The sequence below is a fragment of the Marinisporobacter balticus genome (assembly GCF_004345705.1).
Taxonomy (GTDB): Bacteria; Bacillota; Clostridia; order Peptostreptococcales; family Thermotaleaceae; genus Marinisporobacter; species Marinisporobacter balticus.
In genome coordinates, this window is record NZ_SLWV01000005.1 from 57,672 (window position 1) to 114,041 (window position 56,370).

Below are 56,370 nucleotides of genomic sequence, written 5' to 3' on the forward strand. Positions count from 1 at the left end.
TCAACATCTACCATTTGCTTATCCTGTAGTCCATATGCTTTCGCTATTTCCGGAGGTATATGTATATGTCTTAATGCTGCGATTACACCATTATTCTTTGTGACCTTTCCCTTAGGTCCTTCCAAAATGATTCCTGGGGTATTCTCAATCTTTCCTGATTCTCTGATAGGTACTTTTATTCCTATCTTAAATCCATCTGCAAGAGATACTTCTACTTGCGTAGTATCTCTTACAGGGCCTAATATCCGTACTTTTTCAAAGTTTCCTTTTGGTCCAATGATTTTTACTGTTTCTTTTGCAGCAAACTGTCCAGGCTGAACCAAATCTTTAATCTTTGTTAGTGTATATCTTTTCCCAAATAATGTCTCAAGATCTTTTTTACTCAAATGTATATGTCTATTTGAAATTCCGATAGGCACCAATCGATCTTTATGTTCATTTATTGCTCTTTTTACAATTTCTGTTACAATCTTTACTAAATTTTCTTTATTACTTAAGTCCATAATAAAGTTCACCTCAACTCTTTTCTATCATAATCACGTTTATTCATATTCAACTTTTTCAATTTGTGGTAATATCTTTTCTACATCCATATGTGGTCTTGGAATCACATGCACAGCTACAAGATCTCCCACTTTATCTGCAGCAGCAGCCCCTGCATCTGTAGCGGCTTTTACAGCTCCAACATCTCCACGAACCATTACAGTTACAAGTCCTGATCCAATCTTTTCATATCCTATAAGTGCTACATTTGCTGACTTTGTCATAGCATCTGCTGCTTCAATCGCACCTACTAACCCTTTTGTTTCAACCATCCCTAAAGCTTGTTGATTCATTTATAAAATCTCCTCTCTTTTTTAAATTCTTTATAATGAATACACATCTTTTTAAGATCTCCTTTTCGTCTAGGACATGCTGGATCTTTACAAAGATTGCACCCATCTGACGATTGGACGTTATTTTCATCTTCATTTATTTCAATATCTTCTTGATCTTCATATACTTCATCTTCATCCGTTTCAACATCTTGTTGGTCTTGATCTATTAATTTCTGATCATCTTGCATATTGTAAACAGAAACCTCTTCTTGCTTTTCTTGATCTTTTATATCTTTTTGATTTTTTTCCAATCCCACAGTTTCATCACTATAAATAAGTATTTCAACACCAGCTCCTGGTCTTGGAATCACACGCTTACCCCATATTTTATTTACTTTACTAGCACTCGTGACAGCTGCATCTATTGCCGCTTTTACTGCACCAACAGATCCCTCTACTTTGATAGTAGCCATACCATCTCCTTTAGTTAACTCGTATCCAATTAATTTAACATTTGCAGACTTCATTGCCACATCAGCCGCTTCTATTGCTGCTGCCAATCCTACAGTTTCAATAATTCCTAAGGCGAGCTTTGACAAAGTTACACCTCCTTAAGCTACCCTAACTTCATTCTTGCAATAACCCTTTCTACAATAATCCGTACTTCTTCTTCTAGGCTTTTTTCCCTTACGTCTATCTCCTTTTCTACTTCATAATCTTCTAAAGTTTTAAATGCAATACTTTTTACAAGCCTAGCTCCGTTTCCACCTAATATTCTCATTAATAGTCGATCTGCACTTGTACTGATTTGATACAATGGTTCATCTTTTTTTAATTTTATATAATGAAGTACTATATCTTCACCATCAATACCGATTCCTACCCCTAGTACAGATTCTTCGCAGGCTTCATATGCAAGCGCTTGTGCTTTCCTAGCTTCTTTTGCGTGTATACTATATGGAATACCTTCTTCTTCAATTCCCCACATAATTTCTTTGAACTTTTCTATAGGGATTAAGTTTTTATTGTAGTAAATATGGATTGAAGGCTTTTGCTGTTGATCTTTTATGCTCATATGGTTCCACCTTCTTTTAATGCAAGAATTAATCCAGTAGCCACTGCATTTCTAGGTCCCTCACATCCTCGTATATTACCTCGTCCTGCAACAATACTATACTTAGACAATGCATCTGTAACTAACTGAGGGATCTCAAAATCTAATGCTGAACCTCCTACTAATACAACAAACGCTATATCTCTAACATTTCCTGTAGGACTTACCATACTCAATGCTCTAATTGCATTCGTAACAAATACCTTTTCTTTGGCGGACTTTCTAATCATTTTTATCTTTTCTAAAGAGTTTTTTCCTGGTATAGGAATCATCCCTATATCTTTTAATATAACTATTTTTGCAAAAGCTTTAGGATCAAGAGGATTTTCAAAGAACTGAACCGTTCCATCTTCATGTCTTATATGAAAAAGACTTTCTACTTTTGCAAGTGGATATTTTTTTATATCCTCTGCTAAGTTAAAATCATCTAGCCCTAATTCTGAATTAATGAGCATAGTGACCATATTTCCAGCACCTGCAAGATGAATAGATGTTATTTTATTTCTTTTATCTATGATAGATGCATCTGTAGATCCTGCTCCCATGTCAAGTATTGCTAATGGTTTATTTGTTCCAGGAGTAGTAAGTGCACCTCTTATTGCCATATCCGCTTCTACGCCTCCTACCTCTACAACTACATGCATATCTTTTTCCAAAATCTCTGCAATCATGTTCATCTGGAGCCGATCAGCCTTCACCATAGCAGCAATCCCCACAGCATTTTCAAGACAAAACTCTTGCGCAAGCCCTCCCCTTATTTTCTGGGGAATGAATGTATCTACTGCTAAAAGATCTTGGATCTTAATATCAGTAAAATGCTGTCCTGTAAGTTCTGACATCACTTGTCTTACTCTTTCTAACATTCCTCCTGCATTTGTTCCAGCCTGCCCCTTTACATCTTCTATAGGAGATGCTTGTTTCAATACTTCCATTATTTTTTCTGCTCCATCATCTACATTCACTTCTAATTTCTTTTGTTTACCTATTACATAAATGATGCCAGCAGGTATTCTTTTTTCTTTTACATCACCTTTAGGTGTTTTGATGACAACCGCAGATCTATTTCCAATCAGTGCCCTTGATATAGGTACAATTTGTTTTGTTTCTTCAGAAGTTAATTCAAATACAGTAGCAACACCATACGGATTTGATAAAGATTCTACTACACCGCCTACAGGGGCTACCTCTATAGCAGCTTTCATATTCATCGGTACTTTATGGACAAGAGATACCTCATCAACAATAGGTATTTTTTTGTTCAGTCTATTATTGATAAGGACCCCATCATCTCTTTGTGCAATAGCGCCTTTGATATTTCCGCCTATTTTCACATGATCATTGATCAATTTTGCAGCATCTTCAAAATCTACATCTTTAGGAATAATTACAATCAATGATTCAGCTATGTTTATTTCCCGTAAATCTTTTATATTTACAGTTATTCCTACACCTATACCTAAGCCACCTGGTGTTGATGGATTATGTCCAATCATTGTTGATTCGGTAATAATGGTTTCTGTAATAGTTTCCATAGCCACATCTCCGATTACAGGTGCAGCTTCATTGATTCTTATCAGCGCCAAATCATTGGTTTTAAGTCCTACTTGAGCTAATGCTTTTTTCAGGGAAGCAACAACACCATGAATATTTTGCTTAGTTCCTTTTATTCCCGTTGTATCTACAATGGCACTAGATAAAAATTCTATCTCTCCATGATCATATATTCTTGATAATGCAACCTCCGTTGTTGCATTTCCAATATCAACACCAGCAACAATCTTCATGGTTTTTCCTCCCTTTGTCAAATTTACATATTCCCTTTAAGTCTTTTTCTTTCTTGATATACATCGGTTGCCTCTCTTACAAAATCCGCATTAATTTTAGCTCCATACTTATTCTCTAATTCATCTGCTATATCCATAAGGTCTGCCTTTGTAGAACGATAGGGCCTTAGTGCATTATAGATTTCAAGAATTCTATCATCTGGTATTTTTGTAAGCTCAGCTGCTCTCCTTAAGTTCCTTGCAAAAGGATCTCTTCCTACCGACTCAGCCACTTGTGCTTGATATTCTAAAACTTCAGCCGAAATTCTTAGATCATCTGATGAAATCTGCTCATTCATAACCTTTTCGATAGTAATATCATCTAAACTTTTACCTGTAGGACTTTTTACAAGTTCAGGTCTTTTTGTTCCTAGAGGATAATCCTCTTTACAAACTTTTAGAATATTATTATTGGATTTTATTTGCTTTTGAGTTTCCCCCATAGAAGCCATTACTTCTCTTACGATTTGTTCAATCAATTTATTTTCCATCATTCCAATTCACCTCCATTTATTTGAAAATCACCTTAAGTTCTATTGGTTTTGCACCTAATTTTACATATTGTGTTTCTTTTATATGAAGCAACGCTGCTTTGGCTTGATACTTAGGTCTCGCCATTTGATCATTTTTTACTGGTACTGGCGTTGGAGACTCTCCTTTGGCATATTGTGCCGCATTTTTACCAATTTGTCTGAATGTTTCTTCATCAAGAAGTGGTGCTTGAGGGAATAACTCTAAATTATTGAGTGGCAATAAATCTTTTTGATGGATAACAGTAGTTCCTTTAGATTGAATACCAATACCAATTCCTGAACCACTAATCTTTGCAGCATCATTGGCAGCAAAAGAAACATCTGATGTTCTAAGAATTCTAACCACTCTTGCAGTAAGTCCCTCTTCTTCTATCCCTGCTATAACCTCTCTAAGAACCTTATAGTGAGGTAACTCTATGATCGTTTTGCTTTGATGTACCCCAAAAGCTGGACAAACACCTATAACTACCTCATTACTTCTCGTACCAGTCTTTGCTTCTCCCGCTTCTTTTAGTTCTAATTCTTTCATATTTTCAGAAGAAAAGACTTTAATATTTGTTTTTTCTCCCACTTGATTACTCGAAGAACCTTCTTTTTTCTCGTCCATTCCAAAATCCTTTAAAACTTCTTCTATGACACTTCTAATTAAACTTTCATTAATAGCCACTTTGTACACCCCTTTCCAAATAAAATATTTTAATAATCTTCTGGACTTACTGCATTGGGTATATTTTGAATTTCTTCCCATCTTTCAGCCGATAATTGATACCCGGTTCCAGGACCCATATAGTCATTACAATCATTTACTGCACTAATCACATTAAAGTCTTTATCAATGATTGCAGATGTATGTAGATAGTCTCCTGCAATTCTTTGCTTAAGCATATTGAATACATTTTGAGCAATATCCTTATATCCTCGATTATTTAAAGCTTTTACAACATCAATTCCTGTAATCCCTTTATTCATCATCTCTTCTGCTGCTTTAAGGTCTTCTACTACATTTCTATCTGGCATATCTTTACTACCATGAGCATATGTAGCCGATTCAACTTCCTGATCTGTGATAGCTGGAAGTCCAAGTTCACCAAATACAGCCTGTAACGCTCTAGCAGCTTTATTTCTAATCTCTACAACTTCCTCTTCAGAAACAGGTCTTAACCCTCCATCTACCATAAGGTCTCTTTGTAATATGTTATAATCATCAAAATCCTCAGCATCAAAGTTTGAACCTGCAAACATATTATCGTAATTTGGTACAGCACTATATCCTGAAAATATAAAATCTGTTCCAGGAAGCATTTGCATCAACGTTCTTGCTGTTCTTCTGATATCTGAATGCGTAAATGTCTGGTCATTACCAGAAGCAACCTCTAAATCAAGCATTGTTGTAATTAAATTCTCTGCAAGAACTGCTCTAATACCTGATGGTACGCCACCTGGAACTCCTATACAGCTAATAGAACCATTTTGAAGTCCCTGAGCACCTGCTCCTTTTGTCACATAGATACATCTAGCCTCTAGATATAACATAGATTTTCCCTCTGCATATCCCATTAAAACTTCTGAACCTGTTCCAGAAGTAAATCTCATCTTAAGCCCTCTTGATGCATATGCAGATGCTAAGAAAGCTTTTGACCAAGGCGTATCATCCCCATCTATAAATACAGGCTCTGTTCCATAAACAGAAACGGTTTCAGCATAATTTGTAAGCCCTCTCATACCCAATAAAAGCTCTGTAGCTTCTTCTACCGCACATTGTGTAAGAATTCCGCCTCTACCAGTTTGTGCTCCTACCATAAGCGATAGTGCATTTAGAGGAGCATACCGAACAATCCCTACTGTGGTTTCTTGCTCATCAAATCCTCTTAATGCTGCCTCAGCTGCATCAGCAGCTATTTGAACTGGATGGTCCTTTACATTTGTTACATGGCATTGATTAGAAGGTGTTTTTCTAGCTCTCATCTTTTGAAGAGACATCATCATTTCAACTACATTCATATTCCCTACAACTTCAACAATCTTTGCAGGTGTCATAGCAGTAGTAAGATTTATAATTTTATCCCTGGATACATTCACGTCAACTAACATTTTTGAAAGCTTAAGCGAATCCATTTTCATAACTTCTTCTGCTTGGTCTAAATTAATTGCATAGTCTGCAATAAATCGATCAAGCATATCAAATGCTTCTCTTTTCTTTCCATCTAGCTCTACTACACGTCCATTTTCCATTTTTATGCTTGGTTTTGGATCATTTGGGCTGTTCATAGCAATCAAGCCAACTTCTGCCCACTCTTTTACAAAACCATCTTGATTAACAGGACGATTTGCTAATACTTCAAAACGTTTAGACTTCATATTTTTCCCTCCCAATTATTTCAAGCTCTTATATCTTATATCTTATATCTTATATCTTATATATATGGAGTTGTGGTAGCGTTAGCTGTTCCTGCAAGAGCCTCTAGTGCTTGTAATCCTACTTCTCTAGCTGCAATAAGTGATTGTCTTACTGCTCCAGAATCTCCACAAACCATTAAAATAACCTCATTTGAGTGGCTTGTTCCGCCATTTCCAGGTGAGCCATATCCTAAAACCTCAACATTTGCAGCTTTCACTGCCGTATCTGCTATCAACACACCAATGGCAGCTGGAGCACCTACAATTAAACCAAACGCTTTCCCAACAGGTGCATTAAACGCTTTATTGCAAGCAAAGCTTGCTCTAGCAGTATATTGAAACTCTAAATGTCCTGCATCATTTCCATAAACATCTCCAAAAGTTCTTTCTAATTCTTTTAATGTTACTTCTACTGCACGTCTTGCATCAGATACATCTTCTGATCCGAATATAATAAGAGAACCATGTCCTGCGCCACCTTCTGTATCTCTTGGAAGCTCTATGCTTACAATTTCAGTATTAGTAGCTTTTACAGCCTCATCTGCTGCCATGATTTGAGGTCCTGCTCCAGTACGTCCCCCAACAATCCCTATTGAACGGTAATTTTTTTCAAGTTTCATCGCTTCAAGAAGCTGCGAATCCACATTTGCAATCACAAATCCTATCGTATTTCCTATTCCTGTTCCTACAAATTCAGTTAACCCACAATAGGATGGTTTACATGGCTCAGCCTTACATTCCTCAACGGGTTGTTGACTAGATTTTTCATCACTTGCGCCTACCTTCTTCATCACTTCTTCCATAATCTTTTCCATTAATTGTTCTTTCAAAATTTACACCTCCGCATTTTTTGAGATAAAATCATTCAATCTATCTATCTACTTGGTAATATTTTTTCAACATCTGTATGTGGTCTTGGAATCACATGAACAGATATTACTTGACCCACTTTTTCCGCAGCTGCTGCCCCTGCATCTGTCGCTGCTTTTACTGCTCCTACATCTCCTCTTACCATAACTGTAATAAGTCCTGATCCAATTTTTTCATAACCAACAAGACCTACATTTGCTGATTTTACCATTGCATCAGCTGCTTCAATGGCTCCCACTAGACCCTTTGTTTCTATCATTCCTAAAGCTTCTTTTGTCATTGTTTATCCTCCTTTAACTTTTTTTCTGAAAATTCTTAATCAAATCATTTATGTGTCTATTATATGTGCCTCTTGTCCTAATAGTAATTGAATATATTGTCCATCTTCTGTAACAAATTGCTTCCCTTATAAAGAGCATTTTTCAACTTATTGCATGCTTATCATTCTTTTCAGTAGGCCTTAGAATTATTTTGTCTTCTTACAATAATAAATTGTCATAACACCTAGACTGTTTAAGTTATCTATTTAAATTGCTTCTAAGAAGATACTACAGACTTGTATCTATTTGATCCAAATGAATCCATAATATAATTTAACATCTATTTTTACAAAAAAATATCATCCTAAGAAAAAGCACTCATTTCTTAGAATGATATTTTAATAGATTGATCATCAATTTTTAAATTCAAGTTTAAATATCCCATTTCCCATTACTTACAAATGTATTTTTTTTAAAAATGTTTTCTTTCGTTTTATCTTTTTTTGAATTTCTATAATCCGTTGGCGTAAACCCTACGATCTTCTTAAAAACCTTACTGAAATAATTTGGCTCATTATAGGAAAGTTCTAGTGCGATGTTTATGATAGGCATATTCGTATGTTCCAATAATTCTTTTGCAATCTCTATTTTTTTACTAATCAGATATGTGCTAAAATTAATCCCTACTTTTTTCTTAAATATTCTACTTAAATAATAAGAACTCATCGATCCAAATTCAGCTACTTCTTCTAATGTAATATTCTTTTTGCATTTCTTTTCGATATAGTCTAATATCCTGTTCATATCATAGCTATACGTCTCATGATTATCATTGGTTATATTTTCAAAAATCAGATTCAAAATCTCTATTAGACTCTTTTGAACTGCATATTGATTTAAAAATATATCAAAATCATTTTTGAATTTTTGAAAATATTTTTCAATTTCATGTAGATTCTGTATTTCTAAATCCAATACAATATTCATCAAACTGTCAACCATTTCTTTTAAATTTGTTGCTATACTTTGTACATCATCTGAACCTAAGTTAAATATCTGGTTGATTATTTCTTTTAACATATATTTTGAATTTTTATAATCTGACTTTTTAATATTCATTTTCAACGCATTCATCATACATTCCATATCAATAGGATTTGCGATTTCTCTGCTGATTTGTTTATCAATAGCCTCTATGATTCTTTTAGGTCTAGCAGGCTTTAATATATAATCATTTATATTTGCAAGAATGGCTTTATGTGCAAAATCAAATTCATCATGTGCTGTAAGAATAATTATAATTGTATTCCTATCCCGCTTTCTTATTCTTAAGCTAGCTTCTATGCCATTTAACTCATAAATACTTATATCCATCAATATCAAATTAGGCTTTAATTGCTTATCTAACGCCACTGCTTCTAAACCTGATCCTGTCTCTCCCACAATCTTTATGGTATCTTTAAATTCTCTTTCTATAATCATTTTCAATGCTTTTCTTTCTAATACTTCATCTTCAACAATCAGTACCTTATACATTTAAATCACCTAACTCCGTATTAAGTGGTATTTGTATTTTAACCGTAGTTCCATGGTTTAATCGGCTATTAACATCTAATACATAAGTTTCTCCAAAGTAATAACCCAACCTTTTATTAATATTATTAAGCCCTATCCCAGTAGAAAAAGTATCTTTTCTATGTTTTTTATTTTCATACAATAGCATATTTAGTTCTTCTTTTGAAATCCCAACCCCATCATCTTTTATTTTTATGACTACTTTATCATTTAATTTATAACCAACAATCTCTATGCTTCCTCCATCTTTCTTCTTTTCTATCCCATGGTTTATAGCATTTTCTACAATCGGTTGAAGGATCATAAAAGGAATCATCACATTCTTTAACTCTTCTTCTATCTCAATCTTATACTTTAATCTATCACAAAGCCGCATCGATTGTATTTTAAGATAATTTTCTATGTATTGTATTTCATCTTTAAAGTATACGAGATGGGTTGAATTTTTCTTGAGGGTATATCTTAAAAGTTCCGCAAACGAGAATACGATTTCCTGAGTATTAACAGCATTTTCCAATAGCGCGAGTCTCGAAATGGTATTAAGTACATTAAATAGAAAATGTGGATTCATTTGGGATTGAAGGGATTTTATCTCAGAATCTTTCAATGATTTTTCTAGTTCAGCTCTAACTTTTATTTCTTTCACAAGTTCTAAATTTTTCTTGCTCAGTTCTGCTTGTACCAAATGAACTAACCCTTTTTCTACAATATAATTTGAAATAACAAACATCATATCTGCTGCAGCTACAAACTTTTTATAAGGAATTACTTCTATTTCATCATAGGCTGTAGCAAGTGCATCATCTTTTTTTTCTTTCCAATCTGATGAACTTGTTACAGATACAACATCTAAAAAAGCTTTATTTTCTTCCTCTATTTTTACTTGTCCAGCTAATACGGCTCCTAAATATTGTTCCCTTATAATAATGGGTATGGCAAAGTCTATAAGTCCTGCATGACATTCATAAACACAAGGTTTTCCACTTCTAGCAGCTTCAATTCCGCCATGTGCATCCGAACGAAAACATGCTTCATTACATTTTTCTATTTTTCTTAACAGTGTACAGAATTTAGAAAAATTACTATATCTTGTTATAGGCCTTCCCATATAGTCTACTGTCACAACAGCAAGTCCAGTAGCTTCTGAAAATCTATCTTGTATTTCTTGAAGCACATCTATATCTATGCAGTCATTAATCTTAGGAAAATTATTCATAATTCATCTCCCTCAAAATTTTTTGGTGGTAAATGCTACTGCTAAATACTTTCTATATTAAAAACGATATGCCCATACAAACAATATTCACCATAAACAATGTAAGACTTATAAAAAAACATTTTGATTTTACAAGACATATTCCCGAATTTCGATAAATCATTTCACTCAAGTCCTTATGCGCTAACTTAAAATGATACTCTTTGTTTATGTGAATGGGATATTCCTCTTTTTCATTACGCTTCAGTAACCTATTATAAACCAATAATAACAAGACCTCTTCGTTCATTTCAGCTACATCCTTATAACTGTAAATATTTTTTGTTTCATATTTATATAAATCCTCTTTATATGAATCTTTTTTTTCTAATTTATCTTCATTATTTCTTCTAATTACTACCCGTGAATGAGAAAATACACTATCATTCTTTTCTTGAATTTCTTCAATTTCACTCAATCCTTCATTTCTATCATCCTTTCCTTTGTTAACTTTAACTTTCGAAAATACAGGAATTTTCTTTCCTATAAAAGAATATGCAGATATCATTATAGAAATCACACACAAAATCAGTGAAATTTCCTTAAGTAATAACCCTGAACCAAAAATAAATGATATCAACCCTAAGTTTATAGCAATAAGTCCACTATTTCTTGCTTCTTCGAATACAATCCAATTATTTGTTCGATCCAATATATTATTTAATTCTTCTAACATAATTTTTATCTCCTTTTAATTAATACAAATTATTAAGATTTCATTCATACTAAAAACACTATAGGCACAATCTATATAATTCATAAAGAAGCAAATTATGTAATTTAAATATATAATATCATTTTTTATGATATTTTTAAATAATTTACCTAGAATTTATGCGCCTAATAAGCCTATAGATTTCTCATATGCTTTTATTAAAAATTAGCATCCCTTTATATAATCATAACTTTATTTGAATTAAATCCTTTAACACTAATTTGTTCCCTTTCTATAACTATTTGTCTATTTAATCTATCAAATTTTACGCCTTTTATTCAAAAGATACTTTTTTGTCATATGCCTATACTTTTTTAACTTCTTTGTTTCAATGTATATACTATATAATCTTCTGATATTAACCCTTTCTGGTCTTTAAAAATTACAAATAGAAAAGCTCTAGCAATTATGTTGACCTATCATTGAAAACGACAAAATAATCATGATAGGAGGATAACATATGCTAGGGCTTAATAAATATTCTATTAATAAAATCAAATCTGAATTATTCATCATAATTCATTAAGAAATCAAAAATGGTTTTGATTTTACATCCATCAGCAACTGTAACAAGGTAGTAAAGGCAAACCGCCTGCAGAAACGATTAGATATGTAAAAATTGTACTATATTTTCTATCTTATTTTTTCTCAATTATGTAGCAACCATTCTTCTTTTCTTTGAGTGTATAACCCGCCTTCAATTTGAGGATCCAACCATCACCTGTGATATTACTGCCTGATATCTGAATGTTTTCGCTTGAAACAACAGCTTTGTTCCAATCGGAGGAAAGTAACAATCCACCTTTTTTTACATCTATTTTTCCAAAATCATCTTTGATTTCAGCTGTTACATATACACTTCCATGTCCCTTTAGTGCCCATATGTTATTAGGATTAAAAACTATTTGTGGATGATTAAGGTTTAATTGAAGAATAGCTCCGTTAATAAATTTTTCAGTATATTTTGATGTGATTTTTTCCCTTTCTTTGTTTCTCTTATACTCGTATTGATAAATTCCTTCATAATTATATCTTTTTTCACTTTCTTTTAATGATAGATCTGACAGATTAATGGCATATTGCTCTCTAAGTATTTCTCCTAAATCACTATCATATTCAATGGATCGTCTCCATTTGGAACTGCATTCGTCTAACAGTAGACCGTATAATACGCCAGAATGGTATCCAAAGGATCGAACCAAGGTATTTGTTATTTTTTCATTTAAGAAACGTTTCCAGTGACTATGCAGTATTCGATTCATCAAATCATCCGTTGAATAAACTAGCTTGTTTCCTGTATATTCAGCCATCCCTTCCTGTATTTCATGTATATTTTCATCTTTCGCTGAATTATATTCACTTCTTCTAGCCAAACGAAATGTTAATGCATCAGCAATCGCTTTTTTCTTTTCTTTACCTGAACTCTCTAAACCTTTATGTAGTGCTTCCCATTCTAATTTCAGATAGATTCTAGCATCCATTTCATCCATATGGCTATTATCATAGTAACCGCTACCATCTTCTGCAGACGTAGAATCTCCGTCTTGTCCTAATTCTTTCTGCACATTATGGAACATCTCATGCACATAGGTAACTAAAGTATCTGATTCATCATCACTTTCCGTATATATCACCATTGCCCACTGTTTTTCACCATATTCAATAGTTGAATTAGCTAAGCCTATATCATCTGGAAGCTGTCCTTCATAAAGATTGTTATCGATTTTCTTGAAGTTTCCTTTAGTATCTGCTTCAGTAGTAATTACTTTTCTTGTATCAGAATCAACTACCATAATTCTGGTAGCTAGAGGTATTCCCCACATCTTTCCGTTATCAGCATCATCTATATCCTTTATTTTCTGCAATATTTGTTTTATCCTTGCTATGGACATATTCCCAACTTTATCGCCGGATACCTCATTTGTTTTCAAGCTTTCCACTTGATTTCCAAGATTACTTTCTTTTACCTGACATGCGGTTCCGGTTAATGCCAAACTGATGCATAATCCTATTAGTACTGCTTTTTTCTTCATTTGATTCACTCCTAATATTTTATTATCATAAACTGTTATTCGTCGGATTCACGTTTATGATAATAATAATATATTAAATAAGTCTATACGAATTCTATACTTTTCTGAATTGATCGAGGATTTATAATATAAAAATGAATATTATTCGATTTTAATAGAAAAAGATACGATTGCTCCACCGCTTTCTATATTACCAATTTCCAAATTGCTATTATAAACACCAAGGAGCCGATTGGCAATTGCCAGTCCCATGCCAGAATGACCTCTTGCTTTGTCTGTACTATAGAAAATGTCGGTAGCATATTTTATTGCTTCAGGACTAAATCCATCCCCATCATCTTCAATTATAAAAATTAACACATTATTATGTAAATTTATTTTGATTTTTATCTTGCTTTTCGCAAACCGTATAGCATTTTCTATAATTTTATCTAGCATTAGCTGAGATAAAACAGGGTCGAATTTACATACTTCTTCGGTATTGCTTTCCACTTCAAATTTTTTATTAAACGCTGTTTCCCATATCTTGCTTTGGCTGATTAGATTCTCTTTAAATTTCAATAAATTAACAGAAGTAATTTTTACTTCCCACTGATCAATATCTTTAAAATTTTTCAATGCTTCTGAATACAACTCAATTCTTTTAATCGCATCATCGGATAAAGTAAGAGATTTTTTGATATTTCCTTTTTGATTCTCATTGTCAAGCAAACATCGGATTACGTCATTATTTCCTTTTAAGATTGTTAGTGGTGTGCGTAAATCATGTGAAAAAGCTCGTAATAGTAAATTTTGTTTTTCTTCTGCATTCCATAATTTTTGAAATGTATTCTGAAGATCCTCACGCATGCGTTCAAAGGAATTGCATAGAAGTCCTAATTCATCTTTTCTACTACTCTCTAGCTTAAAATTAAGATCCTGATTTGAGATCTTTTCCATACCATATTGCAATAAATCAAACTGCTTTTTTAGCTTAACCCTATAAAATCTTAATGCTACAAGTAGAATGCTGAGACCAAAGATTACAATGGGCATAACAGATTTAACAATCTTTAACAGTTGAAATAATTTCGGATCAGTTATAGAAGAAATACCTTCATATGTATTTCCATCATTAAAAAGAGTAACAAGCATATTTCCTTGTAAAATGAGCGCATCCGGTTTGGGATTAAGTAGATTTATCATAGTCGAGTCAATCCATCTAGAAATACCAAGATAAATACCTTCTGCCACTAGTAAACCAATCCCAAAATATAATATTAAACTAATAATAATAGAATGACGTTTTATTTTTTCCATCGATATCCTATCCCCCAGATTGTCTCGATACATTCTGCTTCTACCCTTTCAAATTTCTTGCGAATTCTTTTAATATGTTCTGTCACTGCGACGTCAGCATCACCTTCAGCATTATAGCCCCAGACATGTTCATAAATTCGTTCTTTTGAAAACGCCTGACCTTTGTTCGTAGAAAGCAATTCAACGATATCAAACTCTTTTTTTGTAAGATTGATAACTTCATCGCTATAACCCGCTTGTTTTGCCATATAATCGATCCACAACTTCCCATAATATTTAATTGTTGTATTTGATATTTGCCGCTTTTCCCTGCGCAAATGCGCTTCTACACGCGCATAAAGTTCGGCTATAAAAAATGGTTTTAATATGTAATCATCGCCTCCTACGGCTAGTCCTCTGATTCTGTCTTGCTCCTCTACCTTTGCAGATAGAAACAGGATTGGACATGCTACCTTATTTCGAATTAATTGACATAATTCAATGCCATCAATATCAGGCATCATAATATCCAGTAAAATAATATCAGGTTCATAACATAGCTTCTGTAATGCTTCTATCCCGCAGCTTGCCTCAAAAACCTCATATCCTTTATCAATAAAGTATAATTTTATAAAGTTCAATATTCCTAGTTCATCATCAACGACTAATATTTTATTCATATACTCACCATTATTCAATATGTACTTATTGCCTTTCTTTATTCTAGCATTTATTCTTCAATTCTATTACTTGTATTTCGGATATATAACTTATTATGATCGTTTTGTCTCCTTTATAGGAAACAAATCCCTGTTTACATAAAAAAGTCTAACGTAATATACGGTGAATTTTGCAATTAATATGAGAATAATAACATAAAGTAATAATTAAGGCAAATTAAGGAACATTTTATTTAGAAAATAGAATAAGCCTCCATAACGATGGATAAAAGATATCAGAGATTGGTCATAGTCAAAACTACCCCTGGCATAGCCGGAAGTTTGGCGATTTTGATTTACTAGCATATTCGCTTAATATTATATAAACCATACAAAAATAAAAAAATCCATGGATTTTTGTTGACATTTGTCGACTTTTCATGTAATATATATAACTGTAGTCAACAAAAACGACCCATTAGCTCAGTTGGTAGAGCACTTGACTTTTAATCAAGGTGTCCCGCGTTCGAGCCGCGGATGGGTCACCATATTTGCTGGTGTGGCTCAACGGTAGAGCAGCTGACTTGTAATCAGCAGGTTGGGGGTTCGATTCCCTTCGCCAGCTCCATTAGAAAAGAGAGGTGTAAGACAAGGATTCTTATGCTTCTTTTTTATTTTTTGAAACCTATCTCATGCTCTTATCTTGTTATGTTACATGATCAATTTTTGATGTTTTCTATTCGTATCTAACGTTCATAAAATCATTGACAGATCTTAAATATTTTTGTAGTATATAATTGTGACAATATACAATATTTGCTAGTGTGGCTCAACGGTAGAGCAGCTGAATCGTAATCAGCAGGTTGGGGGTTCGATTCCCTTCACTAGCTCCAAAAACAAAAAAATCTTGCTTTTGCAAGATTTTTTTTATTTTTGGATTTTGCAGTAAAATTTCTATGTATTTTCAAGATCAGACCTAAGAAAAAGTAAATGCTAGAATATAAAAATAAAATTTATATCACATTTATATATAGATTAACATAAATTGAAGTGATGGTTGCAATAAGTATTTTATACAATATAATAGCAGAAAATAATTTAAGGGATAATAAAAAAATAATTAGAATACCCAGCTAGATTAGGGTACTTATTTTTAGATTATCCCTAACTCAAAGGGGGAAATTATATGAGATTAAAAAACAAGGTAGCGATTGTTACAGGCGGAGGAAGCGGTATAGGGGAAGCTACTTGTTTAAGATTTGCACAAGAAGGTGCTAGCGTAGTTGTAGTAGATAAAAACGGATCTGATGCAAATACAGTTGTAAGCAAAATTAAAGCAGCAGCTGGAGAAGCTACAGGGAAAGATGTTGATGTTACAAATAGGGAACAAGTAGATCAAATGATACATGATATAGTAAGTAAATATGGAAGAATAGATATCTTGATAAACAACGCAGGGATTACGGCAGATGCTAAATTAGAAAAAATGACTGAAGAACAATGGAATAAGGTAATAAATGTGAATCTAAAAGGGGTATTTAATTGTGGGCAAGGGGTTGCTAAAATAATGAAGCAGCAGGGATCCGGTGTACTATTAAATAGTTCTTCTGTTGTAGGGATTTATGGAAATTTTGGTCAAACAAACTACGCTGCTTCAAAGTGGGGTGTCATTGGCATGACCAAAACATGGGCGAAAGAGTTAGGACGCTATAATATAAGGGTAAATGCAGTAGCTCCAGGTTTCACCCTAACACCCATGGTCCAAAAAATGCCTGAAAAGGTACTAACCATGATCCGAGAAAAATCTCCATTAAAAAAATTAGCCCAGCCAATTGATATCGCCAATGCTTTTTTATTTCTTGCATCAGATGAAGCAAACTTTATTACTGGAACTGTATTGAGTGTCGATGGCGGGGTTGTGCTATAACATATTATTGCGTTTATTATGGAATTTAAACTGAACCTCTTAAAATATAGGTTCAGTTTATTTCTATATTGGATAAAATTTTACTATTATTTTTTAAAATTTTATGCATAACCATATACTTTTGTTCATAGTATGGTCTTGTAGCTGAATTCGTTTATAAAAAAAACAACAAAAGTATTTATTAGAAAGGAGAGGAATTATGCAAGATATGCCTTATGAACAAATATGTATAGGGGACAAAGCGAGTTTTTCTAAGGTTATAGAAGAAGGTCATCTTGCAAGCTTTGCAGATATCACAGGAGATTTCAATCCCATCCATCTTGATTCTGACTTTGCTGCTAGAACTAGATTTAAAAAAAGGATTGTCCATGGAATGCTCACAAACTCACTAATTTCCGCTGTTTTAGGGACGAAATTGCCTGGGATGAATACCCTTTATTTATCTCAAAATTCAAAGTTTGTGGCACCCGCCTTTATAGGGGATGAATTAACCGCAACTGTAGAAGTAAAAGAAAAAAAAGATGAAAAAAAACTCATCATTTTAAAAACAGTTGTTACAAATCAATTGGGAAATGAAATTTCAATTGGCGAAGCGATTGTTAAAAAAATGGATGCTTAATTAAAACTTAATGATATAAGGGGGATTTTTTATGTGTACACAACAATCCGACAGCAATTTTATGGATCAGTATTTTGAATTTCAAAAAAACATGCTTCATACGTGGCAAAAAAGTTTTATGCCAAATAGGGAGGAAAAAAATACTGATCCTATAACCGAAAAGAATCCAATGGACTTTTTTAATCAGTGGACAAATGCAAGTTATGATGCTTTTTCAAAAAATATAAATTTTATGAAAGAAAATACTGCTTCACACGGTATGCTTGGTGCCTTAGAAACATATCAAAACCTTTACAAATTTTGGAATAACTTGATTTTAGAAAATGATAAAGCCCCATTAGATAAGTTTTATAGTCATTGGCAAAAAGAATATACAAAAATGCTATCTAATCATTTTATGAACTTTTTACCCGATTCTGTCCAAAACTTACTAAAAGATCCTATCGATACCTATCAAATGTATTTGAATACGAGTAAAAATTTTTATACGCCATGGCTAAATAACTTTAGCGCATCCCAATCCTTGCTTGGAAAAAGTTTTACGGGAGATCAAGATGCTTTCCTTGATTATGTAAAACTTTATAGAAAGAATTATGAAAAGACATTTGGTAAGTTTTTTGATATTCCTGCACTAGGGCTTGGGAAAGAACATTTTGAAAATGAGATGAATCGTGCAGATGCCTTTATAAGCTATACGAATACAGTAAATGAGTTTTTTGTAACCATTTATAAAGTAGGAACGGAAACCATGGAACATATCATGAAAGAATATCAAAGTATGCTAACAAAAGGTACACACCCGAAAACTTTCAAAGAATTCTATGAATATTGGTGGCAAGAAAATGAAGCAGCCTATACAAATCTTTTTAAAACAGATGATTTTTCTAAACTACTGAGCCAAGTTGTCGATGCAGGACTTATTTTAAAACAGAATACAGATAAATTTTTTGAGGAACAATTGGATTTTTTACCCTTTCCAAAAATGAGTGATATGAAGAGCCTCTATAAAACAGTCTATGACTTAAAGAAAGAAATTAAAAACTTAAACAAAGAAATGAAAAATCTTGCTAAAAATAACAATACCAATGAAATGGGATTATAGGAGGGATTAACATATGTATTCGCCTTTTGGAATAGATATAGAAAAATCAATTGAAGATTGCTTAGATCTTCAAAAAAAGTTTATGAAAGGAATGGAAAATTTCTTAGATACAAAAGATACTGATTCTGATTCAGACACAACACCCAAAGAACTTGTATACCAAGAAGACAAAATGAAGCTCTACCATTACAAGCCATTGGTTAAAAATCCATGTAAAGTGCCTACATTAATTGTTTATGCATTAGTAAACCGTCAATATATGATGGATATTCAACAAGATCGTAGCGTGATAAAGAATTTGCTTCAATTAGGATTAGATGTGTATATTATAGACTGGGGATATCCAACACAAGAAGATATGTATCTTACAATGGATGATTATATCAATGAGTACATTAATAATGCAGTAGATCATATTCGTGAGTCTGAAAAAGTTGATAAACTCAATGTTTTAGGTGTTTGCCAAGGCGGTACTTTTTCTACCATCTATTCATCCATTTATCCAGAAAAAGTTAAAAATCTCGTTACAATGGTTACGCCAATTGACTTTGATGTAACAGAAGGATTATTATTCAAATGGGGAAAACACTTGAATATAGATAATATGGTAGACACCTATGGTGTTTTACCTGGTGCTTTAATGAATTCTGGGTATTTAATGTTAAAGCCTTTTCAATTAATGTTAGATAAATACGTAAATCTTTTTGAAAATATCGATCAACGTGAATTGGTTCAAAATTTCATGAAAATGGAAAAGTGGGTATTTGATAGTCCCGGTCAGGCAGGAGAGACCCTTAGACAATTTGTGAAAGACTTATATCAAGAAAATAAACTTGTAAAAGGGACCCTACAAGTTGGAGATAAAAAAGTCAATTTGAAAAATATCAATATGCCTGTATTAAATATTTATGCAGAATATGACCACTTGGTTAGTCCTGCTTCTAGTAAAGCATTAAATGATTTGATCTCAAGCAAAGATAAAGAGCTGTGTTCTTTCCCTGTAGGTCATATTGGTATGTATGTAAGTAGTAAATCGCAAAAACAAATGAGTCCTAAATTAGCCAAGTGGTTAATCGATCGATCAAACTAGAAAAATCATTTCAAAACACAACATTTAAAAAACCTTGCTTTTGCAAGGTTTTTTCTTTTATATAAAAATTTCTGGCGCTCTTCGCTGCGCACAATCGATTTCTAATTCATGTTTATGTCTTAGATAATTGACATCATCATAATACTTTGCATGGGTAGGACATTTTTTAATACAGGCCCCACATTTAATACAAATGCCATTTAATCTAGATACATCCCTTTCATCAATAGAACCCATAGGACAGACCTTTACACAAAGTTTACAATCCATACAATTGCGATTTGTCTTTGGCGTAACCTTTCTAATATCCGTAGGATTACCCGCTCTATCTTTAGGCATATAATGTTTCCTATAAGGTTGATTCCCCTTCACAGCTATACTTTGTATTTCGTCTTGCGTTGTTAATTTTGTATAGATTCGATTGGCAAAATCGCTTACGATCGCCATATCTTTTTCATCCGGTCTGTTTTTAGCAAGTATTTTAGAAAATGAATGTTCTCCTATAAATGCACCCCCTGCAATTACTTTAAAACCATTTAATTCAAGAAGATCTTTTAGTTCTATTAAAGCATCATCATAGCTTCTGTTCCCATAGACAACTACAGGAATTGCGAATGCACCATTGCCCACAATCGTGTTTAGATATTTTAGTAATACATTGGGAACCCTTCCTGCGTAAACTGGGACCCCTATGATTACAACATCTTCTTTTGTAAAAGAGACAGGTTCTTTTCTAGCTTCTGGTAATGTAAAATCAATATTATTTGTAGTTATTTCATCGTCCATATTCTCTGAAATTTTCTTCGCTATTTCAGATACAATCTTTTTTGTTGTATCTGTAGCACTAAAGTATATACTATTTATTTTTTTATCCATAACTAAGCCCCCTATGGTATATTCTATTATTAATTTCAATATGTTTTTAATGTTTATTACTCATTTATTATACTGCTGTTTGCACTTAAATCATACAAATTATTCCACGATCTACTACTTTGGGGACATCTAAACCAAATGGTAACTTCATCAAAGAAGTTGTCCTTCCTTTTTAAATTTTATCATTTTCTAAAGAATAAAAAAAGATATGAGCCATTGCTCATATCTTTTTCTTTATTTAAAAATCTTTTCTCTTACAATCGTTTGGCTTCTCTTTGGTCCAACAGATACGATTTTGATTGGTGCGCCTACCAATTCTTCAATTCTTGTTAAATACTTCTTTGCATTCTCTGGTAATGCTTCGTACGTTGTGCAATTTGTTATATCTTCTGTCCATCCAGGGAGTGTTTCATATATAGGTTCACATTTTGCTAATTTTTCAAGACTTGCTGGGAAGTGTTCGATCACTTGCTCCTCTAATTTATACCCTGTACAAATTTTTAATTCTTCAAGTCCTGTTAATACATCTAATAGCATGATAGATATGGCTGTGATCCCATTAATACGGGCAGCATATTTTACCATTACTCCGTCAAACCATCCACATCTTCTTGGTCTACCTGTTACAGTTCCAAACTCATTTCCAGCTACTCTGATTTTATCCCCTATTTCATTATCTTGTTCTGTAACAAAAGGTCCTTTTCCAACTCTTGTTGTATAGGCTTTTACTACCCCTACTACTTCTTCAATCATGTTTGGTCCAATTCCTGCCCCAACAGCAAATCCACCTGAAATAGGATGTGAGCTCGTTACATAAGGATATGTTCCTAAATCAATATCAAGTAATGTTCCTTGAGCACCTTCAAATAATACTTTTTTTCCTTTTTTGATTTCATCATAAACAATTACAGTGGTATCATCTACATATTTTCTAATTTTTTCTGCATAATCTAAATAAGTAGCAACAACTTCTTCTTTGTCTAACTTTTCTCCACCATAAATCTTCTCAATGATTTCATTTTTTCTATCAATTTGCTTAGAGATTTTTTCAACAAATATTTCCTTATCCATCAAATCGCAAATTCTAATCCCTGATCGCTCTACTTTATCCATATAGCAAGGACCGATTCCATTTTTTGTTGTACCGATCATCTCTCCCCCACGCGCAGTTTCTGCTAATGTATCAATAATCTTATGGTATGGAAAGATCACATGGGTTCTATCACTAATTTTTATATTATCTGTGCAAATTCCTTTTGCTTGTAGTGTTTCAACTTCCTTTAAAAAACCTCCTGGATCAAATACGACACCATTACCAATTACATTAATGGTCTCAGGATATAAAATCCCTGATGGAATTAAACGTAGTGCATACTTTTTATCTCCAACAACAACCGTATGCCCTGCATTGTTTCCTCCTTGACCTCTTACGACTACATCTGATTCACCTGCTAAATAATCTATGATTTTTCCTTTGCCCTCGTCTCCCCATTGGGCTCCAACAACTACAACTGTTGACATGAAAGCCACCTACCTTTGAAAATTTATTTAAAAAATATTATTTTTTACGAACATATACACCTTATAGTACCAGAACCACTTTTATAAGTCAATAAAATACGAATATTTATGTCCATTCTTTCTTTTTTATTCGTGGGAAACATTTATATCTAAAACAATAAAACACCCTTCATAATCGAAAGGTGTAAATTAGTCATTGAAAAATGAAAGTTCTATTTTTCTTTGCTTTCAAAATACTCATTTAAATCTTTAAGTAATAATTCTGGATCCATACCATGCACTACTGAAACATCTGCAATACTTTCCATTGAAGATGCGGGACATCCTAGACAAGTTAATCCATGTCTCATAAAAATTGGGGCTACCCCTCTATCCATTTGTAATACATCTGCTATAATCATGTCTTTTGTTATTTTTGCCATGTTTTCATCCTCCTTCTTCATTTTTAACAACTCTTTTAACATTATACCACTTTTTATGAAAAAACAAACATTTATCATCACAGAACTTTTTAAAATTTATTACGCCTACACGAAATTATTTAGCAGATACAAATAGTTTTGTAGGCACATGGTTTATTTTTTTATAAAATTCATCTTTTTTAACAATCATATGAATATAATCTGTTTTTCTTATTTCATCTGTAATAGTAAACATTCCTTTTAAATGATTATATAAAGGATTATAAAATATTTCTGCATATTGATCCTCAAATTCATCTAGACTTTCCTTTATTGCTATAAACCCACAACGCGTATAGCAGCGAATTGCCCTTTTGTTATACTTTGCTGTTCTCAGTAGAATGGATTTCATTTTAAGTTTGTTAAAATAATAATCTAAAAATAAAAGAATTGCCTCTGTACCATATCCCTGATTCATATGTTTTGCATCCAGAACAATCCCTAATTCGCTTTCTCGTTTGATCCATCTTATATTTCTGATGCAAATATATCCTACCACTTCACTTTTATCATTTTCTATTGCAAAACATTTTTTCCTGAATTTTTTTGTTTTTATTTTAAACCATTCATCCCTTTGTCCATGATTTAATTTTGGAAAATCATAGTGAAAATATAAAGGGTCTTCATGCATAGACCAACACTGCATTTTATCCACATCTTCCCGAATCAATTTTCTTATACTAACTTTTTCTCCCCTTATATTCATACCCGCCACCCCTGTGAACATTTACTCATAAAATAGCCTATTCATCCAATTTAAATTTTTATAATCTATCGTCATTATAACTTATATCTAATGATTTTTATGCATTACATACCAAAAAGATGTATAAAAAAATCAACTTTGGAAAATTATCAAAGTTGATTTTTAAAATTTTCTACCATTCATTAATAATTTCTAATGCATCCAACCCTTTATCCATCATATCTTGTAAATCAATTTGGTCCGCTACGGCTCTTTTTAGCTTTACCATCTTTTTAGTATCACCTGCTAGTACACCACCCACTAGTTTTCCCTTTTCAGTAAATAATTTATGAAATACTTCTTTATTTTTGAAAGCAATCGTTTCCTTCTCTTTATCGATTACACCCATAGAAAATAAAGAAAATCCACCAATCGATAACAATGTGGCAGGCTGTACAGGCTTATAACTGGTTTTGTTTCCTACCATATTCATTCCCGCTACTTTCCCTTGATCCATGGCTACAGACCAAAGTCCCATAGCGCCATCACTTATTTGTGCAATATCTCCTGCTGCATAAATATTTGGAATAGATGTTTCCATCGCCTCATCTACTAAAATCCCTTTATCTACTTTTATTTTTGTATCATTTGCAATATTTATATTTGGTCGTATCCCGGTAGAGAACAAAATCATCTCACCATTAATAATGCGTCCATCTTTTATGCCTACACCTGTCGCCTTAGTATTTCCAATAATCTCCTGCGTTGCCGCACCTATATGAATATTTAATCCCTTTTCCTCTAGCTTTTCTTTTACAAAGGTCGCTAATTCTTCATCCAATTGCCGTGGTAATAAATAAGGTGAAAATTCAATAACATGTACATTAAGACCTCTCTCTTTTAGTGCCCATGCAGCTTCCATTCCTAATAAGCCCCCACCTATAATGGCTACTTCGATGCAATCTTTAAGATAATCTTGAATCTTCATAAGGTCTTTTAAGCTTCTAAGGGCATATACTCCTGCCTTTTCTTTCCCTTTAACTGGTGGTACAAAAGCACTACTGCCATTCGCAATGAGTAATTTATCATATGGCACTTCTTTATCATCCACTAATACCACATGCATATTTTCTGCATCAATTCTTTTTACTTTTTTCCCTAATATTAATTCAATCTCTCTTTCTTTATACCAATTTTCATCATGAATAAATAATTCTTTCGGCTCAAAATCTTTACTAATATAATGAGATAACTTTACTCTATAATAAGTAAGGTAATTTTCTTGACTAATTATTTTCACAATAGCTGTTTCATCTGCTTTTCTAATTTCTGCTGCTGCTGTTAGTCCTGCAATCCCATTTCCAATGATGACATATATGTTTTCTTTTTTTTCCATGTTATTACCCCACTAATTCATCCAGTAGACTTTTAAATTTATGCAAATGCTTCATTTCTTCTTTAATCAGTCTATCTAATACTTTTCGTGTCATCTCTAGTTTTGTATTTTTTGATACCGCTTCATAAAAAAGAATCGCATCCTTCTCAGCTTGAAGCCCTATGAGGAGTGCATCCTTCACACTATGGGTTTGGTCAATTTTATGATTTGTTAATCCATTTGTATTAAAAACAGCAGTCTCACTAATCGCTCTTAAATACGCTGATGTTGTCTCATCATATAAATATTCTTCTAAATCTTTTCCTGCTAATTTCTCTGCAACCTGATCATAGATCCTTTGAAAAGTCTTTACATGATCCATTTCTTCTGCTGCTAAATATTCAAACATTTTTTTTATATCTTCATCATTAAATTTTTCAGCAGCTTTTTTATAAAATGTATATCCCGCTTCTTCCGTTCCTTTGGCAATCTTTAATATCTCTAATTCACTAAAATTATTAATGTGCATGATTGATTCCTCCTCTAATAATATCTACTAACTATTCTTATAGATTCTAATGCTTACAAATCATTCATACCCCAAAAATAATTCTTTTAAACCTTATTCTTCTCTATATTTATCAAGATTTGCAAATTTTGTAAATGGTCCTAACCATGCTAACTCTACTGTTCCCGTTGCACCATTACGCTGTTTTGCAATAATCAGCTCCCCAATATTCTTCTTTTCACTATCTGGATGATAATAGTCATCTCTATATAAAAACATAACAATATCTGCATCCTGCTCAATGGCGCCAGATTCTCTTAAATCTGATAAAATAGGCCTATGATCCGCTCTTTGCTCTGGTGCACGAGATAACTGAGATAGAGCAATTACAGGACAATCCATTTCCCTAGCTAATCCTTTTAGCGATCGAGAAATATGCGATATTTCTTGCTGCCTACTTTCTGTTTTGCCATCTCCAGACATTAACTGCAAATAATCTATTAATATTAGATCTAGTCCCTGCTCCATTTTCAATCTTCTACACTTGGCCTTCATTTCCATAACCGTAATTCCAGGTGTGTCATCAATAAAAATTTTGGCCTGTCCTAAAGGTCCCATTGCCTTTGCGAGTCTAGGCCATTCATCTTCATTTAGTGTTCCATTTCTTATCTTTTGTATTTCTATAAGAGATTCGGAGCTTAACATACGCTGTACAAGCTGATCCTTTGACATCTCAAGACTAAATATGGCAACAGATGCATCTGACTGAATCGCTGCATTTTGGGCTACATTTATTGAAAAAGCAGTCTTTCCCATACTCGGTCTTGCAGCAACCAAAATCAAATCGGATTTTTGAAGACCTGACGTTTTCATATCTATATCTGCAAACCCTGTAGTCAGCCCTGTAATACCACCTTCACTTTGATACAATTCTTCTATCTTATCAAAACTTTCTAATAATACTTCTTTAATTTTTGAAAATCCTTCTTGAGATTTTTTTTGAGAAATATCAAAAATATTTTTTTCTGCCATATCTAAAATATAATTTACTTCTTCTTCTGCTTGATAGCCTTTGTCCAATATTTCTGAAGAAGCTTTTATGAGTCTTCTTAATATAGATTTTTCTTCAACAATCTTCGCATAATATTTTACATTTGTAGTAGTGGGTACAGCAGAAGAAAGACTCGTTAAATAACTAATACCCCCTATGGCTTCTAATGTCTGTCTTTGGGTCAATTCTTCTGAAAGGGTTACAAGATCTACTGGCTCATCTCTATTATACAGTTCTAATATAGCATCATAAATCTCTCTATGGGCTTCTTTGTAAAAATCTTCTCCACGAATCAGTTCCCCAGACATTATAATAGCATCTTTGTCAAGAATCATAGATCCTAGCACAGATTGTTCTGCATCTATATTATGGGGCGGGATTCTTCCTAAATATTCCATTTCATCACCTTTCCTAACGTATTATAAAGACCAGCATTTTTCTCTGCTGGTCTTGAAATTTTTGTTTTATATTTATGCTTCCAAAACTTCTACTTTCATTTTCCCTGTCACTTCTGGATAAACTTTTATCTCAACAAATAGTGCACCTAATGTTTTTATGGACGTATCTAATTGAATTTTTCTCTTATCTATTTTGATTTTATGTTGTTTCGCTAGTCCCTCTGCAATATCTTTAGAAGTAATAGATCCAAATAATTTTCCGCCTTCTCCAGCTTTTCCTTTTAATTTAACCGTCAAATTAGAAAGTTTCTCAGCTAGTGCTTTCGCTTCTTCTAATTCTTCGTGTTTTTTCTTTTCTTGTGCTGATTTTTGCTTTTCTAACACCTTCATACTCCCCGTTGTAGCTTCTTTTGCGAGTCCCCTTGGTATTAAAAAATTTCTTGCATGACCATCACTAGCATTCACAACGGCACCTTTTGTTCCTAAACCTTTTACATCTTTTAATAAAATTACCTTCATAATTCTTCACCTTCCTCAAAATATTCGTCAATTGCTTTTTCTAGCACAGATGTAGCTTCTTCTATAGTGTGATTTTTCAATTGCGTTCCTGCCACTGTTAGGTGCCCACCACCACCTAATTTTTCCAAGATCACTTGTACATTTATATCTCCTAAAGACCTTCCACTAATGATGATCTCATCATTGTCACGTATTCCCAAAACAAAAGATGCAGTAATCCCTCTAATATTTAAAAGTTCATCAGCTGCTTGGGCTGCAACTAAAGAAGTATTTTCAATTCCTTTCGAACAAACAGATAATGCAATGTTATTTCCAATTTCTTGTGCATTTTTCACAACATCTGCAATCGCCACAAATGTATGCAAATCATCTTGAAATAGTTGCCTTACATTGGTTGTGTCTGCGCCTGCTCTTCTTAACCAAGAAGCCGCTTCAAAAGTTCTCACACCTGTTTTAAATGAAAAGTTTTTTGTATCTACAGTAATCCCAGCCAAAAGTGCCTCTGCTTCAATCTTTTCAATATTGATTTTATCATACATATATTGAAGGATTTCAGAAACCAATTCACATGCAGATGAAGCATAAGGTTCTAAATAGGTCAAAACTGCATTCTCAATAAATTCTGCACCTCTTCTATGATGATCAATCAACACAATGCGATCGGCTTTATCAAGTGCCTGTGGACATTGTGTAAATCCTGGCCGATGTGTATCTACTACCACTACGAGTGTATCTTTACTTACTCTATTTAAGAATTCTTCACTGGTAATAAACTTATATTCCTCATATTCTTTAATTCTATCATATAAATTTCTAATCGATTCATTTACACTATTTAACACAATATATGCATCTTTTCCTCTATTTTTTGCAGCCCTATATACCCCTAAAGCTGCCCCTAAACTATCCATATCTGGAAATTTATGCCCCATGATCACAACGTCTTTAGATTGATCGATTAATTGTCTTAGTGCATGCGCAATCACTCTTGCTCTTACCTTATTTCTTTTTTCAACGGCTTTTGTCTTTCCGCCATAGAAGTTCAGATCGCGAATTTTTTTAACAACCGCTTGATCTCCGCCTCTGCCCAAAGCTAAATCCATAGCTGCTCTTGCATACGCATCTAATTGGGCTGGATTTTTTCCATTTACCCCAACCCCTATACTAAGCGTTATAGGAATTTGATTTCCTACTTGAATTTCTCTTATTTCATCTAAAATGGTAAATTTCTTCGTCTCTAAAATTTCCAAATTCTGGTTTTCTAAAAATATAATATATTTGTCCTTTTGATATTTTTGTATCAATGCATTCATATTTGCACTCCAAAGCCCTATACATCTGTCTATTTCTGCTATGACCAAAGGTTTATTTGCTTCTTCTGTATTTTTTAGTACATCATCATAGTTATCCACTTGTACAAACATAATAACAGGCTTTTCTTCATTATACTTCACTTTGAGGTTATTAAAATTGGTAATATCTATAAAGTACAGCATGATAATATATCTTTCATCCATTTCTGTATGTGTTTTCACAATATTATGCACAACTTTATAATGCGTATTATCAATCGTTACCTCTACTACCATGTTTTCTTTATCTTGTAGAATCCCATCTAATTGCAAACCTGGAATCAAATCTTCAATATTCATTTCTAGAAGATCTTTTGTATCAAGCATCTCTGAAAACTTTGAATTATACCAACTAATACTTCCGTCAAACTCAATTACTGACAAAGAAATGGGCAATTCTAATACTGCATGTCTTGTAACAGAATCAATATCAGATGATAAATTTTCAATATACTTTGTCCACATTTCTTTTCTATCATGCTGTGCTTTCCAATTATAATATACAAAATACACCATCACAAAAATACCTATACTTCCTATAATCAAATTATAGTATGCAATAATCATTACCAATAAGGTCATGATCCCTAAATGTATTTTTGTATCGGGTATTAATAATTTGCTTAACCTTTTATTTTTCATATTCGGCACTCCTAAAAAATTAGTTCTCCGTTTTCAATTTTCTCAAATTAATCATTGCATCGATAAATCCTATTACCGCCATAATAAACATCCCACTGCCATTAAATACGAACAATGTATAAATAAGTATTCTAAGTAGTGTGTTCATCCGAAAAACATAAAGAAAATGGCTAATCACAGCAAACCCTTGTAAGAAATAGACTAATTGAACGATTAAAAATATATTTAATACAAGGCTTTGATAATTTGCAAATCCAAAATATTGGGTAACTGTAGTAAGAATCATAATTAAAATCGTTCCCATAATGATATTCTTTGGTAACCGCAACCGTCTTAAAGGCGGTAATGGTTCTATTTTTTTGTCTATTTTCTTTAATATACCCATGGCAAACCTATAATTCATATAAGCAAAAAATGTTGAAACAATAATAATTTCTGCTGGAATAGACATGATCACTAACTCCACACCAGACACTATTGTTTTCTTTAATAGTTCTAGTTTATATGGTTCTATTCCTATTGTTTCATACATCTTTATTTGCATATTCATAGATTGTGCAAATGTTTCACTCATTTGTTCAATCACATCTACGCCAAACGTTTTTGACGCCGACCCGATGGCTAAAAGAATGCTTATCAAAGATGTCAGTGTGCCTGCTCCTAACACTTTTTGTGCCGAATATCCTTTGTTCATCATATAAACGATCACAATAGCAGTCATTCCAAATACACCTACAAAAAACATTGAATAAATCCCTAAAACGCCTCCTGTGATCACTCCCCAAGCAACAACAGATAAAATAGCAAAACCTGTTCCATACCGTTTTCCCAATATGATAAAAGAAGTAGGGATAAAAAGTATAAACAATGTTAGCACAGGTATATATACACCAACGATTGTAAAAATACTCATTAAAACGACCACCAATACGGCTTCAACTATTGCTCGTTTTTTTTCCTGCATATCCAAGTAATATCACTCCTATTTCCTATTTCCATCTAAATATTGCTTTAACTCTGATAAATCTCCATGCCAATCCTCTATCTTATGTTTCTCCAAAATCCCTAATTTAATTTTATCATCTATCTTCATATCGATCCTCGAAAATGGAATCCCTAATCTTTTTCCAAGAACATATGTCACTAAAATAATATTTGCAAGTACATCTACCAAAACATCTTGAGATCCATTCACCCCTCTTAGTAAAGATTCATATAGTGATGCAATGGTCATCAGTAACTCACTTTTTAACCATTCAATGGTTTTAATATTTCTAGTTATATCTATATTATGATCCCCTGGAGTCATCTCTATCTCATCCCCCTTTATATATATTATAGCAGATTAACTTGTATTGTATATACTGCAATTATAAAATTCGCATTATGCTATCGCATATGCTCATTTCGCCAACGAAATTTCAAAGAAGCCTCTTTGAAATTTCCGTTGCTCAAAATTCCTGATAAGCAAAAAAGAGAAGTGATTGCTCACTCCTCTTTTTATTATTCCGCTGTATATGGTAATAATGCAACAATTCTTGATCTCTTGATCGCTGTTGTCAATGCTCTTTGATGTGTTGCACACGTACCTGAAATTCTTCTTGGAAGTATTTTACCTCTTTCAGTAACATATTTGCCAAGCGTTCTAATATCTTTGTAATCTATTTTTTTAGATTTATCCGCACAGAAAGTACACACTTTTTTCTTGCGTCCACGTCTTTTTGGTTTCATTTTCATTCCCCTCCTTTTTTTTAGAATGGAATATCGTCATCGTCATCAATGGCTTGGAACCCATCTGTGTCTACTGGAGATGGATTAAATCCCCCACCTTGATCATTTCTACTCTGTTTCGTATCTAGAAATTGTACCGTAAATGCTACGATTTCTGTATTATAATGTTTTACGCCATCTTTTTCATAGTTATTATTTCGAATACTTCCTTGTACCGCAACAAGACTTCCCTTTGTTAAGAAGTTAGCGCAGTTTTCAGCTGGTTTATTCCATACAACTATTCTAAAAAAATCCGTCTGTTTCTCTGGACCAAATCCTCGATCTACTGCTATACTAAAGGTGGCAACTGCTTTTCCGCTTCCTGCTGCAAAACGAAGTTCCGGATCTCTCGTTAGTCTTCCGATTAATATTACCTGATTCATCAAAATCCCACCTTATAAATTTACTTTTCTTCAAGATTAACGATTAGATGTCTCATTACGTCATCAGAAATTCTGAAATTTCTGTCTAACTCTTTTGGTACATCAATGCTTGCCTTGAAGTTTATTACAACGTAGTAACCATCATTGATTTTATTGATTTCATAAGCTAACTTTCTGTTACCCCATAGATCAACCTTTTCAATCTCACCATCAGCTTCGATGATTCCTTTGAATTTCTCGATTACTGCATTTCTTTTTTCTTCTTCAAGGTTTGACTTTAATATGAACATTACTTCATATTTTCTCATTATTTTCCACCTCCCTACGGACTGATTCGGTCCTGAATAAACAGGACAGAGAGTACAATCTCACATCATGGTATTATATCAGTTATTCTAAAAATATGCAAGGATAAAACAAAAAAGCCGAAAAACGGCTTTTTATTTTCCAAGTTCCTCTTTTATTACTTCTGCAAGTCTTTTAATACCCTCTACAATTTTTTCATCTGGCATATTTGAATAATTTAATCTAAAAGCATTTTCACGCCCACCATTTGGGAAAAATGAACCTCCTGGTACGTATGCAACTTGCTTTTCTAAAGCTTTAACCATCATTTCCTTTGCATTTAATGCTTCAGGCAATTGTACCCAAGTAAATAATCCGCCTTCTGGATATGTAAATGTTATTTCTTCTGGGAAATTTTCCTTCATTGTATTGATCATTAAATCACGACGTTTACCATATACTTCTTTAATCTTTTCTACATGGGCATCAAAATCATACATTTCCATAAATTTATTGATTTCCATCTGAGAAATCGTGCTTGTTTGTAAATCTGCTGCTTGTTTTACAAAAATGAACCTTTCAAGAATTTCATGTGGCGCATATACCCATCCTAGTCTCATTCCTGGAGCAAATGTTTTGGAGAATGTTCCTAAGAATATAACACGGTCTTCTGTATCAAAAGCTTTGACAGATGGTGGTATTTCTCCTTCAAATCTTAATTCTCCATAAGGATTATCTTCAACAATTGGCAGATCATATTTATTTGCAATTTCTACTAGTTCTTTACGACGCTGCACAGACCATGTTTTTCCCGTGGGATTTTGAAAATCTGGTATCACATAAATCATCTTTGCTTCCGGTGTTTCTGCTAATTTTCTTTCTAAATCTTCCATAACCATACCATGATCATCTGTATCTACTTCTACAAAATTACATTCGTAAGCTTTAAATGCATTAATGGCTCCTAAATAACTAGGACTTTCACAAACCACTACATCTCCTGGGTTTAAAAAGATTCTACCTGCAAAATCTAATCCTTGTTGTGAACCACTAAGCATAAGAATATCATCTGGTTGTGCATTTATATCAAACTTTTTCATTCTTTCAACGATTTTCTCTCTTAATGGTAAAAAACCTTCTGTTGTACTATATTGAAGTGCCTTTTGTCCACCTTCTTCTAATACTTTTTTTGAAACCTCTTTCATTGCTTCAACAGGAAATAATTCAGGAGCTGGAAGTCCTCCTGCAAAAGATATTATTTCTGGTCGTGCTGTTAATTTTAGGAGTTCACGTATTTCAGAAGCACCCATTTTTTCCATACGTTTTGCATACTTAATCGCCATATAAAACACCTCCAAAATTATAATATTTAAAAACACCTTGATTCCGTTTATTATATCATAAAATTTGTTGTCATTTTCACAGTTTTTGGAATTTATCTTTCCTGCTAAAAGTTATTCTACGCTTTATTCTTCTTTTCTTTCAATTATTTTCTTTATTCTCTTTTCAAATTTCACTCTAGGAATCCATACTTGCTTATCACAGCCTAAACATCTTATGCGAAAATCTATCCCGGTCCTCATAATTTCAAATTGATTACTCCCACAAGGATGATTTTTTTTCACTTGTACAACATCTCCAACTCTCAAATCCATAGGCATAAGACTTCACCCTTCCTTTTTTTCTACACAATTGCCCGAAACAAAGGTTTCGGGCAATTGTTATATGATTTCTTAACTTTTTTGTTTCTGAATAAGAACTCTTCTTGGATAAGGGATTTCTATTCCCTTCTCATCAAATCTTTCTTTAATCCGCTTTCTAAGTTCTCTTTCTACTGCCCACTGCTGCATTGGTACTGTCTTTGCTACTATTGATATAACAATATCAGATTCTCCTAAATTTGTCACCCCTAAAACAGTAGGTCCTTCTTTAATTTTCTCATTTTCTTTTGCAATTTCTTCACATAATTCACTTAAAACCTTTATTGCATTGTCTATATTTTCTTCATAAGCAATCCCTACATCTACCAATGCGCGCATAGCCCCTTTGCATTTATTGGTTACTTTATTAATCGATCCATTTGGAATAATATGTAGATCTCCATTGAAATCTCGAATCATGGTAATCCTCAGGGTCATATCTTCAACAATCCCGGATTGATCTCCAATGGCTACATGATCTCCAATTTGAAATTGATCTTCTAGTAAAATAAAAAATCCTGTAATAACATCACGTACTAGATTTTGTGCACCAAAACCAATTGCCAATCCTCCGATTCCAGCAGCAGCAATGAGAGAAGAAATACTGATGCCAAATATAGCAAGTATTGATGTACATCCCACGAAATAAATGGTATATTTCATAATACTGTTTATAATCCCTTTGATGGTATCAAATCTTTTTTCTTCTCCTACAAGCTTAAACTTTGCTCTATTATCAAAAAATTTATTTATTACCATAGTAGAAAAGCGGATGGCAATGCTCATAACAAATAATATTAAAATGATTTTTATGAAGTTCCCTGTATAGATACTCAATTTTTCAGGATTTGTATAGTTTTTAAAAACCTCTTTTACTTTATGCATAAAATCCAATGACGAACATTCCCCTTTCATAAATACTATTGTTTTCATCTCTAAGAAATAGGTGTCACCATCTTATTTTTTCCTATTTTTTTAATTTTAAATAAACTAACCTTTTCTTGGTCTGACCCTAAAGCTTTCATAACCTCTGAAAATTTTTCTAATGAAAATTTTATAGAAAGCCCACAACTTGCACTAATTTCTCGTGGTGTAGGAATTGTTTCTATGGTAAAATCTTTTTTTAGACGCGTCTCTGTTTGAATCGCATGATGGGTAGATTCAAAAGATATGACGTAAAATTCTTGTTCTAACATGCACATTCTCCTCTATAGGGTTACTCTATTTTTTGAACCGTGAAACGCATCAACAATCGCATACATATTTGATACACTTCCTACTGCTCGTTTATCTTTTAGATGAAAATAGTCTAGACAAGTTCCACAAACTAGAACCTCTACCCCTTCACTTTCTAACTGCTTCAGATATCCAAGGACTTCGGATCCTTCTGTCGTTAATTTTACTCCACTATTCATAAATAACAAAGTCTTTGGATAAGGTGTATATTCTGTTAGTGTATACACATACCCTTTCATTAATATTTTCCCTAATTCTTCAGAACCTTCTCCTAAAGTATCACTGCCAAATAAAATAGCCAAATCTCTTTCTTGATCTATTTCACAAAGAATTTCTTCCCCAGCTTCCCCTTTAGACATTTGAACATAAAAATCTTTTTCTACTTCTTTTATCACTACATCAAAATGTAAACTTTTTGCAAGCTTTATTACATTTTGCATTGCTACTTCATTATCTACAATGGTTGTAATACTTCCCTCAGTTAATTGATCTAGAACTTTCTTTGTTTCAATAACTGGTTTTGGACAGCTTAAACCTCTTGCATCTACTTGTTTATTCATTCTTTTATCCCCTCCATATATTTATTCCCTATACTACTAAAGGTAATCATAATTTTATTATAATCTATATCTCCTGTTTAAATCCTATAGAATTTTTCTATAGGTCGTCTAATTTTTATAAGAAATATCTATCCTTTTATAGCAATCTGAATCAATCCAATGATCGGGTTATGATCATATAAAACATTGGCAATGATAGATTTTTCTAATCCTTCTACAAAAATAGATGCATCCATCATTGTTATAAATGGTGTTATGATTGCAAGAAAAATAAATACAATCAATAATCCCTTTACAAGCCCAAAAACAACACCACCTAAACGATTAAACTGCTTCAATACAGGAAGAGAAGCAATCCCATCAAGTAGATGTCCTATAATAAACAACAGTATTTTTACTGCAAAAAACAGAATGAGTATACTTATAAAATCTATAAACATTCTTGCTAAAACATCGGATAAGTAACTGTGAACGCCCTCCATCGCACGCTCGCTATACACATGCATTGTATCACTCTTCATCAATAAATTTTCTATACTCTTTGGAAACTTTAAAACTTCAAAAATATTATTTTCTACAATGCCTTCTGCTACAACATGATCATTTGTAGCTGTTTGAAATCTTTTTCCTATATATGCTTGTACTTTTATAAAAATTGTTGAATGCACCATAATATATTTTGAAACCAATGGATAATATATTTTTGCTACAATACCCGCTATAATAAAGCTCCCCATATAGAAGAAAGACAAAATCAATCCATTTTTCCATCCTTTAATCATATTTATAGTAAATATAACAATAATCAAAACATCAAGCCAACTCATGACAACACCCCTATTACTATTTTTTAATCTTTACTTTTATTCTTCACCTGCATGATCTCTATTTTATTTTTCAAAACCAATATTAATTTGTTATCAGAAAACATATATACAGATTGAATATCATTGTGGATTTTCTTTTCCATAAGCTGTTTCCCTTTTTTGAAAATAAAATACAATGTACGATCTGTAAATGCAACAACATTCTCCCCTTTACTATCCATCCCTAAAACTTCTCCTTGAATAGGAATCTTGCTTTCTTCTTTACCCTCCATCTCTACAATCCATATATAATTTCTGTTTTTTGTATCAATAATCGTTCTTCTATTGTCAATCAAGTGCATAGCAATAAACCCCTGCTGGTTCCAAGCTACTCTGTTCACATCACCAGGAATATCTATACTCCCTAGTAATGCATCTTCTTTACTGAAAACCATTAATTTTTTATCCCCAACGCACATTATCTGATTGTTATCACTAAAAAATACGTTACTAATGATTTGGTTCGTATAGGTATTCCCTCCTAAAAGTTTTCCTTCCTTCGCATAGAGTGCAACATTTGTTTCAATTTTATTCTTTTCTATGCCCATAACAGATATAGCAACGTTCCCTTCCTCATCTGAAATATTTATATCTATAATCGTTCCTTGATCTACACGAATCTTTCCTGCTTCTTTTCCTTCCATATTGAATATATGTATTTCACTATTCTCTTCATTTTCATAATATAGTGCAATAATCCCTTCTTTATTACACACAAAATCCCCTATTGATTTTTTTAAATCAACTTCCCATACGATATTGCCCCCATCATCATAAGCGGTAATTTGTCCTGTTTCTTTATTGGCCAAAAAAATTAAATTTCCACCAGTTCTCATTATCGGATCTTTTGCCACTTTTTCTTTCTTCCATTTTTCTTCTCCTGCTAGCGTAACGCGCTTCAACTTATTTTCATTATAAATAATCATATCCTCTTTAAACGGAAGGACAATCAAGTTTTTTTCGTTCTCATAATCTATAGTAACAATTGTTTGAAAGTCCAACGCGCCATATCCTAAAAGACTCTTTGCTGTTTTTATAAGCTTAACTCCGCCTAATATCAGCATGAATATAAGTATAAGCACCATAATCTTAAAGCGAATCTGCCTTCTTTTTCTAGTCATGTATCCTCCTCCTGCTAAGAAATCCACAAAAATAAATTCACGCATCTCCCTTGATATTGAAAATATTTTTTTCTTATCTCTAAAATTACAATATGTTATCTTATATTCTCGTAAACTTATAGAAATCCTCCATTTTTCATTGATCTCTACACATAAATCTATTCATTATTAATACACTATTTTTTATCCGGGTATATAGAATCAATCATTTTTCTAATGAACGAACTAAAAAAAGTAACCGCCAATCATGATAAGCACTTTCGCTATATTACGTCAAAAATTTAACAGTAATATTATTCATTATTGTAAATTTATTGATATTATTTAGTTTGTCAACAAACATACATGTTTTATGGATTAACACTATATATGTTGAAGAATTCGTTTTCCTAAAATAAATGTTTTTTAAGAAAGCTATTTATTTTATTCTAAATGTATGTTATTATAATTGTATAAAGTTAATTATTTAACAATAAAATTTATTATGAAAGAAGATGATATAGATGTTATTAAGATTAATAACCATGACTGTGGCTGTTCTAATTATAAGATATGTATCTACCATCAATCAAATGGAAAAATCAAATAAAAATAAGCATCATCTATATTAAAAAAGTAAGGAATTCCTTACTTTTTTTCTGTTTATATTTTCTCTAGGAATAATCAAAAACAAGTTCACTAATCTTGCTCGTTATTTCAATTATTTTCTCATTACAATATACATGACATAAAAAATATACGACAAAAGCAACCCTGACCCTTCTATTCGATTGATCTTATGATGTGTTTTAGAAAATATAAATAAAATGGTTGTATAACCGATCATAAATAATACATCTGCAAAAATTTTTTCCTCTACCTGTATAGGAGCGATCACAGCAGAGGTTCCTAATACAAATAAAATATTAAATATATTGCTGCCAATAATATTTCCTACAGCAATGTCCGTATGTTTCTTTACCGCTGCAGTAACACAAGTGATCATCTCCGGAAGAGACGTTCCTACAGCTACAATCGTTAGTCCTACTAACGTTTCGCTCATGCCAAAATCATAAGCAATCATTTTACTGCTTCTTACTACAAGCTCTCCACCTAGGATAATTCCTACCAACCCTACTACGGTATAAAAAATATTTTTACGTGTATTTATTACTACAGGCTCTTGTGCGTCCTCTTTTTTTTCCCTACTATTTCGAGCAACTTCAAAAATATAATATAAAAATATCATAAAAAAAGATAATAATACCAGCCCATCTGCTCGTGACAATACATTATAGTCTATAGATTGCAAACGCACATCCATCATCAAGATAAATAATAAAATACTCGATAATAAAGTAAATGGTATTTCCTTCCTTACCGTCTCTTCTTCAACCCTCAAAGGACGAATGATTGCCGTAATGCCTATAATCAGAGAAATATTAAATAGATTGCTTCCGATGACATTGCCCAAAGAAATGCCATTACTTCCTTTCATTGCTGCGCGAATGCTTACAGCGGCTTCTGGAGAGCTTGTCCCAAATGCTACAATGGTGAGTCCCACAAGCATTGGTGAAATCCTAAGTATCTGTGCAATATTAGATGCCCCTTCAACAAAATAATCTGCCCCTTTGATAAGCAACACAAAGCTTAAAATCAAAATAAAATATGTCATATTTTCCTCCCACAAAGTAATATAAAATTTTCTACATCACGCATTGTCTTATTGCTTCCTTTGTTGTACAACGTTAATATTTAATTCTGCTATAGATTAGTTTTACCATTCATTATAAAAATATTTCTTAAGGAATCATAAATCCTAAAACGTCTTTTATTTCTTGTCACTTACGCTTTCTTTATGATATATTAAGAAAACGATAAAAACCGAAGGAGTGTTTTAGATGAGAGCAAAATTTTCTAAAATTCAAGATGTGAATAAATTTGTAGCCTTTGTTTCCACTTTAACCGGAAAGGTTTATTTAAAATCTGGAGAAATTAAAGTGAATGCAAAATCTATTATTGGTGCAATGTATATTTTACAAGAAAACCCTGACGATATCATTGTAGAAGTGGAAGTGCCAGAAGAACAAAAACTTGTTTTAACCTTCTTAATGCAGGGATCCCATCTGGGATAATAAAGAAATCCTCCTTAACCATAAGCTAAAGAGGATTTCTTATTCCTCTAATCATTTAAATTCACTTATCTAAAAACTTCTATTCTATGGTATGATAAGAATAGGAAAGGACGTGATTTTTACATGTTTAGAACAATATATATGATCATTTATTTTTTAGTAGATCAACTATTTCTATTGCCTACTTTATGGAAAGTTGAAAAGTTAGAAAGAGAAGGAAAAACAAAAGAAATAAATGATTTAATCCATAGGACTGGATCTGATTGGGGTAAACGTATTGTCAATACAACAGGTTCAAAAGTATCCATATCAGGACTCGAAAATATACCACAAGGACCTATTTTGTTTGTAAGCAATCATCAAGGAAATTTGGATATTCCAATATTGCTTGGCTTTATTGATAAGCCAAAAGCCTTCATTGCAAAAATAGAGCTTTCTAAAATTCCTGTGTTTGGAAAGTGGATGCAAAAAGTAAAATGTATCTTCATAGACAGAGAAGATCCTAGACAGTCTTTAAGAGCTATCAATGAAGGAATACAAACTTTGAAGAGTGGTTATTCTATGGTTGTTTTCCCTGAAGGGACAAGAAGCAAAGGCTCTCAAATGGGTGAATTTAAAAAAGGCAGTCTAAGACTTGCTACAAAAGCAAAAGTTCCGATCGTTCCTGTAACCATTGATGGTTCTTATAAGATCATGGAAGCTAACGGAAAATTTATCAAACCAGCAGAAGTGAAGATTACGATCTCTGCACCTATTTATACAGAAAATCTTACAAAAGAAGCGGAAAGTCATCTTAGTGATCAAGTATATGAAGTAATTAAAAGCCATTTATAGCATAACAAAAAAACGGCTAGGGGATAACCCCTAGCCTATCTCATGTCCCAATAAGCATATCCTCTTGGGTGTGGATTGTCTCTTACATCAACATGCGTGAAAGTATCATAAATACCTATTCCCGTAAATCCCATCTTCACTGCAAGCTTTGCAATCTCCTCAGGTGAAAATCCAACGATTCGAATATCAGCAGCTTTTCCCAATATATGCTGACTCTTTGGAGAACCATTGATTTTCTTATTATATGCAGGTGAACGGTATCCAGAGTTTATAATAATGGGTCTACCGATCTTCTCTCTCATTTCTTGAAGCATCATTATCAGCCTACAATCATATAACGCCTCATTTTTTCCTTCCTTACAAACAAACTCAGAGAGTTTAAAATTTTTTGATACATTTATATCCGTCACAATCTTAAACATATCATCCCTCCATTTCATTATTCTCTTCCTTCATTTTCTTTAACACCTTCACAATAAATCCAGGTAAAGGCACTCCCAAAACAGCAAGATTCTCTGCAATAGATATCCCTTCATTGGCTATATAAAAATAAATCGTCATTGTTCTAAAACCATGATTTCCCCCTGCCGCTACCAAATCCATCTGATGCGCCAATATAATGACAATAAAAATAGCCGCCTTCTTTAGCAGCCCCTTGTGTCCTATTTCACTAGATACTTCTTTATTTTTAAATCCTTTCATCAATCCTGTTACATAGTCTGTTACAATCAATATTACTAAGATATTTATAATACTATTCCACTCTCCAATCAATACACTCATTGCAGTACCTAAGCCTGCAATGAGCATGTTTAAACTAATTTTTAGATCCATTGGCATCTTCCTTTTTTGTTTTTATAGATTTCGTGTGGTTTTGAATAAAAAATAACACCGTTAATAGTTCATGGTAGGTTGAATATTATTTGTGTCGTGATATTTTCCTATTGCGTTAATCTTTCTATTTCAATTTCTGCTTTTCTTACTTCTGCTTCTTGCCTAATAGTAGACTTTGTACCATCTTGTAAAGCCACTTCTGTAGTTGGAATATTCTCTAATTGCATTCTATTTGCTAATAATAATATTGCATAAGCATTTACCAATCTTTGTTGTACTAATGTCATATTAATCCAACCTCCCCTAAAAGATTTAATATCTGTATTTCAATTTCTGCTTTTTTTATTTCTTCCTCTGTAGGTTTGATGCTTTCCAATGTTTTTTCATCTTCAATTTGTTGTTTCGATTTCCATGTTATTTTTGCCATTACGACACCTCCTGCCAAGTTGGAAATCTTTCTTCGTATATTGCATCCTCTCCTATATAATTAAGCAATATTACATTCAAAACTCCATTTTTTCTTTCTGCACTTAATATAGGGTTAATTGGTAGGATTGTTTCAATATCTTGCAGTATACCATCACCTACATTTATAAAATTAAAGGTATCCGACTGTTCTTTATAAGTCATTTCACCTTCTACTTCTTTAATCGGTATTTTATGAACCACCGTTACATTTTCACCTTTAAAAGAATATTCCAAAATTTCCTCATTTCTTTGTGGACTATACAGAATTCTCATCACTTCCACCTTCCTATCGCCGTTAAGAACACACTTCTAACGTTTGATCCCATTGTTATTGTTCTATCAAATTTTATTTGCCAATGTGTCCCTGTTGTAATCAGCGCAGAATTTCCATATTGTTCATATTGTCCCGCTGTTATAGGACTTTCAAAAGAATGTGATCCTTTCACTCCTCCACCAATAAATGTTGCGGGATAAGGAAAAGATTGAAGGTCTGTTATTTCAAAGTTAGCTACCCTAGAAGAATGACATATCTGAAGACCATTATCATACCTGATATATTCACCATTCGAATTACTACCATATTCCACTACTGCATTTAAATCTACTGCTGGACTAAAGTTTGATGTAGCTGCAACTAAATTTGCCGTGCCACTGTTCTTTATTGTTGCTATTGAAGTGCCCGAGTTACTATATGCTTTTAGATTTATAGACACAGAATTCAAAGAATTTGCAGCCTTGACAATCCTACAAGCCCATTTTCCTGTATCTTTTACATATATATCTGATATATTAAATAACGATCTAGTATGAGATGATAAACTTGCATATTTACTTTTTTGTGCGAATATTGTTCCGTTACCTACTGAAATATCAAACCTCTTAACAATAGCCCCAACAGCAATGTTTGCGTTCCATCCACTTGATAGTGTAATTTCTAACCTTCCAGTAAATATACCACTAAATTCTATTTCAACTTCCTGCTGATTAGCCTGGTCGGTAAAATTGAAATTAATACTTTTTTCTATTGTCCAGTTATTCACAGTTAAACTTGGTACATCTAAATTACCACTCATCACATCTCCTGCTTTTTTCACAGTTTCAGCCAAATGTGACACAACTTTTCTATTTACTTCATTAATCGCTCCCACATATGCTTTATTCCCTGTTTCTAAATTTTCATTTAAAACAGTTCCTTCAGCTAAACACTTTATTACACCATCAATCTTTTCATTATCCTCCACAAAATCCTGTCTCTTTGGATATTCATTTCCCTGCCACTGGTTAAGTCCTAGATACTCTGTTTTGTTTTTACTTGGCATTTATAATCCCTCCTTGTGTATTTCAAATTCATCCCAAATAAGATTTAATCCATCCCACTGATCCCAAGTTTTGTTATAACGATCAAACTCATTCCAAATAAGATAATTAAAAATATATGCAATTCCCAAATGTGCTGGCTTGATGTCTTCTAATGCATTCTGTAAATCAGCTATATTAGGTGGTGTGCCATAGATACTGATAAACTCAATATTGATTTTTCCATCAAAAGTCACTTTCACATCTCCATTTGTATATGCATCTGATACCAACTTGATTAAATCGCGGTCTACCTTTCCTGTACCTCTCCACTTAGACTTAATGGTACTTCTTCGGTCTTCATAACTTCGATAAAGATCCGTTATAATCCCTAATTCCTGCTCATATATACTAAGTGCCCATATAGCAGTATCTATTGATAATTGTTTTTTTAAATCTTCTATCGTTAATGCTTTTTCATCTAGCTCCTGTCCTTGTATATCCAACAAACTTTGAAATATTTTTGATTTTTGTTCATAAAAAGGTAAAGCTTTCAGCATTCTTTGGCTAATCAATGTTCACCCCTCCTAGCACAGGCACATCTGCATTGCCTATAGGGATATTTTTCTTCTGTCCATTAATGGTGAACTCAGAAAAATCAACAATTCCTTTTGAATCCAAAATAATACTTGTGATTTTGTTATAGCTTACCTTATTTTCTCTAAATGCAATTTGTCTCAAATAAGCAGTAATATTATCTTCTATATCCTTTTTCATGATATCATTTGGTACAGAAGGGTCTTTTTCTTCTAGTGTAAAAGAAATATCTAATATTACAGGATTTGCACTCACAACAGTACAAAATGCCCCAATAGGTGCTTTTCCTTCTCCACACCCCCATATAACTTTCTCTTCTGAATCAATTTTGGGGTCAATATAGTTTTGCACTTTTTCCACCAAATTAGGATTTGCTGGTTTTTTATTGGAATCAATAATAATCACCTTTACTGTATTGGGCTTATCCTCTGGTAGAGAAATAACTTTCACGTCTCCCACCCCAGTTACTTCCTTTGCCCAATTTCGATAATGATACTTGTTTCCTGATGTTGCAGGAGTCTGTATCCTTTCATAATACCTTTGTAAAAGTTCTTCATCCATTTCAGCATCATATCCACTTTTAAAAGCTTCTTTATTTGTAGCACTTTTTAATCCTGCAAGCGTAACAGGAAAATATTGAATTGATCCTGCTGGCACATTACCTATGACACCATAGCTTTCACACACTACCAAAACATCTACATGCCCAGTATCATCAATGGTTTTATTTTCTTTGATGATAAAATTTACGGTATCACTTGCAATCAAGTCATTCTCATTTACTTTGGCTCCTTTTGTTCCTGTGATGGTCACATATCCTGCTGCTTTTGTTGCAGGTTTTCTTTTAATCCCTGTTCTTTCATGGATTCTTTGTTCTAGCTCTAAATCTTTTAGATTTTTCATCATTAATTTTTTTGTTACTGTTTCTATTGATTTTTCCATATTCTCTATTTCTATTGCAACAGGTTTTAATGCATCATAAAAAAAAGAACCTTGTGATTTGTCATAAAGCTCTGATACACTATTTAACATTCGATTTTGTATGGTTTCTCTATTCTCTATCATTGCGTTTCACCTCCAAGTAAAAAATAAATAAAAATAACACCTATGCTACAGGCGACACTTCTGGTTTGATCATATTCATCAATTCATCGTACTGCTGTTTTGAAAGTTTCTCTTCTGTAAATAATCCCATGACAAAGATGGCTAATTCATTCAAATCTACATGTGGATTTTTCATCTCAATAATTCTTTTTGCTAATTTGTAAAGATACATAAAATCACTCCCTTTTATTTTTCTAGTATCAATAAACGCATTTCCATGTTGAATAAATGTGCATCTGTTTGAAGCATATAGTCCTTTAGTATATCTGCATTTTGATTGGATAATTTTCCAATACTTTCAACTTCTCCTGCAACATCCATTGGCACTGATAAAACTATTTCTTGCCCAGCATGATAAGCTGATCGAATGACACCCTCTACAATATATCTTCCTGCTTCAAGTCCTGTAATCATTTTTCCATTACTAGACAATACCCCTTCTACATCTTTCCATACACCATCATCTAGCTTTTGTAATTTGTCTATAAATTCTATTGGATAATCTAGTATGATACTAGTTTCTGTAGCAAAATAAGACTTCCTTAAATAAGGTTCCATAATAATAGTGGTTCCTTCTCCATAATTTTCAAGGCTACCGGTAATAGAAAAACCTTCTTCACCGTTTTGGTATATTTGGGGCTGCGCTAACTGATAAATTAGGACTGGTGAATTATTATTAAGCCATGTAATTGCATCAGATAAAATTCCAGTTGTAATTGGAACACGAATCCATATATATCCACTTGAAAGGAAATCAAATGTATAAGGAATGTCTGAATTTACGATACCTTTTCTGATAAATTGAGTGCCATTTATATTTACAATATTTTTACTAAAATCTACATTTTGTAAAGTCGTTTGTAGTGCGAATGAATTAGTATTTATACTAGAAGCAGAAGCCCAATTTTGATTACTATTTAAAATAATTTTTCCTGTCCTCTTATACAATTTTTCCTCGATAACTTCATCTTTAGCGACTACTTGACCGTTACTGTCATATATAGCGTTCATTGTTTCGATTTCGCCTGTAGATGGATTGATTTTTTGAATGTATTGGTTGGATTCCGTATATTTCTCATAATCTATTGCCGTATTACCTTCATTAAATACTACATTGACTTCTATTTGTTGCAAACTACCGTAATTACTAAACATATCAAGTCCGTATAACCCTGTAGGTTTATCCCAATTAAAAGCAACATTATCATATATTTGTTTCTCTGTTACACCTTCACGAAGCACAGCTATACTCATTAAAATTGCTGATCCAGTTATTATCAACTCATTATATTTTTTTACTATATATTGTTTTCCATTTTGAAGATAAACTGGCATATATCCTCTTGCTCTAGATCCAGTATTGTCTCTATTGTCAAATATAAGTTTTTCACCATTCCATGTAACTGGTTCATATGTTGAGGTAACTTTTATTCCAGATTCATTTGCTAAGTTCTTACCATGTGACATATTCCTAAACGAGCAAACTGTAGATTTAGTGCCGATAATGAACGGTTTGACTGTGTCGGTTTCTTCTAAAAGTATTTCTTCAAAAACAAAAGTACCTGTTGCAACATTATCCAACCAAATTTCAATATATTGCGTTGTACTGCCTGTTGTAAATGTTCGGTACAATTCACCATCATATAAAGCAAAATTGCTTACTCCATTTTCATATACTCTTACCCTCGCATTTGCAGTTAATGAGTTTTTCACGCTTATTGTGTATTTCTGATTAGGCTTAACAGGTATGTTTATTAATTTTGAAACTTGACCGATTGCAGTAGCATTTAATGTAACTTTAGTAGGACTATTTACTGTTACGTTTGCATGTAAATTCCACTTTCCACTATCAAAATTTGGTACTAAATTTGTTCTAGTAACCCCATCTATCTTCGGACTAACTTGCCCTTTAACGCAGTTCCCACCAACATCAATAATCGACTTAGTTGTAGGTCCAACTATTTTATAATCTGGTATGTGAATATCTTCCTCTATTTTTGTTATTCTACTCCTATCTTCTTCTACTGCTTGATCGATTGTATCCCAATTTTTATTCAACATTTTTTCTATATCAAAATATTCATTGCCATCTGTTTTAGGATCGGCTTTATATAACTTTAGATTTTGTGTATTATTTGACATTTTGTCACCTCCTAAATGATTGGAACAAATGGTGAAAAGTCTGTTAATGGTCTTTGTTGTATTTCACCAATTGTTAATTTTTGTACTTCATTGATGATCAGATACTTAAATTGATAATCTACAATGAGATGTGCTGGTTTTATTTCTTCAATGGCGTTTTTTAAATCTTCAAGGTTTGGGGGTGCTCCTAGGGTATCAATAAATCTGATGATAAATTTTTTGTATTTGTTATCTTCTTTTACTTCAATATCCCCTTTTTCATAACTTTGGGCAACATTCTCTAGAAGATTTGCTGTAACTGTTCCGATACCTCTTAGCTTTGATTTGATAACGCTTCTTCTAAATTCAAGATTCTTTTCATTGCTTATAGAGATACCTAAATCCTTTTCCCATCTTTCAAGGCTGTGATCAGCTGTATCTATATAAAACTGATTGATCTTCTCTCCAATCTTCTTGATGAGCTCTTGCAGTTCTTCCTCTTGCGACTGTGTAAGGTTTTTCATAACCTTACTCTTTCTATAATAGCTAGGGAGATATTTCATTAGTTTTTGATGCATATCACACCCCCTTGTTCCTTTAACACTGCCACTTGCTTTTCACCAATTTCAACGATTCCTTCCTTTAGGTTTTCTTCTACATAAACTTCAAGGCTTAAATAATCTAAAACACCTTCTGCATTTAGAACAGCATTTCCAATCTTTGCATAACTCACATAACCTTCTAAATAAGCTGTGTCTTTTAAATACTTTTTAATGTTTTCTTCTATGTTTTTTAGTACTTGATCTTCTTTGTAGTTTCCTTTATCAATCTTTAGATTAACTTTTATAGCAATAGGTATTTCTTTTGCTGAAATCACATTTACAGTGGCACCTATCGGTCTTCTTTCCTCTATATATGCATGTACTTTATTGATTAGATTTTCATCTGCTGCCTGCATATCTTCCCCTATGATTACTACCTCTACCACTCCATTACCAACCTTTATTGGAACTCCTTCCTCTCCTATGATGATACTTCCTTTGGCTGGAAATACTCTTGCATCTCCTACACCAGGAACTCCCTTTGCCCAATTTCTATAGTGATGCTTGTTTCCTGATGTGGTAGGTTTTCTGACCTTGTCATAGTACCGTTGCCTTAATGATGCATCGCTTTCTCCATCATATCCATTGGTTACAGCTTTTGGATTGGTCACACTGGTAAGCCCTTGTACTCTTACAGGAAAATATTTTATTTTCCCTATCCCTATATTGCCAATGGTTCCTGATTTTTCACATTCCACCAAAACCTCTACAGCTCCAATATCTCCAACCATATTCTCCTCTTTTACTTGAAATACAGCTGTGTCGCTTGCAACTTCCATATCTTTTTGAATTATTGCTCCTTTTTCTCCTGTTATGATAACAGTTGTACTTGCTTTTGTAGGAGGTTTTCGTTCTATTCCCTGCTCTGCTACTTTTTTGTCTAAATAAATGCCTGTAGCTGTTTCTACAAAGCCTTGATCTAGTATCTTTTCTTGTTCTCCATAAGCTTTTGATAATTCTATGGCAATGGGTTTTGTAGCATCATAAAAAAAGCTTCCTTCTGATTTATCATAGGTATCATCTATGCTCGATAACATCCTCTGCATGATCTCTTCTATCATCACCACATCACCTCCTGCGTAAGCCTCTCTCCATCTATCAAATTAACTTTAAAGGAAATTGTAATGTCTGGAAGTTTCCTTTTTATCTCCCATTGAGAAATAGACCTAATCATGGGATGTTTGGTTAATGCTTGGGTGATTTCTCTTCTTAATTCTGCTTCTACAAATGTCTTTGGAAAGTTGTTGCCTATAATAAGATCTTCTATGATAACACCATATTCATTTTTATCTTTTCTTTCATAGACTTTGTATCTGTATTTTTCTGTTCGCAGGACTTTTTCAATCCATATCTTTAATGCATCTTTTCCTATTGTCTCTACCAATCTTCCATCTTTTATAACAAACTCTCCTTTTTCAAAGTCAAATAAAAAAGATTTACCCATCTTTGGCAAATCTTGATCTTTGTTCGTCTTTATTTGCAATTGTGCTACTTGTGGAAACATTATAGCCTCACCGCCTTATCTATTAGAAAATACGTCTGTTCATCCGTAGCAGGTACTAATATGACTTCATCGCCCGTTTTTAGTGTGTCTGTGTATTTCATAGACCCAATAATGGTCGTATTGGCACTAACGTTTCCAGTCACTACCGTATAGATTGTAGGTGTTGAACTAGTCTTTAGGGTAATTGAGCCACCTTCTCCACTGGTTTGCATGTTGCCCTTTATTTCTAATTCTCTTTGATAGTCTTTTAATACATGGTCTGCAATGATTAAATGTTCTTTTGTTAGCACAATCTTTTTTCCAAGGGTTACTTGAATATTTGGTGGTGGACTGATTACGATACCTGTTTGTGGTCCTAAATAGTTTTTGTTGTCTCTTTCTCGAAACATTTTTGCCAATTCACTAATGCCATCCATCATATCACCCCTAATCCTAGCTGCATTTTATGAATACCATTTTTCACAGTATGGTTTACATCTTTTATAAGGTATTTTCCATTCATTCCTGTGACAGGTTCTTTGATTTCTATGGTTCTTCCTGCTCGCACCTGATCATTTCCAATCATTTCGATACTATTTTCTTCAAATATTTTTGCTAGTTCATCTAGCTTATTCTTTGCCATATTTTTTGCCTGAGCAATATCCTTTTTTTCTGCACTAATTACTTCCTGTAATAATCCATATTTTTCAATCAACTTATCTTTAGGTAGATTCACTACCACATGATCATCGGATACAATTTGTATGCTGTTTTTCATCTCTTCTATGGATCGTTTTCTGCTTGGACTTGAAATGGCACTGGTAATATCATATGGCTGTATATTTTCTGATAGTCTAAAGGTGCCTTTTATCATTAACTCCTCTTGATTTTCTATATATAGCTTTCCTTGGCGCATTTCCATCCTGTATTGGGTTTTTGTAATATCTTTATCCATGCCTAAAATATTTTTTATAATGTCACTCACAACCCAGTTATTATATATTTTGTTTGTAATAATCGGAATAGGTACAATGTTTCCAATAGATACTTTAAAATCATTAAGTATGGTCTCAATGGCTTTTTTCCCTCTCACTTTGTTAAACTGATAAACGGCTTTGCTTTTATTGAGATAAAAAGCATAGTCAAAGCAGCTATATTCAATCCTTCCTCTTCCATTTCTTTGTTCGGATACAACGATAGCACGAAGGATTTCCTCTTCGTTCTTTAATATGATGAGATTTCCCAAGTCCACTGGGTTTACTGGAAAATATCTGTCATCATTAAAAGCAATATCAAAGGTTAGCTGCTGCCCTAACTCATTGATATTGCTTCTCCAATTGATACTGCCTACTAAAGGTGTAATGTCTATTTGTATGTTATTTGAAATGTTTAAAACTTGATACATACTACACCTCCTTTTGCGCTAATTTTATAAATTTGAATTCACTAAGGGTAAGCGTATAGTAAATATCTCCTGTACCATCTTGTTTACCGTATTCAAAGCTTTCTATGGTGCAAGCCATGTTCACCAATTCCTCTGGAGAATCAGTAATAATCAATCGAATAGGCACTCTTCGATCTTTCCAAGCCTCAATCATCTCTACATATTGCCATCCTCTATAGCTTCGATCTCTTAAAAAAGGATAATCATTGTTTGGAAAAAATGATTGGATCACTATGCTTTTTAAACTTTCCATCCCAATAAGCTTTATTTCTCCTTGACCAATCGTATCAAAGGTTTCATTTTTCATGCCTGACTGTATCTTAAATTCTTTCGGTAAAACAGGGAGTTTGATCACCTGTTCCCGGTTGTTGATTGAAATAAATATATCCATAGGACACCTCCTTTATGCGTATGCGGGTTGGTTAGACATGGATTCTTGAAGTCTTGGAATTAGGTCGTTGATGATTTCTGTGGTTGATTTGTTTATACCATTGATATTGATGTTATATTTGTTTTGGTTTTTTATAGAATTGTCTATTCTAGGGCCGATTATTTTTGTACTATCGACTTTAGATTGAGATGGAGTTATTGAATTTTTAGCTTTTGGCATATTTACACTATTTCTGCTATATAAATTTGTAACCGTCGTATTTCTTAACCTTGGATCTCTTGTTCTTGTATATGTACTCTTTGTTTTTCTTGAATTTGGTAATTTGCGGTTATTGTTATTTGGTGTTGCGCTAAAAATCTTTCCAGCCATTTCCCCCATTTTTCCTACAGGATCGGTTATATAACCTGCAAATTTATCTAACTTTTGTTGTTTTTTTGAGTCTAATCCATCATAAATTGCAGGTAATACTGTATTTGCTAAAGACGTAATAGGAGATAACGGTGTAAAGTCTCCCACAATATCTGCACCAGCTAAAAGCTTTTTAAAGTTGCTTGTATCTCTGATAACCGTATCTGCATTCGCAAGCGTATTTATTGGTCCTAAAAATTGAGTAAGTAGTTTTAAAGGCTTTAATGTTAACTTGCCTAAAGCTTTTGTAGCTTCTATAGGATGCTTTAATGCATTCTTTGTCATAGAAAATACTTTTCCTGATGTAAGTGTTTGCTTCATTGTCGATGCTCCCATTTTTACTTTATTACCAATCTTCCCTGCTGCAATTCCTACATCTTTCAATGAATCTATTTTTTCCATACCTGAAGCTTCTTTTAAAAGAGATTTCCCTAGTAATGAATCTATTTTACTATTAAAAGCCATTTTCCATTCTTTTGGATCTGATAGTTTAGAACCTACTCTACTAAATTGGCTCCATAAACCTCCTTCTGAATCTGATATTTCATTCGCTATTTTTTGTTTATCTGCATCTAGCTTACTCATTCTATTTTTTGATACATTTATTTTGTTTTGTTCTCGTATGTTTCTTTGATTATTGCTCTTGATTTTATTATTTATTGATTTTTCAGGTGCTTTATTTCGTTTTGAATTTTTAACTGATAACATTGTATTTTTTTTAGTTAATTCTCCTATTAAATCCTTAGCGTCTTCAATAATAACATCTTTTATCCAGTTGATTTCTTGAGTTTTATCAAAAGTTTTATAACTAACAACACCTTTTAAAAAGGTTCTTGCTCCATAAGCTGCATACGCAGATATATTCTTTAATCTGCCCCATATATTATTATCATTATTATCATTTTTACTTTTAATTTTTTTCGGATCATAAGGTACTAGTTTAGCATTTTGCTTTTTATTATTCTCTACAGCTTTCATTATTTCTTCTTGCATAGTATTTTTATTTTCTTTATTTCCATTCTTCATTCACTCACCACCTTCTTAAAAATCCAAACATAAAAAGCACCCCTAAAGGTACTTTTTATGTTTCATATTGTTCTTTCATCATTTTCTCTATCTCTTCTATTTCCTTTTCATAAAACGCCATGAGGAGAATGAGTTCTCCCCTTGGCATGTTGTAGATCACAGATGGGCGGATGCCTTTTGTTTTCCAGTAGTAGTAAAGCATCTCTGTGAAGCCATCTGTGTTGATTAGTTTTTTATTTCTTCTACCGCGCCACCATCAAATCCACTTAGTTCTCCGATGATATTATATAGGGTTAATATTTCACCAGGAAGAAGAAGCTTTCTGATTAAGTCCTTTGGTGTATAGGTATGGAATTTTTCCATTAATTCCTTTGTTTTAAAGCTTGGACTTTTCACACCTTCCACGACTGTCATGATCTGAAGTTCCGCTGCATTGATATTTTCCATATTTTCATCCATGGCCATTTCTTGGATTTCTTCCATTTTATCAGGGGTGAGGGCTTCTACTTTAAAAATCACTTTTTCGTCCGTAAGCGCTGATAATCTTTTGATTTCTACTTCTTTACTTGGTTTTTTCAGTTTGCTTTCATCGAGTTGTAGCAATAAGTCTAATGTATTCATAATCTCCTCCTTATTCTGGTTGAATTAGATCCGTAAAATCATATCCTGTAAATGTAAATGGACATTCTACCTTTCCTAATCCTTTTGCTTCAAAGTTTGTAAGTGTTAAATCATCAAAGCTGACATCCTTTAATACCACTCTCTCTGATTGACCGCCTATTGTATCAGGATCAGCTAATTTTGAAAGTATGGTAAATCTTAAATCCTGTCCTTTTTTGATCATTTCTCCTAATTTGATTGCCATTCTTGAGTTTACTTTGTGCATCTTAAGCGTTCCTTTTCCTTCCCATCCTGTTACTTTTGTATCTTTTGCAAGAACACCGCACATGTTTACATCTTCTTTTTTCAGCGTGATTTTTGCTTCTAGTCCTGTAAGCTCGCTAACCTTATCTCCATCTAACCAGATTTCTCCCCATGTTCCATTGATCACTCTATTTCCAGGTATTTTGTTTGCCATATTTTTTCCCTCCTACATAAATATTTGCATTGTCAAGTCTTCCATTGCATCTAAGAACTTCACTTTTGCTTGGATAAACACTTCGCTGCCTGTATTGTATTCTTTTATTTCTTGCTCTTTTAATGATTCTACATCTACACCTTTTGTCATAAGATATAGTCTTTGTCCGTCTATATCGATTCCTGCCTTATTGTCATAAGAAGGATCTAATACATCCACTCTTTCTAATTGTTCAAAATATGCATTAATTGCTGCTAAGAACAATACTTTGTTGTCATAGGAATTGATGATTTTTCCAACATAAGCACTGGCAAATGTATCTTTGATATCATCAAACATCAAATCTACCGCGTCTACAATCTTAATCTTTTTAAATTCTTCACCCTTTTTTGCAGTAGTTGATGTAAATGAGTTTACCCCTCTACCGATTTTTATCTTTTCACCATCATTGATTAGTATCAGTTTTCCATCTTCAATATCCTTATCTGGATTTTCTGATTCTATAATACTTTCTACTTCATTGAGTGCATAGTAAGTGGCGCTTCTTGTAAATGGAAGCCCTGCTAGGATTCCTGCGATTCTACAAGTATATTGACTCGCACTGTACGTATCTTCTCCTACCTTTAGCCCCTCTGTAGCAAAATTAATGATCCCTTCATGATCTGCCACAATATTTGGAAGTATCGCTTTGAATGTCTTCTTATTGTTATTTCTTTCCCCTTTGATCCAATCAACAACTGTTTGTACATCTTTTTGTGCGATGTTTGGAACAGCTAAATAGTTCCATTTTTGGTTCTTTAATCGCTTAAGGGCAACAGAATAAGCTTCCTCCTGTCCAATTCTTTCAACAATAATTTTACTAGGTGTTCCCATGAATGTTTTTTCAATATATCCCTTGTTCTCAGGCGTCCAATCCTCTGACTGTAATTCATCAATTGATTTGTATACCTTTGTTTCAAAATTCTTTGTAGCATCTTTTAATATCAATGCTACAATGCCTCTAGCACTTCTCTTGATTGCTGTAACCCCTTTTGTTTGAAACTCTATTGAAATTTTGGGTAATCCCATTATATCTCCTCCTTCATGTTTAGGTTTTGCATCTCTTCATACACTTGATAGTCATACGCTTGTATCATATCCATAAAATATACTTGGAAAGAAAAATCTAACACTTTGTCTATCATGTTCACTTTGCTTTCTTGGATTGTAAATTTTCTATCCTGTACAAGTAAAACGGTATGAAAGATTTGTTGTAGTTTTTCTACTATCTTTAGATTTTCTTCCATTGTTTCGCTCTTTGAAAAATAGCGGATGTCTATTTTTATAAGTTTGCTTTGATGGTATTTGTCTTCCATCGTTGTTGATATGGGTAAAACTTGAATGAAAAATGCAGGTCTATCAAAGCCTTGTGCCTGAATATCTTCATAGGCTTGATATGTAGGAAAATGTTCCTTTAACTTTCCTAAAACAGATTTTTTTATTTCTAGTAGTGTCATTTTCATCTCCCCTTTGACATCCTACTTTTATAAGCTTTGCTTACAAATTCTTAATCATCTTTTTTTGAATCATACAGCCTAGTAAATGATGGATCTTCATCAAATAGGTTAGGCTATCCTCTTCAAGCATCAATTTCTCTTGAGCAATTTTTAGCTCTTTTTGTATTTGTTCTAATTGTTCTTTATAGGTATTTCTTTGTTGAATCACTTGATTGAGTCGGCTTCTTGGAATAAATTCATTCATATGATCATCTCCCTGTCTATCTTTACGTTTTTAACGTGCGACGCCACGAATGGATCGGTTTTTGGAAGGCTTTCTTATCATAAAGTATAGTATAGAAATTTCTTCAATATCGGTTTAATTTCGGCACTCTTGCGGCATATTAATTTCTTCAATCTGTAAACAATTTCTATTTAGCATCTTGTACATCTTGTGTATGGCTTTATTTTTTATTTCTCTACATTGGCGTTCCTCTATATTGATTTCAAAGGTAATATAACGCCAAATCTTTTTTTGCATATATTTCATTTGAATGATTTGTTTTTCTAAATCTGTTAAACTCTCTATTGCATTATGAATTCTTTTTAGAAACCGTTCGATATGCCTTTTCTCAAATTCAAACAAATCAATTTTATCTTGTATTTCAAAATCTTTTAGTACTTGTGCTTCTGTTTTGGAAAATAGATTGTTGGTTTTTATAAAGTTTTCATAATCTATTCCTTTTAGACTTAAATACTGCATGTCTTTTAAATCTCCAATTTGTAATTCAATTTCTTTTATCTTCGCTTCATATTGTTTTAAATTTTTTAATATGATTTCAATTTTTTTCATGTTCACCTTTTTTTCATTATCGCTATTTATGTTTTCTATTTTCTCCGTATGCATAAAGCCTCACCCTCCTTAAGGATTTGAAAATATATGAGCAATTTAAAATATACTTAGTAGTATTATTTGTAATTAATTCAATTTCATGGAATACATTTTCTTATTTTAGAGTATAATATATATATTTATAATAAATTGGCACGCTTCCGGCACTTTACCGGAGATTTTATGGTTTATACTAACGATTATACAAAATTATACCACAAATCGAACGCATGTTCGATCTTTTGTTTTAAAAAAATATCCTTTCTTCTGCTCTATACTTTTTGTTTTAAAAATAATCCCTTCGTTTTATCAAATCCTAAAATTTCTTAATGATATCTTTTATTGTTAAATCTTCTTATAGCTTTCTCAAAAAAACATTGACAAATAAAACCAAATTCGATTATACTGTGTATATCGATTATATACAGTATATACAATTTTAAATTAAAAGAGGGATGCTATGAATATCATTGTTTCCAACACATCACAAGATCCAATCTATGAACAAATTGCAAAACAAATAAAAAATCTTATTTTAAAAGGTATACTTCAAGCAGGGGAGATGCTCCCTTCTATACGCAGTTTAGCAAAAGAATTACAAATTAGTGTCATTACTTCAAAACGCGCTTATGAAGAACTTGAAAAGGAAGGTTTTATTGAAACTGTGCATGGAAAAGGTTCCTTCGTAACCCCTCAAAACAAGGCGCTTTTAAAAGAACAACGTCTAAAAATTATTGAAGAAAAACTTACAGTCGTAGTGATGGAAAGTAAAGTTTTAAACATATCTATAGATGAATTAAAAGAAATGCTTACGCTTTTATATGAG

General features: G+C 32.8%; 69 protein-coding genes and 3 tRNA genes (2 of these 72 running past the window's edge). 10 read left to right on the plus strand and 62 right to left on the minus strand.

The window, feature by feature from the left end; genetic code table 11:
• From EV214_RS05580 to EV214_RS05655, 16 genes are all read right to left on the minus strand, one after another.
• On the minus strand, positions 1-503 hold the 5' portion of the coding sequence (locus EV214_RS05580) for a phosphate propanoyltransferase (RefSeq protein WP_132243575.1). The gene continues 151 nt to the left of window position 1, outside the view; only the first 503 of its 654 coding nucleotides appear in the window; it begins with the start codon at positions 501-503; the stop codon falls past the left edge of the window.
• A gap of 39 nt (positions 504-542) precedes the next feature.
• Positions 543-836 carry a propanediol utilization microcompartment protein PduA gene (pduA, locus tag EV214_RS05585; protein WP_132243577.1) on the minus strand — a complete coding sequence of 98 codons (294 nt, stop codon included), beginning with the start codon at positions 834-836 and terminating at the stop codon, positions 543-545.
• Complete coding sequence (locus EV214_RS19330; protein ID WP_132243579.1) at positions 833-1,417, minus strand: BMC domain-containing protein; 585 nt, start codon at positions 1,415-1,417, stop codon at positions 833-835. Before EV214_RS19330 ends, pduA (EV214_RS05585) begins: the two co-directional genes overlap by 4 nt.
• Positions 1,418-1,434: 17 nt before the next feature.
• Entirely contained in the window at positions 1,435-1,893 is a 459-nt protein-coding gene (locus tag EV214_RS05595; protein ID WP_132243581.1) for a glycerol dehydratase reactivase beta/small subunit family protein, read from the minus strand.
• Entirely contained in the window at positions 1,890-3,716 is a 1,827-nt protein-coding gene (locus EV214_RS05600) for a diol dehydratase reactivase subunit alpha (RefSeq protein ID WP_132243583.1), read from the minus strand. The genes EV214_RS05595 and EV214_RS05600 overlap by 4 nt, the downstream gene beginning before the upstream one ends.
• 23 nt (positions 3,717-3,739) lie before the next feature.
• Positions 3,740-4,249 carry a diol dehydratase small subunit gene (locus EV214_RS05605; protein WP_207669631.1) on the minus strand — a complete coding sequence of 170 codons (510 nt, stop codon included), beginning with the start codon at positions 4,247-4,249 and terminating at the stop codon, positions 3,740-3,742.
• Positions 4,250-4,265: 16 nt separating this feature from the next.
• A complete protein-coding gene (locus EV214_RS05610) occupies positions 4,266-4,955 on the minus strand; it encodes a propanediol/glycerol family dehydratase medium subunit (RefSeq protein ID WP_165916255.1) in 690 nt (229 codons plus the stop codon).
• Between the two features lie 29 nt (positions 4,956-4,984).
• Positions 4,985-6,646, minus strand: a complete 1,662-nt coding sequence (locus EV214_RS05615) for a propanediol/glycerol family dehydratase large subunit (RefSeq protein WP_132243587.1) — start codon at positions 6,644-6,646, stop codon at positions 4,985-4,987.
• 56 nt (positions 6,647-6,702) lie between these two features.
• A complete protein-coding gene (gene pduB / locus EV214_RS05620; protein ID WP_132243589.1) occupies positions 6,703-7,515 on the minus strand; it encodes a propanediol utilization microcompartment protein PduB in 813 nt (270 codons plus the stop codon).
• A 44-nt stretch (positions 7,516-7,559) separates the two neighbouring features.
• Positions 7,560-7,835 (minus strand): propanediol utilization microcompartment protein PduA, encoded by a 276-nt coding sequence (gene pduA, locus EV214_RS05625; protein ID WP_132243591.1) that lies wholly within the window; start codon positions 7,833-7,835, stop codon positions 7,560-7,562.
• 412 nt (positions 7,836-8,247) lie between these two features.
• Positions 8,248-9,351, minus strand: coding sequence for a response regulator transcription factor (locus EV214_RS05630; RefSeq protein ID WP_132243593.1), 1,104 nt, complete (start codon positions 9,349-9,351; stop codon positions 8,248-8,250).
• The gene (locus EV214_RS05635) at positions 9,344-10,606 is read right to left on the minus strand and encodes a sensor histidine kinase (protein WP_132243595.1); all 1,263 of its coding nucleotides are present in this window, start codon (positions 10,604-10,606) and stop codon (positions 9,344-9,346) included. Before EV214_RS05635 ends, EV214_RS05630 begins: the two co-directional genes overlap by 8 nt.
• 52 nt (positions 10,607-10,658) lie before the next feature.
• Positions 10,659-11,321, minus strand: coding sequence for a hypothetical protein (locus tag EV214_RS05640; protein WP_132243597.1), 663 nt, complete (start codon positions 11,319-11,321; stop codon positions 10,659-10,661).
• 677 nt (positions 11,322-11,998) lie between these two features.
• Positions 11,999-13,393, minus strand: a complete 1,395-nt coding sequence (locus tag EV214_RS05645; protein WP_132243599.1) for a hypothetical protein — start codon at positions 13,391-13,393, stop codon at positions 11,999-12,001.
• A gap of 141 nt (positions 13,394-13,534) precedes the next feature.
• On the minus strand, positions 13,535-14,692 hold the full coding sequence (locus EV214_RS05650) for a HAMP domain-containing sensor histidine kinase (RefSeq protein ID WP_165916256.1): 1,158 nt from the start codon (positions 14,690-14,692) through the stop codon (positions 13,535-13,537).
• Positions 14,680-15,351 carry a response regulator transcription factor gene (locus EV214_RS05655; RefSeq protein ID WP_132243603.1) on the minus strand — a complete coding sequence of 224 codons (672 nt, stop codon included), beginning with the start codon at positions 15,349-15,351 and terminating at the stop codon, positions 14,680-14,682. Before EV214_RS05655 ends, EV214_RS05650 begins: the two co-directional genes overlap by 13 nt.
• A gap of 451 nt (positions 15,352-15,802) precedes the next feature.
• Here EV214_RS05655 and EV214_RS05660 point away from each other — a divergent pair.
• The 7 genes from EV214_RS05660 (at position 15,803) to phaC (ending at position 20,068) form a co-directional block, all read left to right on the plus strand.
• Positions 15,803-15,878, plus strand: a tRNA-Lys gene (locus EV214_RS05660).
• A 5-nt stretch (positions 15,879-15,883) separates the two neighbouring features.
• A tRNA-Thr gene (locus tag EV214_RS05665) sits at positions 15,884-15,958 on the plus strand.
• Positions 15,959-16,148: 190 nt separating this feature from the next.
• A tRNA-Thr gene (locus tag EV214_RS05670) sits at positions 16,149-16,223 on the plus strand.
• Positions 16,224-16,516: 293 nt separating this feature from the next.
• The gene (locus EV214_RS05675; RefSeq protein WP_132243605.1) at positions 16,517-17,257 is read left to right on the plus strand and encodes a beta-ketoacyl-ACP reductase; all 741 of its coding nucleotides are present in this window, start codon (positions 16,517-16,519) and stop codon (positions 17,255-17,257) included.
• A 199-nt stretch (positions 17,258-17,456) separates the two neighbouring features.
• Entirely contained in the window at positions 17,457-17,876 is a 420-nt protein-coding gene (locus EV214_RS05680; RefSeq protein ID WP_207669632.1) for a MaoC family dehydratase, read from the plus strand.
• A 31-nt stretch (positions 17,877-17,907) separates the two neighbouring features.
• On the plus strand, positions 17,908-18,978 hold the full coding sequence (locus EV214_RS05685; RefSeq protein ID WP_132243609.1) for a poly(R)-hydroxyalkanoic acid synthase subunit PhaE: 1,071 nt from the start codon (positions 17,908-17,910) through the stop codon (positions 18,976-18,978).
• A gap of 13 nt (positions 18,979-18,991) precedes the next feature.
• A complete protein-coding gene (gene phaC, locus EV214_RS05690; protein ID WP_132243611.1) occupies positions 18,992-20,068 on the plus strand; it encodes a class III poly(R)-hydroxyalkanoic acid synthase subunit PhaC in 1,077 nt (358 codons plus the stop codon).
• A gap of 57 nt (positions 20,069-20,125) precedes the next feature.
• Here the strand turns inward: phaC and EV214_RS05695 are convergent, their stop codons facing one another.
• From EV214_RS05695 to EV214_RS05795, 22 genes are all read right to left on the minus strand, one after another.
• Positions 20,126-20,944: an EFR1 family ferrodoxin gene (locus EV214_RS05695; protein WP_132243613.1), complete on the minus strand. Its 819-nt coding sequence runs from the start codon at positions 20,942-20,944 to the stop codon at positions 20,126-20,128.
• A 234-nt stretch (positions 20,945-21,178) separates the two neighbouring features.
• On the minus strand, positions 21,179-22,465 hold the full coding sequence (locus EV214_RS05700; RefSeq protein ID WP_132243615.1) for an adenylosuccinate synthase: 1,287 nt from the start codon (positions 22,463-22,465) through the stop codon (positions 21,179-21,181).
• 212 nt (positions 22,466-22,677) lie between these two features.
• On the minus strand, positions 22,678-22,887 hold the full coding sequence (locus EV214_RS05705) for a DUF1858 domain-containing protein (RefSeq protein WP_132243617.1): 210 nt from the start codon (positions 22,885-22,887) through the stop codon (positions 22,678-22,680).
• 115 nt (positions 22,888-23,002) lie between these two features.
• On the minus strand, positions 23,003-23,632 hold the full coding sequence (locus EV214_RS05710) for a GNAT family N-acetyltransferase (RefSeq protein WP_165916257.1): 630 nt from the start codon (positions 23,630-23,632) through the stop codon (positions 23,003-23,005).
• 172 nt (positions 23,633-23,804) lie between these two features.
• Entirely contained in the window at positions 23,805-25,007 is a 1,203-nt protein-coding gene (locus EV214_RS05715) for an NAD(P)/FAD-dependent oxidoreductase (protein WP_132243621.1), read from the minus strand.
• A 4-nt stretch (positions 25,008-25,011) separates the two neighbouring features.
• Complete coding sequence (locus EV214_RS05720; protein WP_132243623.1) at positions 25,012-25,515, minus strand: ferritin family protein; 504 nt, start codon at positions 25,513-25,515, stop codon at positions 25,012-25,014.
• A 93-nt stretch (positions 25,516-25,608) separates the two neighbouring features.
• Entirely contained in the window at positions 25,609-26,943 is a 1,335-nt protein-coding gene (gene dnaB, locus EV214_RS05725; RefSeq protein WP_132243625.1) for a replicative DNA helicase, read from the minus strand.
• Between the two features lie 72 nt (positions 26,944-27,015).
• Positions 27,016-27,462, minus strand: a complete 447-nt coding sequence (gene rplI, locus EV214_RS05730) for a 50S ribosomal protein L9 (protein WP_132243627.1) — start codon at positions 27,460-27,462, stop codon at positions 27,016-27,018.
• Positions 27,459-29,456 (minus strand): DHH family phosphoesterase, encoded by a 1,998-nt coding sequence (locus tag EV214_RS05735; protein WP_132243629.1) that lies wholly within the window; start codon positions 29,454-29,456, stop codon positions 27,459-27,461. Before EV214_RS05735 ends, rplI begins: the two co-directional genes overlap by 4 nt.
• Positions 29,457-29,475: 19 nt before the next feature.
• On the minus strand, positions 29,476-30,420 hold the full coding sequence (locus tag EV214_RS05740) for a DUF2232 domain-containing protein (RefSeq protein WP_243116571.1): 945 nt from the start codon (positions 30,418-30,420) through the stop codon (positions 29,476-29,478).
• Between the two features lie 18 nt (positions 30,421-30,438).
• Entirely contained in the window at positions 30,439-30,765 is a 327-nt protein-coding gene (locus EV214_RS05745) for a MazG-like family protein (RefSeq protein ID WP_132243633.1), read from the minus strand.
• A gap of 194 nt (positions 30,766-30,959) precedes the next feature.
• Entirely contained in the window at positions 30,960-31,187 is a 228-nt protein-coding gene (gene rpsR / locus EV214_RS05750; RefSeq protein WP_132243635.1) for a 30S ribosomal protein S18, read from the minus strand.
• A 20-nt stretch (positions 31,188-31,207) separates the two neighbouring features.
• Entirely contained in the window at positions 31,208-31,609 is a 402-nt protein-coding gene (locus EV214_RS05755; RefSeq protein ID WP_132243637.1) for a single-stranded DNA-binding protein, read from the minus strand.
• Positions 31,610-31,629: 20 nt separating this feature from the next.
• Positions 31,630-31,917: a 30S ribosomal protein S6 gene (rpsF, locus tag EV214_RS05760; protein WP_132243639.1), complete on the minus strand. Its 288-nt coding sequence runs from the start codon at positions 31,915-31,917 to the stop codon at positions 31,630-31,632.
• Positions 31,918-32,049: 132 nt separating this feature from the next.
• Positions 32,050-33,237 carry an aminotransferase-like domain-containing protein gene (locus tag EV214_RS05765; RefSeq protein WP_132243641.1) on the minus strand — a complete coding sequence of 396 codons (1,188 nt, stop codon included), beginning with the start codon at positions 33,235-33,237 and terminating at the stop codon, positions 32,050-32,052.
• 123 nt (positions 33,238-33,360) lie between these two features.
• Complete coding sequence (locus EV214_RS05770; RefSeq protein WP_132243643.1) at positions 33,361-33,555, minus strand: DUF951 domain-containing protein; 195 nt, start codon at positions 33,553-33,555, stop codon at positions 33,361-33,363.
• Between the two features lie 72 nt (positions 33,556-33,627).
• Positions 33,628-34,479, minus strand: a complete 852-nt coding sequence (locus tag EV214_RS05775) for a mechanosensitive ion channel family protein (RefSeq protein ID WP_243116572.1) — start codon at positions 34,477-34,479, stop codon at positions 33,628-33,630.
• A 50-nt stretch (positions 34,480-34,529) separates the two neighbouring features.
• A complete protein-coding gene (locus EV214_RS05780) occupies positions 34,530-34,790 on the minus strand; it encodes a DUF3343 domain-containing protein (RefSeq protein WP_132243645.1) in 261 nt (86 codons plus the stop codon).
• A gap of 12 nt (positions 34,791-34,802) precedes the next feature.
• On the minus strand, positions 34,803-35,390 hold the full coding sequence (yedF, locus tag EV214_RS05785; RefSeq protein ID WP_132243647.1) for a sulfurtransferase-like selenium metabolism protein YedF: 588 nt from the start codon (positions 35,388-35,390) through the stop codon (positions 34,803-34,805).
• A gap of 128 nt (positions 35,391-35,518) precedes the next feature.
• On the minus strand, positions 35,519-36,217 hold the full coding sequence (locus tag EV214_RS05790) for a CvpA family protein (RefSeq protein WP_132243649.1): 699 nt from the start codon (positions 36,215-36,217) through the stop codon (positions 35,519-35,521).
• A gap of 23 nt (positions 36,218-36,240) precedes the next feature.
• Complete coding sequence (locus EV214_RS18670) at positions 36,241-37,377, minus strand: DUF5711 family protein (protein ID WP_165916258.1); 1,137 nt, start codon at positions 37,375-37,377, stop codon at positions 36,241-36,243.
• Between the two features lie 700 nt (positions 37,378-38,077).
• Positions 38,078-39,031, minus strand: a complete 954-nt coding sequence (locus tag EV214_RS05795) for a calcium/sodium antiporter (protein WP_132243651.1) — start codon at positions 39,029-39,031, stop codon at positions 38,078-38,080.
• Between the two features lie 226 nt (positions 39,032-39,257).
• On the opposite strand from EV214_RS05795, the gene EV214_RS05800 reads away from it, so the two are divergent.
• Together EV214_RS05800 and EV214_RS05805 are read left to right on the plus strand one after the other, a co-directional pair.
• Positions 39,258-39,491: an HPr family phosphocarrier protein gene (locus EV214_RS05800; RefSeq protein ID WP_132243653.1), complete on the plus strand. Its 234-nt coding sequence runs from the start codon at positions 39,258-39,260 to the stop codon at positions 39,489-39,491.
• Between the two features lie 123 nt (positions 39,492-39,614).
• Positions 39,615-40,325, plus strand: a complete 711-nt coding sequence (locus tag EV214_RS05805; RefSeq protein WP_132243655.1) for a lysophospholipid acyltransferase family protein — start codon at positions 39,615-39,617, stop codon at positions 40,323-40,325.
• A gap of 35 nt (positions 40,326-40,360) precedes the next feature.
• Here the strand turns inward: EV214_RS05805 and EV214_RS05810 are convergent, their stop codons facing one another.
• From EV214_RS05810 to EV214_RS05910, 24 genes are all read right to left on the minus strand, one after another.
• Positions 40,361-40,747, minus strand: a complete 387-nt coding sequence (locus tag EV214_RS05810) for a YcbK family protein (RefSeq protein WP_243116567.1) — start codon at positions 40,745-40,747, stop codon at positions 40,361-40,363.
• Position 40,748: 1 nt separating this feature from the next.
• Positions 40,749-41,159 carry a phage holin family protein gene (locus tag EV214_RS05815; protein WP_132243657.1) on the minus strand — a complete coding sequence of 137 codons (411 nt, stop codon included), beginning with the start codon at positions 41,157-41,159 and terminating at the stop codon, positions 40,749-40,751.
• Between the two features lie 107 nt (positions 41,160-41,266).
• Positions 41,267-41,446, minus strand: a complete 180-nt coding sequence (locus EV214_RS05820) for a hypothetical protein (RefSeq protein WP_132243659.1) — start codon at positions 41,444-41,446, stop codon at positions 41,267-41,269.
• Positions 41,443-41,586 (minus strand): hypothetical protein, encoded by a 144-nt coding sequence (locus tag EV214_RS18675; protein WP_165916259.1) that lies wholly within the window; start codon positions 41,584-41,586, stop codon positions 41,443-41,445. Before EV214_RS18675 ends, EV214_RS05820 begins: the two co-directional genes overlap by 4 nt.
• The gene (locus EV214_RS05825; RefSeq protein WP_132243661.1) at positions 41,586-41,900 is read right to left on the minus strand and encodes a hypothetical protein; all 315 of its coding nucleotides are present in this window, start codon (positions 41,898-41,900) and stop codon (positions 41,586-41,588) included. The genes EV214_RS18675 and EV214_RS05825 overlap by 1 nt, the downstream gene beginning before the upstream one ends.
• Positions 41,900-42,946: a hypothetical protein gene (locus EV214_RS05830; RefSeq protein ID WP_132243663.1), complete on the minus strand. Its 1,047-nt coding sequence runs from the start codon at positions 42,944-42,946 to the stop codon at positions 41,900-41,902. The genes EV214_RS05825 and EV214_RS05830 overlap by 1 nt, the downstream gene beginning before the upstream one ends.
• Complete coding sequence (locus EV214_RS05835) at positions 42,947-43,498, minus strand: putative phage tail protein (protein ID WP_132243664.1); 552 nt, start codon at positions 43,496-43,498, stop codon at positions 42,947-42,949.
• Positions 43,491-44,585 carry a baseplate J/gp47 family protein gene (locus tag EV214_RS05840; RefSeq protein ID WP_132243666.1) on the minus strand — a complete coding sequence of 365 codons (1,095 nt, stop codon included), beginning with the start codon at positions 44,583-44,585 and terminating at the stop codon, positions 43,491-43,493. The genes EV214_RS05835 and EV214_RS05840 overlap by 8 nt, the downstream gene beginning before the upstream one ends.
• Before the next feature lie 40 nt (positions 44,586-44,625).
• Entirely contained in the window at positions 44,626-44,796 is a 171-nt protein-coding gene (locus EV214_RS18680; RefSeq protein ID WP_165916260.1) for a hypothetical protein, read from the minus strand.
• 14 nt (positions 44,797-44,810) lie between these two features.
• A complete protein-coding gene (locus EV214_RS05845) occupies positions 44,811-46,766 on the minus strand; it encodes a hypothetical protein (RefSeq protein WP_132243668.1) in 1,956 nt (651 codons plus the stop codon).
• A gap of 11 nt (positions 46,767-46,777) precedes the next feature.
• Positions 46,778-47,323, minus strand: a complete 546-nt coding sequence (locus EV214_RS05850; RefSeq protein WP_132243670.1) for a putative phage tail protein — start codon at positions 47,321-47,323, stop codon at positions 46,778-46,780.
• On the minus strand, positions 47,308-48,408 hold the full coding sequence (locus EV214_RS05855) for a baseplate J/gp47 family protein (RefSeq protein ID WP_243116573.1): 1,101 nt from the start codon (positions 48,406-48,408) through the stop codon (positions 47,308-47,310). Before EV214_RS05855 ends, EV214_RS05850 begins: the two co-directional genes overlap by 16 nt.
• Positions 48,408-48,851: a DUF2634 domain-containing protein gene (locus tag EV214_RS05860; RefSeq protein ID WP_132243674.1), complete on the minus strand. Its 444-nt coding sequence runs from the start codon at positions 48,849-48,851 to the stop codon at positions 48,408-48,410. Before EV214_RS05860 ends, EV214_RS05855 begins: the two co-directional genes overlap by 1 nt.
• The gene (locus EV214_RS05865; protein ID WP_165916261.1) at positions 48,851-49,267 is read right to left on the minus strand and encodes a DUF2577 domain-containing protein; all 417 of its coding nucleotides are present in this window, start codon (positions 49,265-49,267) and stop codon (positions 48,851-48,853) included. Before EV214_RS05865 ends, EV214_RS05860 begins: the two co-directional genes overlap by 1 nt.
• Entirely contained in the window at positions 49,267-50,235 is a 969-nt protein-coding gene (locus EV214_RS05870) for an XkdQ/YqbQ family protein (RefSeq protein ID WP_132243678.1), read from the minus strand. The genes EV214_RS05865 and EV214_RS05870 overlap by 1 nt, the downstream gene beginning before the upstream one ends.
• 1 nt (position 50,236) lies before the next feature.
• The gene (locus EV214_RS05875; protein WP_132243680.1) at positions 50,237-50,665 is read right to left on the minus strand and encodes a hypothetical protein; all 429 of its coding nucleotides are present in this window, start codon (positions 50,663-50,665) and stop codon (positions 50,237-50,239) included.
• Positions 50,666-50,677: 12 nt separating this feature from the next.
• Positions 50,678-52,099: a hypothetical protein gene (locus EV214_RS05880; RefSeq protein ID WP_132243682.1), complete on the minus strand. Its 1,422-nt coding sequence runs from the start codon at positions 52,097-52,099 to the stop codon at positions 50,678-50,680.
• A gap of 55 nt (positions 52,100-52,154) precedes the next feature.
• Positions 52,155-52,301 (minus strand): hypothetical protein, encoded by a 147-nt coding sequence (locus EV214_RS18685; RefSeq protein ID WP_165916262.1) that lies wholly within the window; start codon positions 52,299-52,301, stop codon positions 52,155-52,157.
• A 23-nt stretch (positions 52,302-52,324) separates the two neighbouring features.
• Positions 52,325-52,720 (minus strand): phage tail assembly chaperone, encoded by a 396-nt coding sequence (locus EV214_RS05885; protein WP_207669633.1) that lies wholly within the window; start codon positions 52,718-52,720, stop codon positions 52,325-52,327.
• Between the two features lie 10 nt (positions 52,721-52,730).
• Positions 52,731-53,177 carry a phage tail tube protein gene (locus EV214_RS05890; protein WP_132243686.1) on the minus strand — a complete coding sequence of 149 codons (447 nt, stop codon included), beginning with the start codon at positions 53,175-53,177 and terminating at the stop codon, positions 52,731-52,733.
• 12 nt (positions 53,178-53,189) lie between these two features.
• Positions 53,190-54,245, minus strand: a complete 1,056-nt coding sequence (locus EV214_RS05895; protein ID WP_132243688.1) for a phage tail sheath C-terminal domain-containing protein — start codon at positions 54,243-54,245, stop codon at positions 53,190-53,192.
• Complete coding sequence (locus EV214_RS05900; protein WP_132243690.1) at positions 54,245-54,673, minus strand: phage tail terminator family protein; 429 nt, start codon at positions 54,671-54,673, stop codon at positions 54,245-54,247. Before EV214_RS05900 ends, EV214_RS05895 begins: the two co-directional genes overlap by 1 nt.
• A gap of 40 nt (positions 54,674-54,713) precedes the next feature.
• Positions 54,714-54,917: a hypothetical protein gene (locus EV214_RS05905; protein ID WP_132243692.1), complete on the minus strand. Its 204-nt coding sequence runs from the start codon at positions 54,915-54,917 to the stop codon at positions 54,714-54,716.
• 114 nt (positions 54,918-55,031) lie between these two features.
• Complete coding sequence (locus EV214_RS05910) at positions 55,032-55,559, minus strand: hypothetical protein (RefSeq protein ID WP_132243694.1); 528 nt, start codon at positions 55,557-55,559, stop codon at positions 55,032-55,034.
• A gap of 445 nt (positions 55,560-56,004) precedes the next feature.
• Here EV214_RS05910 and EV214_RS05915 point away from each other — a divergent pair, with 445 nt between their 5' ends.
• Positions 56,005-56,370: the 5' portion of a GntR family transcriptional regulator gene (locus EV214_RS05915; RefSeq protein WP_132243696.1), read on the plus strand. It continues 9 nt past the right edge of the window; 366 of the gene's 375 nt are visible here — the first part of the coding sequence; its start codon is at positions 56,005-56,007; its stop codon lies beyond the right edge, outside the window.

Bases quoted from the DNA above. Each gene is read 5' to 3' on its own strand.
- pduA (WP_132243577.1), bottom strand. From the start codon at position 836: ATGAATCAACAAGCTTTAGGGATGGTTGAAACAAAAGGGTTAGTAGGT.
- EV214_RS05595 (WP_132243581.1), bottom strand. From the start codon at position 1,893: ATGAGCATAAAAGATCAACAGCAAAAGCCTTCAATCCATATTTACTAC.
- EV214_RS05600 (WP_132243583.1), bottom strand. From the start codon at position 3,716: ATGAAGATTGTTGCTGGTGTTGATATTGGAAATGCAACAACGGAGGTT.
- EV214_RS05605 (WP_207669631.1), bottom strand. From the start codon at position 4,249: ATGATGGAAAATAAATTGATTGAACAAATCGTAAGAGAAGTAATGGCT.
- EV214_RS05615 (WP_132243587.1), bottom strand. From the start codon at position 6,646: ATGAAGTCTAAACGTTTTGAAGTATTAGCAAATCGTCCTGTTAATCAA.
- pduA (WP_132243591.1), bottom strand. From the start codon at position 7,835: ATGACAAAAGAAGCTTTAGGAATGATAGAAACAAAGGGTCTAGTGGGA.
- EV214_RS05630 (WP_132243593.1), bottom strand. From the start codon at position 9,351: ATGTATAAGGTACTGATTGTTGAAGATGAAGTATTAGAAAGAAAAGCA.
- EV214_RS05635 (WP_132243595.1), bottom strand. From the start codon at position 10,606: ATGAATAATTTTCCTAAGATTAATGACTGCATAGATATAGATGTGCTT.
- EV214_RS05640 (WP_132243597.1), bottom strand. From the start codon at position 11,321: ATGTTAGAAGAATTAAATAATATATTGGATCGAACAAATAATTGGATT.
- EV214_RS05645 (WP_132243599.1), bottom strand. From the start codon at position 13,393: ATGAAGAAAAAAGCAGTACTAATAGGATTATGCATCAGTTTGGCATTA.
- EV214_RS05650 (WP_165916256.1), bottom strand. From the start codon at position 14,692: ATGGAAAAAATAAAACGTCATTCTATTATTATTAGTTTAATATTATAT.
- EV214_RS05655 (WP_132243603.1), bottom strand. From the start codon at position 15,351: ATGAATAAAATATTAGTCGTTGATGATGAACTAGGAATATTGAACTTT.
- EV214_RS05675 (WP_132243605.1), top strand. From the start codon at position 16,517: ATGAGATTAAAAAACAAGGTAGCGATTGTTACAGGCGGAGGAAGCGGT.
- EV214_RS05680 (WP_207669632.1), top strand. From the start codon at position 17,457: ATGCAAGATATGCCTTATGAACAAATATGTATAGGGGACAAAGCGAGT.
- EV214_RS05685 (WP_132243609.1), top strand. From the start codon at position 17,908: ATGTGTACACAACAATCCGACAGCAATTTTATGGATCAGTATTTTGAA.
- phaC (WP_132243611.1), top strand. From the start codon at position 18,992: ATGTATTCGCCTTTTGGAATAGATATAGAAAAATCAATTGAAGATTGC.
- EV214_RS05695 (WP_132243613.1), bottom strand. From the start codon at position 20,944: ATGGATAAAAAAATAAATAGTATATACTTTAGTGCTACAGATACAACA.
- EV214_RS05700 (WP_132243615.1), bottom strand. From the start codon at position 22,465: ATGTCAACAGTTGTAGTTGTTGGAGCCCAATGGGGAGACGAGGGCAAA.
- EV214_RS05705 (WP_132243617.1), bottom strand. From the start codon at position 22,887: ATGGCAAAAATAACAAAAGACATGATTATAGCAGATGTATTACAAATG.
- EV214_RS05710 (WP_165916257.1), bottom strand. From the start codon at position 23,632: ATGAATATAAGGGGAGAAAAAGTTAGTATAAGAAAATTGATTCGGGAA.
- EV214_RS05715 (WP_132243621.1), bottom strand. From the start codon at position 25,007: ATGGAAAAAAAAGAAAACATATATGTCATCATTGGAAATGGGATTGCA.
- EV214_RS05720 (WP_132243623.1), bottom strand. From the start codon at position 25,515: ATGCACATTAATAATTTTAGTGAATTAGAGATATTAAAGATTGCCAAA.
- dnaB (WP_132243625.1), bottom strand. From the start codon at position 26,943: ATGGAATATTTAGGAAGAATCCCGCCCCATAATATAGATGCAGAACAA.
- rplI (WP_132243627.1), bottom strand. From the start codon at position 27,462: ATGAAGGTAATTTTATTAAAAGATGTAAAAGGTTTAGGAACAAAAGGT.
- EV214_RS05735 (WP_132243629.1), bottom strand. From the start codon at position 29,456: ATGAAAAATAAAAGGTTAAGCAAATTATTAATACCCGATACAAAAATA.
- EV214_RS05740 (WP_243116571.1), bottom strand. From the start codon at position 30,420: ATGCAGGAAAAAAAACGAGCAATAGTTGAAGCCGTATTGGTGGTCGTT.
- EV214_RS05745 (WP_132243633.1), bottom strand. From the start codon at position 30,765: ATGACTCCAGGGGATCATAATATAGATATAACTAGAAATATTAAAACC.
- rpsR (WP_132243635.1), bottom strand. From the start codon at position 31,187: ATGAAACCAAAAAGACGTGGACGCAAGAAAAAAGTGTGTACTTTCTGT.
- EV214_RS05755 (WP_132243637.1), bottom strand. From the start codon at position 31,609: ATGAATCAGGTAATATTAATCGGAAGACTAACGAGAGATCCGGAACTT.
- rpsF (WP_132243639.1), bottom strand. From the start codon at position 31,917: ATGAGAAAATATGAAGTAATGTTCATATTAAAGTCAAACCTTGAAGAA.
- EV214_RS05765 (WP_132243641.1), bottom strand. From the start codon at position 33,237: ATGGCGATTAAGTATGCAAAACGTATGGAAAAAATGGGTGCTTCTGAA.
- EV214_RS05770 (WP_132243643.1), bottom strand. From the start codon at position 33,555: ATGCCTATGGATTTGAGAGTTGGAGATGTTGTACAAGTGAAAAAAAAT.
- EV214_RS05775 (WP_243116572.1), bottom strand. From the start codon at position 34,479: ATGCATAAAGTAAAAGAGGTTTTTAAAAACTATACAAATCCTGAAAAA.
- EV214_RS05780 (WP_132243645.1), bottom strand. From the start codon at position 34,790: ATGTTAGAACAAGAATTTTACGTCATATCTTTTGAATCTACCCATCAT.
- yedF (WP_132243647.1), bottom strand. From the start codon at position 35,390: ATGAATAAACAAGTAGATGCAAGAGGTTTAAGCTGTCCAAAACCAGTT.
- EV214_RS05790 (WP_132243649.1), bottom strand. From the start codon at position 36,217: ATGAGTTGGCTTGATGTTTTGATTATTGTTATATTTACTATAAATATG.
- EV214_RS18670 (WP_165916258.1), bottom strand. From the start codon at position 37,377: ATGACTAGAAAAAGAAGGCAGATTCGCTTTAAGATTATGGTGCTTATA.
- EV214_RS05795 (WP_132243651.1), bottom strand. From the start codon at position 39,031: ATGACATATTTTATTTTGATTTTAAGCTTTGTGTTGCTTATCAAAGGG.
- EV214_RS05800 (WP_132243653.1), top strand. From the start codon at position 39,258: ATGAGAGCAAAATTTTCTAAAATTCAAGATGTGAATAAATTTGTAGCC.
- EV214_RS05805 (WP_132243655.1), top strand. From the start codon at position 39,615: ATGTTTAGAACAATATATATGATCATTTATTTTTTAGTAGATCAACTA.
- EV214_RS05810 (WP_243116567.1), bottom strand. From the start codon at position 40,747: ATGTTTAAGATTGTGACGGATATAAATGTATCAAAAAATTTTAAACTC.
- EV214_RS05815 (WP_132243657.1), bottom strand. From the start codon at position 41,159: ATGGATCTAAAAATTAGTTTAAACATGCTCATTGCAGGCTTAGGTACT.
- EV214_RS05820 (WP_132243659.1), bottom strand. From the start codon at position 41,446: ATGACATTAGTACAACAAAGATTGGTAAATGCTTATGCAATATTATTA.
- EV214_RS18675 (WP_165916259.1), bottom strand. From the start codon at position 41,586: ATGGCAAAAATAACATGGAAATCGAAACAACAAATTGAAGATGAAAAA.
- EV214_RS05825 (WP_132243661.1), bottom strand. From the start codon at position 41,900: ATGAGAATTCTGTATAGTCCACAAAGAAATGAGGAAATTTTGGAATAT.
- EV214_RS05830 (WP_132243663.1), bottom strand. From the start codon at position 42,946: ATGCCAAGTAAAAACAAAACAGAGTATCTAGGACTTAACCAGTGGCAG.
- EV214_RS05840 (WP_132243666.1), bottom strand. From the start codon at position 44,585: ATGATAGAGAATAGAGAAACCATACAAAATCGAATGTTAAATAGTGTA.
- EV214_RS18680 (WP_165916260.1), bottom strand. From the start codon at position 44,796: ATGTATCTTTACAAATTAGCAAAAAGAATTATTGAGATGAAAAATCCA.
- EV214_RS05845 (WP_132243668.1), bottom strand. From the start codon at position 46,766: ATGTCAAATAATACACAAAATCTAAAGTTATATAAAGCCGATCCTAAA.
- EV214_RS05850 (WP_132243670.1), bottom strand. From the start codon at position 47,323: ATGCATCAAAAACTAATGAAATATCTCCCTAGCTATTATAGAAAGAGT.
- EV214_RS05855 (WP_243116573.1), bottom strand. From the start codon at position 48,408: ATGATAGAAGAGATCATGCAGAGGATGTTATCGAGCATAGATGATACC.
- EV214_RS05860 (WP_132243674.1), bottom strand. From the start codon at position 48,851: ATGTTTCCACAAGTAGCACAATTGCAAATAAAGACGAACAAAGATCAA.
- EV214_RS05865 (WP_165916261.1), bottom strand. From the start codon at position 49,267: ATGGATGGCATTAGTGAATTGGCAAAAATGTTTCGAGAAAGAGACAAC.
- EV214_RS05870 (WP_132243678.1), bottom strand. From the start codon at position 50,235: ATGTATCAAGTTTTAAACATTTCAAATAACATACAAATAGACATTACA.
- EV214_RS05875 (WP_132243680.1), bottom strand. From the start codon at position 50,665: ATGGATATATTTATTTCAATCAACAACCGGGAACAGGTGATCAAACTC.
- EV214_RS05880 (WP_132243682.1), bottom strand. From the start codon at position 52,099: ATGAAGAATGGAAATAAAGAAAATAAAAATACTATGCAAGAAGAAATA.
- EV214_RS18685 (WP_165916262.1), bottom strand. From the start codon at position 52,301: ATGCTTTACTACTACTGGAAAACAAAAGGCATCCGCCCATCTGTGATC.
- EV214_RS05885 (WP_207669633.1), bottom strand. From the start codon at position 52,720: ATGAATACATTAGACTTATTGCTACAACTCGATGAAAGCAAACTGAAA.
- EV214_RS05890 (WP_132243686.1), bottom strand. From the start codon at position 53,177: ATGGCAAACAAAATACCTGGAAATAGAGTGATCAATGGAACATGGGGA.
- EV214_RS05895 (WP_132243688.1), bottom strand. From the start codon at position 54,245: ATGGGATTACCCAAAATTTCAATAGAGTTTCAAACAAAAGGGGTTACA.
- EV214_RS05900 (WP_132243690.1), bottom strand. From the start codon at position 54,673: ATGACACTACTAGAAATAAAAAAATCTGTTTTAGGAAAGTTAAAGGAA.
- EV214_RS05905 (WP_132243692.1), bottom strand. From the start codon at position 54,917: ATGAATGAATTTATTCCAAGAAGCCGACTCAATCAAGTGATTCAACAA.
- EV214_RS05910 (WP_132243694.1), bottom strand. From the start codon at position 55,559: ATGCATACGGAGAAAATAGAAAACATAAATAGCGATAATGAAAAAAAG.